57 protein-coding genes, 1 tRNA gene, 1 other RNA gene and 1 pseudogene (2 of these 60 cut by a window edge) are annotated in these 57,057 nt (G+C 54.6%); 21 read left to right on the plus strand and 39 right to left on the minus strand.

The genetic code is table 11. The features are described from left to right. Both cydB and L350_RS06625 read left to right on the plus strand, forming a co-directional pair. Window positions 1–308, plus strand: the 3' portion of a protein-coding gene (gene cydB, locus L350_RS06630) for a cytochrome d ubiquinol oxidase subunit II (protein ID WP_022649265.1). 703 nt of this gene lie to the left of the window's left edge; only the last 308 of its 1,011 coding nucleotides appear in the window; its start codon lies off the left edge, out of view; the stop codon is at window positions 306–308. A gap of 8 nt (window positions 309–316) precedes the next feature. After that, window positions 317–1,942, plus strand: a complete 1,626-nt coding sequence (locus tag L350_RS06625; RefSeq protein ID WP_032626074.1) for an alpha-amylase family protein — start codon at window positions 317–319, stop codon at window positions 1,940–1,942. On the opposite strand, the gene L350_RS06620 is transcribed toward L350_RS06625, so the two are convergent. Genes L350_RS06620 through L350_RS06605 form a run of 4 tightly spaced genes read right to left on the minus strand, consistent with a single transcriptional unit; the run spans window position 1,943 to window position 4,439 of the window. Then, entirely contained in the window at window positions 1,943–2,929 is a 987-nt protein-coding gene (locus tag L350_RS06620) for an SDR family oxidoreductase (protein ID WP_032626076.1), read from the minus strand. Window positions 2,930–2,945: 16 nt separating this feature from the next. After that, window positions 2,946–3,464 (minus strand): 2-oxo-tetronate isomerase, encoded by a 519-nt coding sequence (locus tag L350_RS06615; protein WP_022649268.1) that lies wholly within the window; start codon window positions 3,462–3,464, stop codon window positions 2,946–2,948. 15 nt (window positions 3,465–3,479) lie between these two features. Continuing rightward, window positions 3,480–3,926 carry a DUF421 domain-containing protein gene (locus L350_RS06610; protein ID WP_022649269.1) on the minus strand — a complete coding sequence of 149 codons (447 nt, stop codon included), beginning with the start codon at window positions 3,924–3,926 and terminating at the stop codon, window positions 3,480–3,482. Window positions 3,927–3,935: 9 nt separating this feature from the next. After that, window positions 3,936–4,439 (minus strand): hypothetical protein, encoded by a 504-nt coding sequence (locus tag L350_RS06605; RefSeq protein WP_032626079.1) that lies wholly within the window; start codon window positions 4,437–4,439, stop codon window positions 3,936–3,938. Window positions 4,440–4,578: 139 nt separating this feature from the next. On the opposite strand from L350_RS06605, the gene L350_RS06600 reads away from it, so the two are divergent. Beyond that, complete coding sequence (locus tag L350_RS06600; RefSeq protein WP_022649271.1) at window positions 4,579–4,968, plus strand: YdeI family stress tolerance OB fold protein; 390 nt, start codon at window positions 4,579–4,581, stop codon at window positions 4,966–4,968. A 61-nt stretch (window positions 4,969–5,029) separates the two neighbouring features. Continuing rightward, on the plus strand, window positions 5,030–5,914 hold the full coding sequence (locus L350_RS06595) for an SDR family oxidoreductase (protein ID WP_022649272.1): 885 nt from the start codon (window positions 5,030–5,032) through the stop codon (window positions 5,912–5,914). Between the two features lie 102 nt (window positions 5,915–6,016). Here L350_RS06595 and L350_RS06590 read toward each other — a convergent pair whose 3' ends face one another. After that, on the minus strand, window positions 6,017–7,999 hold the full coding sequence (locus L350_RS06590; protein ID WP_032626081.1) for an alkyl/aryl-sulfatase: 1,983 nt from the start codon (window positions 7,997–7,999) through the stop codon (window positions 6,017–6,019). Between the two features lie 171 nt (window positions 8,000–8,170). Between L350_RS06590 and L350_RS06585 the strand changes: the two genes are divergently transcribed. After that, entirely contained in the window at window positions 8,171–8,569 is a 399-nt protein-coding gene (locus tag L350_RS06585; protein ID WP_022649275.1) for a hypothetical protein, read from the plus strand. A gap of 58 nt (window positions 8,570–8,627) precedes the next feature. Here the strand turns inward: L350_RS06585 and L350_RS06580 are convergent, their stop codons facing one another. From L350_RS06580 to L350_RS24485, 4 genes are all read right to left on the minus strand, one after another. Beyond that, window positions 8,628–9,239, minus strand: coding sequence for an outer membrane beta-barrel protein (locus L350_RS06580; RefSeq protein ID WP_022649276.1), 612 nt, complete (start codon window positions 9,237–9,239; stop codon window positions 8,628–8,630). 100 nt (window positions 9,240–9,339) lie between these two features. After that, the gene (locus L350_RS06575) at window positions 9,340–9,969 is read right to left on the minus strand and encodes a winged helix-turn-helix transcriptional regulator (protein WP_032626083.1); all 630 of its coding nucleotides are present in this window, start codon (window positions 9,967–9,969) and stop codon (window positions 9,340–9,342) included. Window positions 9,970–10,032: 63 nt separating this feature from the next. Beyond that, on the minus strand, window positions 10,033–11,208 hold the full coding sequence (locus L350_RS06570; protein WP_032626085.1) for an OmpP1/FadL family transporter: 1,176 nt from the start codon (window positions 11,206–11,208) through the stop codon (window positions 10,033–10,035). A gap of 212 nt (window positions 11,209–11,420) precedes the next feature. After that, window positions 11,421–11,564: a hypothetical protein gene (locus L350_RS24485; protein ID WP_022649279.1), complete on the minus strand. Its 144-nt coding sequence runs from the start codon at window positions 11,562–11,564 to the stop codon at window positions 11,421–11,423. A gap of 186 nt (window positions 11,565–11,750) precedes the next feature. On the opposite strand from L350_RS24485, the pseudogene L350_RS06560 reads away from it, so the two are divergent. Both L350_RS06560 and L350_RS06550 read left to right on the plus strand, forming a co-directional pair. Beyond that, a pseudogene (locus tag L350_RS06560) lies at window positions 11,751–12,221 on the plus strand (LysE family translocator); the annotation flags it as partial. A 51-nt stretch (window positions 12,222–12,272) separates the two neighbouring features. Then, window positions 12,273–13,393 (plus strand): IS3-like element ISSen4 family transposase gene (locus L350_RS06550; protein ID WP_085950818.1). Its coding sequence is split into 2 segments (ribosomal slippage): window positions 12,273–12,531 and window positions 12,531–13,393, totalling 1,122 coding nucleotides; the frame shifts between segments, so codons are not numbered across the junction. Here the strand turns inward: L350_RS06550 and L350_RS0122540 are convergent. Further along, the gene (locus L350_RS0122540; RefSeq protein WP_032626087.1) at window positions 13,386–13,679 is read right to left on the minus strand and encodes a hypothetical protein; all 294 of its coding nucleotides are present in this window, start codon (window positions 13,677–13,679) and stop codon (window positions 13,386–13,388) included. The genes L350_RS06550 and L350_RS0122540 overlap by 8 nt on opposite strands. Window positions 13,680–14,563: 884 nt before the next feature. On the opposite strand from L350_RS0122540, the gene L350_RS06545 reads away from it, so the two are divergent. Further along, entirely contained in the window at window positions 14,564–15,181 is a 618-nt protein-coding gene (locus tag L350_RS06545; RefSeq protein WP_032626089.1) for a tyrosine-type recombinase/integrase, read from the plus strand. Between the two features lie 213 nt (window positions 15,182–15,394). Here the strand turns inward: L350_RS06545 and L350_RS0122545 are convergent, their stop codons facing one another. From L350_RS0122545 to actS, 4 genes are all read right to left on the minus strand, one after another. Next, the gene (locus L350_RS0122545; protein WP_144300345.1) at window positions 15,395–15,820 is read right to left on the minus strand and encodes a hypothetical protein; all 426 of its coding nucleotides are present in this window, start codon (window positions 15,818–15,820) and stop codon (window positions 15,395–15,397) included. A 146-nt stretch (window positions 15,821–15,966) separates the two neighbouring features. Next, entirely contained in the window at window positions 15,967–16,650 is a 684-nt protein-coding gene (locus tag L350_RS06535; protein WP_050595081.1) for a hypothetical protein, read from the minus strand. 693 nt (window positions 16,651–17,343) lie between these two features. Next, window positions 17,344–17,417: transfer RNA gene (locus L350_RS06530), tRNA-Gly, on the minus strand. Window positions 17,418–17,497: 80 nt separating this feature from the next. Continuing rightward, on the minus strand, window positions 17,498–18,238 hold the full coding sequence (gene actS, locus L350_RS06525; protein ID WP_022649300.1) for an amidase activator ActS: 741 nt from the start codon (window positions 18,236–18,238) through the stop codon (window positions 17,498–17,500). Between the two features lie 163 nt (window positions 18,239–18,401). Here actS and idi point away from each other — a divergent pair, with 163 nt between their 5' ends. Continuing rightward, a complete protein-coding gene (gene idi, locus L350_RS06520) occupies window positions 18,402–18,944 on the plus strand; it encodes an isopentenyl-diphosphate Delta-isomerase (RefSeq protein ID WP_022649301.1) in 543 nt (180 codons plus the stop codon). A 48-nt stretch (window positions 18,945–18,992) separates the two neighbouring features. Here idi and lysS read toward each other — a convergent pair whose 3' ends face one another. The 5 genes from lysS to xerD form a co-directional block, all read right to left on the minus strand. Beyond that, complete coding sequence (gene lysS, locus L350_RS06515; RefSeq protein WP_022649302.1) at window positions 18,993–20,510, minus strand: lysine--tRNA ligase; 1,518 nt, start codon at window positions 20,508–20,510, stop codon at window positions 18,993–18,995. Window positions 20,511–20,519: 9 nt separating this feature from the next. Then, window positions 20,520–21,618, minus strand: a protein-coding gene (prfB, locus tag L350_RS06510) for a peptide chain release factor 2 (RefSeq protein ID WP_096147815.1) whose coding sequence is annotated in 2 segments (ribosomal slippage) — window positions 20,520–21,542 and window positions 21,544–21,618 — 1,098 coding nt in all. Because the reading frame shifts where the segments join, the coding sequence is not laid out codon by codon here. A gap of 90 nt (window positions 21,619–21,708) precedes the next feature. Then, window positions 21,709–23,442, minus strand: a complete 1,734-nt coding sequence (gene recJ, locus L350_RS06505; protein ID WP_032626098.1) for a single-stranded-DNA-specific exonuclease RecJ — start codon at window positions 23,440–23,442, stop codon at window positions 21,709–21,711. A 5-nt stretch (window positions 23,443–23,447) separates the two neighbouring features. Further along, window positions 23,448–24,161: a bifunctional protein-disulfide isomerase/oxidoreductase DsbC gene (gene dsbC / locus L350_RS06500; RefSeq protein ID WP_022649304.1), complete on the minus strand. Its 714-nt coding sequence runs from the start codon at window positions 24,159–24,161 to the stop codon at window positions 23,448–23,450. 28 nt (window positions 24,162–24,189) lie between these two features. After that, a complete protein-coding gene (gene xerD, locus L350_RS06495) occupies window positions 24,190–25,086 on the minus strand; it encodes a site-specific tyrosine recombinase XerD (RefSeq protein ID WP_003863442.1) in 897 nt (298 codons plus the stop codon). Between the two features lie 101 nt (window positions 25,087–25,187). Here xerD and fldB point away from each other — a divergent pair, with 101 nt between their 5' ends. Then, window positions 25,188–25,709, plus strand: a complete 522-nt coding sequence (gene fldB / locus L350_RS06490; protein WP_015571793.1) for a flavodoxin FldB — start codon at window positions 25,188–25,190, stop codon at window positions 25,707–25,709. A gap of 1 nt (window position 25,710) precedes the next feature. On the opposite strand, the gene L350_RS06485 is transcribed toward fldB, so the two are convergent. Both L350_RS06485 and sdhE read right to left on the minus strand, forming a co-directional pair. Then, entirely contained in the window at window positions 25,711–26,121 is a 411-nt protein-coding gene (locus L350_RS06485) for a protein YgfX (protein ID WP_022649305.1), read from the minus strand. Then, window positions 26,102–26,368: an FAD assembly factor SdhE gene (gene sdhE / locus L350_RS06480; RefSeq protein ID WP_003863437.1), complete on the minus strand. Its 267-nt coding sequence runs from the start codon at window positions 26,366–26,368 to the stop codon at window positions 26,102–26,104. The genes L350_RS06485 and sdhE overlap by 20 nt, the downstream gene beginning before the upstream one ends. A gap of 294 nt (window positions 26,369–26,662) precedes the next feature. Here sdhE and ygfZ point away from each other — a divergent pair, with 294 nt between their 5' ends. Continuing rightward, window positions 26,663–27,643, plus strand: coding sequence for a tRNA-modifying protein YgfZ (gene ygfZ, locus L350_RS06475; RefSeq protein WP_032626101.1), 981 nt, complete (start codon window positions 26,663–26,665; stop codon window positions 27,641–27,643). Window positions 27,644–28,166: 523 nt separating this feature from the next. On the opposite strand, the gene L350_RS06470 is transcribed toward ygfZ, so the two are convergent. Beyond that, the gene (locus tag L350_RS06470; protein WP_022649307.1) at window positions 28,167–28,826 is read right to left on the minus strand and encodes a PAQR family membrane homeostasis protein TrhA; all 660 of its coding nucleotides are present in this window, start codon (window positions 28,824–28,826) and stop codon (window positions 28,167–28,169) included. A gap of 266 nt (window positions 28,827–29,092) precedes the next feature. Between L350_RS06470 and L350_RS06465 the strand changes: the two genes are divergently transcribed. From L350_RS06465 to L350_RS06440, 6 genes are all read left to right on the plus strand, one after another. Then, the gene (locus L350_RS06465; protein ID WP_032626103.1) at window positions 29,093–29,824 is read left to right on the plus strand and encodes a MurR/RpiR family transcriptional regulator; all 732 of its coding nucleotides are present in this window, start codon (window positions 29,093–29,095) and stop codon (window positions 29,822–29,824) included. 116 nt (window positions 29,825–29,940) lie between these two features. Further along, window positions 29,941–31,374 carry a 6-phospho-beta-glucosidase BglA gene (gene bglA, locus L350_RS06460; RefSeq protein ID WP_032626105.1) on the plus strand — a complete coding sequence of 478 codons (1,434 nt, stop codon included), beginning with the start codon at window positions 29,941–29,943 and terminating at the stop codon, window positions 31,372–31,374. 124 nt (window positions 31,375–31,498) lie between these two features. Next, on the plus strand, window positions 31,499–31,858 hold the full coding sequence (locus tag L350_RS06455; protein ID WP_032626106.1) for a hypothetical protein: 360 nt from the start codon (window positions 31,499–31,501) through the stop codon (window positions 31,856–31,858). A 48-nt stretch (window positions 31,859–31,906) separates the two neighbouring features. Then, window positions 31,907–33,916 (plus strand): protein-disulfide reductase DsbD family protein, encoded by a 2,010-nt coding sequence (locus L350_RS06450; RefSeq protein WP_032626108.1) that lies wholly within the window; start codon window positions 31,907–31,909, stop codon window positions 33,914–33,916. A 1-nt stretch (window position 33,917) separates the two neighbouring features. Next, window positions 33,918–34,520, plus strand: coding sequence for a DsbA family protein (locus tag L350_RS06445; protein WP_032626109.1), 603 nt, complete (start codon window positions 33,918–33,920; stop codon window positions 34,518–34,520). Next, complete coding sequence (locus L350_RS06440) at window positions 34,510–35,010, plus strand: protein disulfide oxidoreductase (RefSeq protein ID WP_032626112.1); 501 nt, start codon at window positions 34,510–34,512, stop codon at window positions 35,008–35,010. The genes L350_RS06445 and L350_RS06440 overlap by 11 nt, the downstream gene beginning before the upstream one ends. A gap of 2 nt (window positions 35,011–35,012) precedes the next feature. On the opposite strand, the gene L350_RS06435 is transcribed toward L350_RS06440, so the two are convergent. The 8 genes from L350_RS06435 to L350_RS06400 all read right to left on the minus strand — a co-directional run bounded on the left by L350_RS06435 (window position 35,013) and on the right by L350_RS06400 (window position 45,046). After that, window positions 35,013–35,756, minus strand: coding sequence for an SDR family oxidoreductase (locus L350_RS06435; protein ID WP_032626114.1), 744 nt, complete (start codon window positions 35,754–35,756; stop codon window positions 35,013–35,015). A gap of 70 nt (window positions 35,757–35,826) precedes the next feature. Further along, window positions 35,827–38,700, minus strand: a complete 2,874-nt coding sequence (gcvP, locus tag L350_RS06430; protein ID WP_032626118.1) for an aminomethyl-transferring glycine dehydrogenase — start codon at window positions 38,698–38,700, stop codon at window positions 35,827–35,829. Between the two features lie 127 nt (window positions 38,701–38,827). Continuing rightward, window positions 38,828–39,217 (minus strand): glycine cleavage system protein GcvH, encoded by a 390-nt coding sequence (gene gcvH / locus L350_RS06425; protein WP_006811885.1) that lies wholly within the window; start codon window positions 39,215–39,217, stop codon window positions 38,828–38,830. Between the two features lie 23 nt (window positions 39,218–39,240). Then, window positions 39,241–40,335 (minus strand): glycine cleavage system aminomethyltransferase GcvT, encoded by a 1,095-nt coding sequence (gcvT, locus tag L350_RS06420; RefSeq protein ID WP_032626120.1) that lies wholly within the window; start codon window positions 40,333–40,335, stop codon window positions 39,241–39,243. Window positions 40,336–40,732: 397 nt separating this feature from the next. Continuing rightward, window positions 40,733–41,935, minus strand: a complete 1,203-nt coding sequence (gene ubiI / locus L350_RS06415) for an FAD-dependent 2-octaprenylphenol hydroxylase (protein ID WP_032626123.1) — start codon at window positions 41,933–41,935, stop codon at window positions 40,733–40,735. 12 nt (window positions 41,936–41,947) lie between these two features. Beyond that, window positions 41,948–43,126 carry a 2-octaprenyl-6-methoxyphenyl hydroxylase gene (ubiH, locus tag L350_RS06410; RefSeq protein ID WP_032626125.1) on the minus strand — a complete coding sequence of 393 codons (1,179 nt, stop codon included), beginning with the start codon at window positions 43,124–43,126 and terminating at the stop codon, window positions 41,948–41,950. Continuing rightward, a complete protein-coding gene (gene pepP, locus L350_RS06405; protein WP_144300346.1) occupies window positions 43,123–44,436 on the minus strand; it encodes a Xaa-Pro aminopeptidase in 1,314 nt (437 codons plus the stop codon). Before pepP ends, ubiH begins: the two co-directional genes overlap by 4 nt. Window positions 44,437–44,467: 31 nt before the next feature. Beyond that, window positions 44,468–45,046, minus strand: coding sequence for a YecA/YgfB family protein (locus L350_RS06400; protein WP_003860099.1), 579 nt, complete (start codon window positions 45,044–45,046; stop codon window positions 44,468–44,470). A 167-nt stretch (window positions 45,047–45,213) separates the two neighbouring features. Here L350_RS06400 and zapA point away from each other — a divergent pair, with 167 nt between their 5' ends. The 3 genes from zapA to L350_RS06390 all read left to right on the plus strand — a co-directional run bounded on the left by zapA (window position 45,214) and on the right by L350_RS06390 (window position 46,389). Continuing rightward, window positions 45,214–45,543, plus strand: a complete 330-nt coding sequence (zapA, locus tag L350_RS06395; protein WP_003860096.1) for a cell division protein ZapA — start codon at window positions 45,214–45,216, stop codon at window positions 45,541–45,543. A 41-nt stretch (window positions 45,544–45,584) separates the two neighbouring features. Continuing rightward, window positions 45,585–45,768, plus strand: a non-coding RNA gene (gene ssrS, locus L350_RS23490) — 6S RNA. A gap of 24 nt (window positions 45,769–45,792) precedes the next feature. Beyond that, complete coding sequence (locus tag L350_RS06390; RefSeq protein WP_022649320.1) at window positions 45,793–46,389, plus strand: 5-formyltetrahydrofolate cyclo-ligase; 597 nt, start codon at window positions 45,793–45,795, stop codon at window positions 46,387–46,389. Window positions 46,390–46,644: 255 nt separating this feature from the next. On the opposite strand, the gene serA is transcribed toward L350_RS06390, so the two are convergent. Continuing rightward, window positions 46,645–47,877 (minus strand): phosphoglycerate dehydrogenase, encoded by a 1,233-nt coding sequence (gene serA / locus L350_RS06385; RefSeq protein WP_022649321.1) that lies wholly within the window; start codon window positions 47,875–47,877, stop codon window positions 46,645–46,647. A 265-nt stretch (window positions 47,878–48,142) separates the two neighbouring features. Beyond that, on the minus strand, window positions 48,143–48,802 hold the full coding sequence (gene rpiA / locus L350_RS06380) for a ribose-5-phosphate isomerase RpiA (protein ID WP_022649322.1): 660 nt from the start codon (window positions 48,800–48,802) through the stop codon (window positions 48,143–48,145). A gap of 127 nt (window positions 48,803–48,929) precedes the next feature. Here rpiA and argP point away from each other — a divergent pair, with 127 nt between their 5' ends. Further along, the gene (argP, locus tag L350_RS06375) at window positions 48,930–49,823 is read left to right on the plus strand and encodes a DNA-binding transcriptional regulator ArgP (RefSeq protein WP_003860089.1); all 894 of its coding nucleotides are present in this window, start codon (window positions 48,930–48,932) and stop codon (window positions 49,821–49,823) included. 42 nt (window positions 49,824–49,865) lie between these two features. On the opposite strand, the gene L350_RS06370 is transcribed toward argP, so the two are convergent. The 7 genes from L350_RS06370 to tkt form a co-directional block, all read right to left on the minus strand. Continuing rightward, complete coding sequence (locus tag L350_RS06370) at window positions 49,866–50,588, minus strand: oxidative stress defense protein (RefSeq protein ID WP_022649323.1); 723 nt, start codon at window positions 50,586–50,588, stop codon at window positions 49,866–49,868. Between the two features lie 92 nt (window positions 50,589–50,680). After that, window positions 50,681–51,316 (minus strand): arginine exporter ArgO, encoded by a 636-nt coding sequence (gene argO, locus L350_RS06365; protein WP_003860085.1) that lies wholly within the window; start codon window positions 51,314–51,316, stop codon window positions 50,681–50,683. Between the two features lie 143 nt (window positions 51,317–51,459). After that, window positions 51,460–52,314: a small-conductance mechanosensitive channel MscS gene (locus tag L350_RS06360; RefSeq protein ID WP_022649325.1), complete on the minus strand. Its 855-nt coding sequence runs from the start codon at window positions 52,312–52,314 to the stop codon at window positions 51,460–51,462. 188 nt (window positions 52,315–52,502) lie between these two features. Continuing rightward, window positions 52,503–53,582, minus strand: coding sequence for a class II fructose-bisphosphate aldolase (gene fbaA / locus L350_RS06355; protein ID WP_017692704.1), 1,080 nt, complete (start codon window positions 53,580–53,582; stop codon window positions 52,503–52,505). 92 nt (window positions 53,583–53,674) lie between these two features. Further along, complete coding sequence (pgk, locus tag L350_RS06350) at window positions 53,675–54,838, minus strand: phosphoglycerate kinase (protein WP_023298554.1); 1,164 nt, start codon at window positions 54,836–54,838, stop codon at window positions 53,675–53,677. Between the two features lie 49 nt (window positions 54,839–54,887). Further along, window positions 54,888–55,907: an erythrose-4-phosphate dehydrogenase gene (epd, locus tag L350_RS06345; RefSeq protein WP_032626131.1), complete on the minus strand. Its 1,020-nt coding sequence runs from the start codon at window positions 55,905–55,907 to the stop codon at window positions 54,888–54,890. A 356-nt stretch (window positions 55,908–56,263) separates the two neighbouring features. Continuing rightward, on the minus strand, window positions 56,264–57,057 hold the 3' portion of the coding sequence (gene tkt, locus L350_RS06340) for a transketolase (protein WP_022649333.1). It continues 1,198 nt past the right edge of the window; only the last 794 of its 1,992 coding nucleotides appear in the window; its start codon lies beyond the right edge, outside the window; the stop codon is at window positions 56,264–56,266.

Here is a 57,057-nt window from a genome sequence, read left to right on the forward strand (position 1 = left end):
CGGTTCCGGTTCTGGTGGCGGTATTCAGCCTGTGGATCTGGCGGCTGACGCGCAATCCCGACAGCCATGCCCGTCCGTTCCTGTTAACGCTGGGCCTGATTTTCCTCGGCTTTAGCGGACTGGGCATCAGCCTGTGGCCACACATTATCCCGCCGCACATCACCCTGTGGGAAGCCGCCGCGCCGCCTGCCAGCCAGCTGTTTATGCTGATCGGCACGCTGTTAATCATCCCGGTGATCCTGGTTTACACCGCCTGGAGCTACTACGTCTTCCGGGGCAAAGTGTCTGATACCGAAGGTTATCACTAAGGATTGCTATGGCAGGCTGGCATACACGCGCCATTATTTACCAGATTGATACCGCCCTGTTTTACGATCTTAACGGCGATGGCTGTGGCGACATCGCCGGAATCGCCGCGAAGTTGCGCTACATCCGCCGGATGGGCGCGACGGTTATCTGGATCACCCCGTTTTACCTCACCCCTTTTCTCGATGAAGGCTATGACGTAAGCGACCATTTGCAGGTCGATCCCCGCTTCGGCAAGCTCAACGATATCATCGCCTTTATTGAACAGGCGCGGGAGCTGGGGATGAAGGTCATTATTGAGCTGCTGATCCAGCACACCTCGGATGCGCATCCCTGGTTTCAGCAGGCCCGCCGCAACCCGCAGTCACCCTACCGTGACTATTATCTCTGGTCTGACACGGACGAGGACGATACGCCACCGATGTTCCCCGGCGTGGAAAAGAGCGTCTGGACATGGGACGACGAAGCGGGGCAATACTACCGGCATATGTTTTATCACCACGAACCGGATCTCAATCTGGCCTCCTCGGCGGTGCTGAAGGAGGTTGAGAACATCATCATCTTCTGGCTAAAGCTCGGGGTGTCGGGCTTTCGCCTGGATGCAGCGTCGCACCTGACAAAACAGGCCGGGCGTGGAGATGAAAAACGCGGCCTGTGGATCCTGGAGCATCTGCGCCGTCTTATCGAACAGCGCAATCCGGACGCGATCCTGCTCGGCGAAGTCGACGTGGAGGTCGACGCCTACAAAGATTATTTTGGTCAGAATGACCGGCTCAACCTGGTGCTGAATTTCTGGCTCAATAAGTACTTTTACGTCAGCCTTGCAGAGAAGAGCGCACGACCGCTGCGCAACGCAGTGAAGAAGATGATCGTGCCGCCGGACTCCTGCTGCTTCGCCAACTGGCTGCGCAATCATGATGAGCTGGATCTGGAAGGGATAGGCAAAAAAGCGAAGCAGACCGTCATTGATGCCTTCGCCCCTGATGAAGAGATGAGCGTGTATCAGCGAGGGATCCGCCGCCGTCTGGCGCCGATGCTTAAGGGCGATCGAAAGCGGCTGGCCTTTTGCCATGCGGTCTTGTTTTCGCTGCCGGGCGTACCGGTCATGCGCTACGGGGATGAAATTGGAATGGGCGATGATTTAGATCTGGAGGAGCGTTACGCCGTACGCACCCCGATGCAGTGGGCCGGATCGCAGGGCGGCGGTTTCTCAGATGCCGACCCGAAAACCTTTATCGCCCCAATGATTGACCATGGTCCGTACCGCTATCAAAAAATCAACGTGGCGGATTCGCTGTTGCACCGCAACTCCCTCCTGCACTGCATTATCGATATCGCCAATACGCGCTCGGAGTTTCCTGAGATCGGCGTCGCGCCGTTTCGTCTTATTACTATCGACAACGATGCGGTACTGGGGATCTATTACGAAACCGACACGCGCAGCATTCTGACCTTCGTTAACTTCAGCGATAAGCCCGTTAATTTTACCGCCAGAGGGATCCGGCATGCGACATGGACCGCATGCCTGGCGGACAAACGCTACGACGACGCGCTGGAATGCGGCAAAACCGTCGCGCTTAACCTCAGCGGCTATGGCTACCGCTGGTTCTGGACCGATCGTACCGCACTGCGCTGATTATCGTTTCCGCGAGAGCAGCAGACGCGCCACGATCGCGCCCGTGACGGCGAGGGAGCCGAGCAGCACTTTCCCCGGCATGCCGGAGGTCACGCTGGTGGCGCGCTCTTTTGCTTCGTCGGTGAAGTGCCCGTGGATTTTATGCAGATCGTTAACCGGCTGATCCAGATAGTCCTGACGGTCATCCGCATTTAGCGTATCGGTCATCTGCCCTTCCCAGGCCTTTTTAACCATCAGCCGGTCCAGAAAACCGGGGAAAAGAAACTGCCCGACAATCGACTGGACAGTGCTGCTGCCCACCCATAGCTCCCGCACCGGTTTCTGCGCCACCTTAAAAATAGCGCTGGCGGCCACTTCCGGCTGAAAAACGGGGGGGACCGGGCGCATCGCCCAGGCAAATTTATTCCTCGCCCACTCGAACTGCGGCGTATTGAGACCCGGCATCTGTACCATTGCGATCTGCACCCGGCTGTTTTCATGCATCAGCTCGGTGCGTACGGCATCGGTAAATCCGCGGATCGCGGCCTTCGCCCCACAGTAGGCTGACTGCAAGGGAATGGAACGGTAGGCCAGCGCGGAGCCAACCTGAATAATCGTTCCACGATCGCGAGGGGTCATTAACTCCAGCGCGGCGCGGGTGCCGTTAACATAGCCCAGATAGGTCACCTCGGTGACGCGGCGAAACTCCTCCGGGGACATGGTGCGAAACGGCGCCAGCATCCCGCCCATGGCGTTATTCACCCACACATCGATGGCTCCAAGCCGGTATTCAATTTCGTTAGCAGCATCGGTCACCGCCTTGCTGTCCGCCACGTCGGCCTGAACGGCACACGCGTTGATCCCGAAACGGCGCAACTCCTCTTCTGTGGAGCGCAGGCTCTGCTCATCGCGGGCAATAATGCCTACATCGTAGCCCGCTTTAGCAAAGTGCAGCGCCGTGGCTTTCCCCACGCCCGCCGTACCGCCGGTAATAACGATAACAGCCATAGCCTTTCCCCTTATCTCAGACGTTATCCCATCCGGAGAGTATTTCGATCAGTTCAGACAGCGAATAACGCACCGCTTTTTCCACCACATCCTGACATTCACCGGAAAACAGCACGGTACGGGTTTCGGTCTGTCCGCGAATATTCCAGCCGAAGCAGACCGTACCGGCTGCCGTGCCATCGTCTCCCCCTTCCGGTCCCGCATAGCCGCTGATGGCAACACCAATATCCGCCTCGGCAATATCGCGAATTTTAGCGGCCATCTCAGTAACCGTTTGTTCACTGACGGCGGTGAAGCGCTCAATCGTTTCGTGCCGCACGCCGAGAATCCTCTCCTTCGCCGCATCGCTGAACACCACCATGCCAACGTCATAAAATTCCGCCGTGTTCTCTTCAGCGCAAAGCGCAACCGCGAGATTACCGCCGGTGCAGGACTCCGCCGTGGTTAGACGCAGTCCTCTTTCTGTGAGCGTCGTGGCAAGCTTTTTCGTCAGCTCGCTGATGGTCGTATTATTATCGTGAATAAGGTTGCTCATGGATGTGCCCCTTAGTTAATTTTCTTCAGGAATAATTGAAATATGGCCGTTACGCTCAAGGATCGCGTACTTAATATCCTTTAATTCCGTTATGCCGTGGTTCTGGCGTGCTGAAACCAATATATCATCGCAGGATACATCGACTTTTTTCAGTTTATCCGCAATGGGAATACCATTCTCTACCAATATCACCGGGGTGCCATCAAGAACATTCTCAACAGAAGAAGAATATTTTTTAATCAGGCCAAAAATAATATCCACCACCACCAGCGTTGTTATTGTAATCATCGCACCGGTGACGGAAAAATCTTCGCCCAGTAGCGCCTGCTGTGTCGCCTCACTGATAATTAAGAGCAAAATAAGGTCAAAGCTGGTCATTTGCAGCAGGGCGCGCCGTCCGGCGACTTTAAACACGATCACCAGAAACAGGTATATTGCCAGGGCACGAAAAACCATGTCCATATTCGACTCCTAGGGGTAAATAAACTGCCAGAAGCGGATATCTGGCCCGTTGTTTACGCGGATGCTGTTGGTCCATTTCCCTGCTTTTGTCGGCGTGATGAACAGCAGGACGGTGAACTTATCGCTCTGTTTCAGATTGTCGTAAACGAGAAACAGGGTGTTCCCCCGGCTATACATGCTGTCCGGCTGCGGCCAGACGCTGCCCGGCTCATATACGTCGCTGCTTTCGCTGGTCAGGCTGAGAATATATTTACCCTCAGACGTCACCGGAAACGTCAGCGTCATCCGCGATTCGGTCTGGCGGCGGCCGAAGCGCTCATAGCTCAGCTTCAGGGATTTTGCTTCGTTTGTTTTCTCCACGTCGCTAACCGCACCGCTGGAAAACAGGCCGGCTAACGCGGCCACGATAATACCTAACAGAACAATAAAACCCACCTGACGAAATGCATACTCAAACGTCAGTAAACGATAACTCTCTTTTATCCCAGGCACTTTTTCATTTTTTGGTTCCATGGCTTTTGTCACCGTTTCGCTTAATTGCCGAATTTTTTGATTTTTCTACGCAAATGCTTTTAAGACTTATCACATTTGCCACATAAAGGAATAGCAACAATACTTAATAAGTCAAGACATCCAAAATGAAGGATATCAGATGAAATTATCAGTGATTTCAGCCTTGTTAATATTAATTATCCCTTCCGCATGGGCAGATAATAACGGCGGGTTACAAAAGGGTGAAGCGCCGCCACCGCCGCATGCCCTGGACAGTGGTTATCGTGGTACCGATGATGCGCGCATTATGACCATTACTCAGGCAAAAGAGATGCATGATGGCGCCTCTATTTCATTGCGCGGCAATCTTATTGATGGCAATGGCGATAAATACGTATTCCAGGATAAAACCGGGAAAATCGACGTTATTATCCCGAAAGCCGTATTTGACGACAGAACCGTGGAACCCGACAACATGATCAGTATTAGCGGCTCGCTCGATAAAAAATCATCCCCACCCGTAGTGCGGGTCAGCCACTTGCAAAAATAATTCAGCGAAGCGTTAACGCTGTAACTATCCATCAAATCTCACCCCTAACAAGGAGTTAGCTATGAGTGATAATGAACAACGTACGAACGCTTACCCAACGCCACCTTTCCCGGAGCAGCCCCAGACGCCACCGGGCCTGGCCTCTGAAATGGACCCTGTTCCCGATCACGGCGAGACAAGCTACAAAGGGCATGGCCGGCTTACCGGTAAGAAGGCGCTAATTACCGGGGGCGATTCCGGCATCGGACGCGCGGTAGCCATTGCCTATGCCCGCGAAGGGGCAGATGTCGCCATTAACTATTTGCCGGAAGAGGAAGAAGACGCTGCGGAAGTGATCGCCCTGATTAAAGCGGAAGGACGGAATGCCGTCGCGCTACCGGGCGATGTGCGGGACGAAACTTTTTGTCAGAACCTGGTGGAACAGGCCGTCGGAAAACTGGGCGGGCTGGACATCCTGGTGAATAACGCAGGCCGCCAGCAGTACCGTGAGACGCTGGAAGAACTGACCACGGAAGATTTTGACGCGACCTTTAAAACCAACGTCTATGCGCCTTTCTGGATCACAAAGGCGGCGTTGCGCCACATGAAAGCTCCCGCTTCCATCATTAACACCTCATCTGTACAGGCGGTAAAACCGAGCGCCGTACTGCTTGACTATGCGCAGACCAAAGCCTGTCTCGCGGTGTTTACCAAAGCGCTGGCGAAACAGCTGGGTCCGAAAGGGATCCGCGTGAACGCGGTAGCGCCCGGACCTTACTGGACCGTGCTCCAGCCCAGCGGGGGGCAGCCACAGGAAAAAGTGAAACATTTTGGCGAGAGTACCCCTCTGGGACGCCCGGGACAGCCCGTGGAGATCGCACCGCTGTATGTCACTCTGGCCTCGGATGAGTGTTCATACACCTCCGGGCAGGTCTGGTGTTCTGACGGCGGCGACGGCGTCATCTAGCGCTCAAGCAGCGCAGAGTGTAGGCCGGGTAAGGCGAAGCCGCCACCCGGCAAATTGTTGCAGGCGAATGCTAAAGGGCTGCGAAAGCAGCCTTTCTTACATTTAAGGGGTGACGACAGGAAACCAGAAACTGAAGCTCTCCATGCAGCGCAGCATTTCGTCTACCTTCGCGGCGTTGCCGACGATCGTCACCTCTCCTGCCTGTTGCGCCTTTTTCAGCGTGGTCTCCTTAAGGATGATTTTGTTCAGCGTTTCGCGGCTGAGCGTAATGGTTGCATCCGGATCTTCTGCCTGGATATTGGCACTGTGGTTTAGCACGCCATTCTCCAGCTCCAGCTTATACCTGCCGCCCTCGCGGCCTAAATCAACGTTAAAAACGCCTCTGGCATTCGCCGCTCTGACGCCGTTAAGGTGAACGCCGAAGTAGTCAAAAATCATCTCAGTCGACATGGCACGGACCGCATCCGGGCTGGCGGTTTTGGGCGTCGGCTTTATCTTCACGCCGTTACGCAACTCTTGCGCACCGGTGAGGTAGGCGTTACGCCACGGCCCTGACTCCGCATGGTATCCCAGCTGTTCAAACGCATCGGCTTCCAGTTCGCGCGCCGCCTTATTATTCGGATCGGCAAAAACGACTTTACTGACCACCTGAGCCACCCAGCGATAATTCCCCCGGGCATAATCGACACGGGCTTTTTCAAGGATCGCGCGGGCTCCGCCCATGTAATCGACATACTTTTTCGCCGCCTCGACCGGAGGCAGTTCATCGAGCGTCGCCGGATTGCCGTCGAACCAGCCAAGATAGTAGACATAGGTGCCTTTGACGTTGTTGCTTACCGAGCCGTAATAGCCACGGCCTGCCCAGGATTTAGCCAGCCCGTAAGGCAGGGCGAAATTAGCGGCTATTTCATCCCTCGTCAGCCCCTTATTCGCCAGTCTGAGCGTCTGGTCGTTGATATAGCGGTAGATATCACGCTGGCTTTTCATCAACTTCACCACTTTTTTGTTACCCCACGTGGGCCAGTGGTGCTGCGCGATAATGATTTCCGCTTTATCACCCCAACGATCGATGGCGTTATTGATGTACTTTGACCATGCCAGCGGATCGTGTATTTTCGCCCCGCGCAGCGAGTAGGTATTGTGCAGGGTGTGAGTGACGTTCTCTGCTGCTTCGATCAGCTTTTTCTCTTCCACATACCAGAGCATTTCAGACGGTGCTTCCGATTCCGGCGTCAGCATAAAGTCATAGGTGAGACCGTCAATGACCTCTTTCTGCTCCTCTTCGGTAATAGAGTGAGTGGGCGCGATGAGCGTGACCGTTCCGGCTGAGGTGGTAGTCCCCAGACCTGCCCCCACCTGCCCCTTCACACCGGGTTTCAGCAGGTTTCCGTGGATATAGCTGGCACGGCGGCTCATGGCGTTTCCGGCCATGATATTTTCCGATACCGCCTCTTCCATAAAACCGGCTGGCGCATAGACTTTCACTTTGCCGGACATTACCCCGGCTTCATCAATTACGCCACGCACGCCGCCATAATGATCGACGTGGCTATGGGTATAAATAACGGCAACAACCGGACGTTTGCCGCGATGCTTAACGTAAAGATCCATGCCCGCTTTAGCCGTTTCCGCAGACACCAGCGGATCGATAACCGTGATCCCCTCTTTGCCCTCTATGATTGTCATATTCGACAGATCGAGGTTGCGGATCTGGTAGACGCCTTCCGTGACTTCAAACAGACCGCCGATATTATTCAGCTGCGCCTGACGCCACAGGCTCGGGTTGACGGTATCCGGCGCTTTTTGCCCTTCTTTGATAAAAGCGTATTTCTGGGGATTCCAGATAACGGCGCCTTTTTCACCTTTAATCACCGCAGGTGGCAGCGGGGCAATAAAGCCTTTATGCGCATTTCGGAAATCGGTTTTATCAAAGAAGGGCAGTTGACCATAAAGTGCATCATTCATTTGTTTCGTATGGGCAGTGGCTTCCTTCACCTCCTTTTGTGCCAGGACAGGCAATGAGATCAACGAGGCCAATAGCAGACCAGCAACGGCCATCGCACTAACGAGAGTTTTAAATTTCATACATCCTCGAGGCGTCATATTCACGCTGGCGGTACATGGGGGGAAAGGAGGCTATCACCGGGCTTTTCTTTTACCTATGGAAATAACGTTTATAAATAAATAAGTTTATTCTTTCGTCGCTGCGGCCTTCAGGGATAATGCTGAGTCCAATTATTTCCCCGGAGTGATTCGATGAAGAGCCTGCCGTTCTTTTTCGCTATATTAAGTCTGAGCACATTAACAGCATGTAGCTCTCCACCACCAGACAACGTTGAAAAGATTAATCATCTGCAAATTCCGCTGGTATTACCGGGGGAAAAACCGCCGCAGGCACAGATATCTCATATCGCGTCTCTTTATCAAGAAAATAAACAGCAGATCGATAACTTAACGCGCAGCGTAAAATCACAGTATCTTCAGGACACTACCGCAAAAGAAATTTTTGTTGCGGACAGCGCTGTTCAACGCGTTTACGCCTCGCTGACCAAACTGGAACAGTTAGATATGGTTAATCAGCAATACCTGAAAGACAATAATGTCACGGGCCTGCAAAATATTCATATTATGCTTGAACCGTTATTCGCCAGCTGACAACAAAAAACCCGGCAACATAGCAGCCGGGTTTTTCTTAATCGCCATATCACATGCATCAGTCGTACTGACCAAAGCGATAGCTAAGCCCTGCGGTGACGGAACTCAGGTCGCTGCTCACACCGATCTGGTTTGCATTACCCACATTGCTTACCCACTGATATTCCAGGCGGCCAGCCCAGTTTTTATTGAAGGCGTATTCAGTACCCACAGCTGCAAGCGGGCGCACACCGGTTTCAAAACGATTGTGACCACTTACATCGGATTCAGCGCGATAGCCCATCGCACCGGCACGGCCGTAGATATCCCAGTCATTGGTCAAGGCATAGCTTGCCTTCAGGGACATTTGCAGACCCTGCGTCTTCATTTGCGCCCCTGCGCCATGCTGACCCTTGATCTGCATGTTGCCTAAATAATCATAACCGCCTTCTACCGCAAGCCATGGGGTAATCTGGTAACCCGTATAAACACCCCCACCGACATTATCATGGTCAAAATCGAAGTGGTCGGAATTATTGTTATCAAACGCTTTTGAACCCATATTGGTATCAAAATAGTGTGACCAGCCGAATTTCGCTCCGCCATACCAGGTGCCCGCATCAGCGGCGGCGAACGCGGAAGTGGCGGTAAACGCATTAACCATAATCAAAGCGAGAACTGTCTTTTTCATAAATATACCGTTTACTTAATAAAGATAAAACTTAGAAAGCAAACGATATAGAAAATTAACAGCCTCGTTAATTCCATTTCTGTTTAATTTTAAACTTCCCCTAGAATGATTCAGGTAAGTGTCTGACTTCAAGCAAATACCCACCGCGCTTAAAGGAGATATATTCTCCCTGTTTAAGGGCGGATAATACATTGAGTATACTACTGCGAGAAAGCAGCGTACGATCCTGAATATATTCCAGTATCGTGGTACGCAAACGCGTCTCCTCCGGGAGCAAAATCATTTCCTGAAGGTGGTTACGAATAACGGAATAGGTACGCTGCTGGAGTACCTGCGCATCACGGAATATCAAATAGGCCGTATGGTATGAGAGCAGCGCTGCGACATCCTCCCAGACGCCCTCGGTACGGAATAACTCGGCCGCCTTGTCCGCATCGAGACGTAAAATGGTCGACTCCCTTTCCGCACGGAGAAAATGGCCTTGCGTAGGCTGGATCATCTCAGCAATACCAAACAAATGCGGCTCGTAAACGGTCACGACCACCAGTCCATCCGATGTCCGCAGCAGGGACAGCTCCCCTTCCAGAAAGAGGTACATCTGCTGTTTCCCCTTCCGTAACCAGGTGAGTCGCTTACGTGGAACAACGTGCACTTTCTCCGCTATCGGCTCAAGGATAGCGGTCAGTCGTTCGATGGATTTTTCGGGTCGAACAGGCGGTAAAATATGCATGGTACAACCTTCTGACATTCAGTATCTGCCATTATAGACCATATATTTTAAGCGGTTAGGCGATCAAAACTGATAGCTGTAGTTGACGCTGGCAAACCAAAGATAAGGATGGTCGTAACTTCCGGCAAACGCCACCGGCGATTTCACATGCGACGACTGCATATGAAGATACGACACGGCAATACCAATATTGCTGGCCGGGGTGATTTGATACTGGGCTCCCGTACCAAATCGCCACTCATCGCCGGTAGGTAAGGTTAAGGCCACATCGCTCTGGCTTTCATACGGCGAGCTATCGAACGCCACACCGGCATTCAGTCGCCACTGAGGCGTTGGACGATACTGCACGCCCACCGCACCGTGCCACGTGTCCTTCAGGCGGCTGACGTTGTTAAGCTGCTGGTCCCCGACGACGATTTGCGGCGCGCCGAACTGGCTCCAGTCCTGCCAGCCGAGATCGCCCATAACCGACCACTGCGGGTTAATGTCATGCACAAGGCTGAGCATAATTTGCTGCGGCGCGCTGATTTGTGCTGACACCGGCAGGTCGTAGGTGCCGTTCTGAAGACGCGCGTTGCCGTCAATATTGAAGCTGTAGTCCGTTTCGCTGTTCCAGGTAATACCAGCTCGGGTCTGGTCAGTTAGCTGCATCAGCAGCCCAAGCCGATAGCTCATGGCCAGGTCTTCATCGCGTCGCCGATAGTCATCATCATTAACGCTGCGAGTCAGCGAGAAGTAACCGTAGTTAACGTTGGCGGACGCGCCAATCGAAAGATGGTCGTTAAGCTTATAGGCCAGCGAGGGGCTGAGCGTCATGGCTACCATGGTACTCTTTTTAATCAGTCTGTCGCCCGCCCAGCTGCCGTAGTCGATCCCCAGGCCGTAATTACCGTAAAGCCCGACCCCGGCATAAAGATCATCGTTTATCTTCTGACTATAAAAGGCGCTGGCATTCGGGATGGTTTTCATCACATCGCCGGGGCTTTGATGGGCATCGTTATCCAGCTGGTTGTCGATGGAGCCATCCATAACCTGTAACCCACCGGTGACCATATGATCCGGTAAGCGCGTCATGCCAGCCGGGTTGGTCATAATTGTAGAGGCATCCTGCGCACGAGCCGCCTGCCCTGCTCCGGCAAGCGCGGTATCTTCGGTGCCAGCTTCATAAAAATAGAGGGCGCTGGCATGGGCACTGGAGGCAGCTAATAAGCCAGCGCACAGGAGGAGTCGTGTTTTCATCTGCGATCCGGGAAATAAAAAATTTGCCGACAGATATAACAGGGGCGATTGATTACGTAAAAAGAAAGAGGGTTTAATTTTAAATTATGCGCGCGCGTAATTATATTTATGACACTCCAGCGACAGCCGGAACAAAGGCACCGTGATTCTGCATGCACCGGGAGAGGAATTGCTTACAATGCCGTTTGTACTCGTTCGGCTTAAGACAAGCGTTACTCACTACTGGGATCGCCCTTATCCTCTCGCATGGATTCGATAAACTCCCGTTGCTCCGGTGTGAGTTCAAGCTCATCCAGCAGGCGTTCTAACTCTTCTTCAGGCGATTCCTTTTGATTCTTTCTCTTCCCGCTAGCCATACTCACCCTTGAGTTATTAGGATTAATCTCAGGGTATCCAGGGTACAGGAAATGTGCAACTTAGCGTGTTATGCCATGAGTGATTCATTGTTTAGCAAAAGCAGACTAAAAGCATATAAAATCACCCTTTACGCATAAAAATTCAGTGTTAGCATGGAGGTACATAATTTTTTTCTGGAGATGGCTATGCTGGACATAACTCATTTTGGGCTTTTCGCCCTATCTGTATTTCTCCTTTCCGTTACACCTGGGCCTGATATAGCCTACGTGGTAGGTCAAAGCGTGGTTAATGGAAGACGCGCGGGAATTATCTCTGCCGCTGGTGTAGCATTAGGTAGTTGCACACATGCAATTGCAAGCGCTGTGGGATTAACCGCGTTGATAACAGCATCTCCGATGATGTTCACCATCATTAAGTCTCTCGGTGCGGCTTATCTGGTGTATCTCGGTAGTAAGATGATTTGGGGAACGCTGACAAAGCAAACCACGAATCACAACGAAGCTGAACGCGTTACGGCAAAAGCGACTCTGACGAGTCTACTTACTAAAGGTTTCATAACTACCTTAACCAACCCGAAGGTACTGTTATTCTTCATCTCCTTTTTCCCTCAATTCGTTGCGCCTGGAAGCGAGCACCTGACCTGCTCCCCGTTGATTAGTACACCCCGATGTTAGTAATGTCTTCATAAGCCACATGAGGACATCCCCATGAAGAAGCGTTTTTCCGACGAACAGATCATCAGTATTCTCCGCGAAGCCGAAGCTGGGGTACCCGCCCGTGAACTCTGCCGCAAGCATGCCATTTCCGATGCCACGTTTTACACCTGGCGTAAGAAGTATGGCGGTATGGAGGTGCCTGAAGTTAAGCGCCTGAAGTCGCTTGAGGAAGAGAACACCAGACTCAAGAAGCTGCTTGCCGAAGCCATGCTGGATAAAGAGGCGCTTCAGGTGGCTCTTGGGCGAAAGTACTGACGACAGACCAGAAGCGGGAAGCCGTGATGTTGATGTGTGATGCGACCGGTCTGTCGCAACGTCGTGCCTGCAGGCTTACAGGTTTATCCCTGTCGACCTGCCGCTATGAGGCTCACCGTCCGGCTGCTGATGCGCATTTATCAGGGCGCATCACTGAGCTGGCACTGGAGCGCAGGCGTTTTGGCTACCGTCGTATTTGGCAGTTGCTGCGCCGTGAAGGGCTTCATGTTAATCATAAGCGCGTGTACCGGCTTTATCACCTCAGTGGCCTGGGCGTAAAACGCAGAAGACGTCGTAAAGGGCTGGCAACAGAACGTCTGCCGCTGCTCCGTCCGGCGGCGCCCAATCTGACCTGGTCGATGGATTTCGTCATGGACGCACTTTCCACCGGTCGCAGGATCAAGTGTCTTACCTGCGTCGATGATTTCACAAAGGAATGCCTGACGGTCACTGTTGCCTTTGGGATTTCAGGCGTTCAGGTCACGCGTATTCTGGACAGCATTGCACTGTTTCGAGGCTATCCGGCGACGATAAGAACTGACCAGGGGCCGGAGTTCACTTGCCGTGCACTGGATCAATGGGCCTTTGAGCATGGTGTTGAGTTGCGCTTAATCCAGCCGGGCAAGCCAACGCAGAACGGATTTATTGAGAGCTTTAACGGACGATTTCGCGATGAATGTTTGAATGAGCACTGGTTCAGCGATATCGTTCATGCCAGGAAAATTATTAATGACTGGCGGCAGGATTATAACGAATGCCGCCCGCACTCCACGCTGAATTATCAGACACCGTCTGAATTTGCAGCGGGCTGGAGAAAGGGTCATTCTGAGAATGAAGATTCCGACGTTACTAACTGAGTGTTGTATCTAATCGTGGGGGCAGGTCAATTGTCGCCCCAACTTCTTCGCAGGATACAGCAATACTATTATCAATCACTTTAACTATATCAGCTGTAACTTTTCCTTGTAGCTTTGATGCCACTTGGTAGGATTCTAAAAATGCTTGCTTATTTCCACGAATTGTTAAAACGCGTTCAATACTTGAACGTAGATCTGAGTCTGCCTTCCTAAGCTCCATACTTGTATCCGCTAAAGCGCTTGCACTAATTACAGCGATGACAGTCGCCAAGATTATGTATTTCATTTTGATTTCCTTTAGAAGCTGGCGATACGCGTGCCTACGTTTTATTAAACACTCACAGTCTTATATATCGGTAACACTCATCACGAATCGCCATTTTTATCTCATAACCTGCCTGTGTAGTGAGAATAATCGTACAGAAAATGACGGGGTAATCATAGGGTAATCTTAAGATTAATCCTAACCAAATAACGTATAAAGATCGGGGTTAATGTAGCCTAAGTTAAACTTTAAACTTTCATTTCAGAATCGCTTAACTTTGTAGAAGCCTTGCGCCGTGCGGCTCCAGCGATCATTGTCCACAATGAACACTTTCATGTTCGGTGCAAGTTGCTTAAAGACTCTTTATAAAAATGAAACATCGGTTTATTTTCACACCAAAACTCACCATTTGATTAGCACTCTAATTATTTCATCATGCAATCAATTTAAATGAGAAAATTCTCATTTCCTATGCGATATCGCCATTCTTTAGGACATTAGAGTTATCTGTCCTATTCATCCCCCATTAGAAACAATCACTTATGATCAACCTCGATTTTATCGCCTTTTTTCGGCTGTTTCTGGTGCCAAAAGCCACGGCGAAAATAAATAAGTTGACAAGAGCCACTTTCCATGAAACAAGAGAAATAAAAATAAAATCGTTATAAATCAATGCCTTGATATTCGGCGCGGAGGGGCAGCAGAATTGGGTGCGTCACGAAGATCGCGTTAAGCACGTCAAGCAACCGCGCTCCGCTAAATCGGCTTTAATCGCATTTAATGCCACCTAATACCGTCGAAATCCGGCAATAAGACATTTATGCAAATAAGTAGAAATTGACCTTGCTAACCATCTGTTTTTGATCAATATTCATACCATCGAGACAGGCTAAGGAGGTAAGAGAATGGCAATCAGCAAGGGTGCAAAACGTACTGACGGACTGGACAGCGCCGATCAGGTGAAGATGGTAGTGGAAGAAATCGCGAAGAAGAGCCAGACAGTGGCGGATCTCTTCCTTATAGGTGTTGAGACACAGCTTCGCGGCGTGGATATGCGTTCGTGGCGTTGGGATGAACTGAATATCGGTAGCAAAGTATTGCGCATCACCCAGGACAAAACCAAAGAAGCGGTAGAAGTGGAATTGACAGAGACAGCAAGGGAAGTGCTCAAGGCTCGTTACAACGAGCGCGGGGAAAATGTGTATGTGTTCCAGAATGACAGCAACCGGAGCAAAGGTAAGCCGATCAGCCGTTCCAAAATCCACGCAGAGATTCAGTATGCAGTGGACAAGCTCAAGATGCAGCGCTTAATTCCACAGGAAGCAGTGATCAGTATGCACAGTGCCAGGAAAACAGTTGCGACCATCGCCCATAAAAACCATGAAGACCTTGAGGTGATTAGTAAGATGTTGGGCCATCGCTCAACCGAGCACACACGCGCCTACCTGGGGATCACACAGGCCAAAGTAGACGCATTAAGAACGAAGTATTCAACGGGGATCAAGAGAGGGACACGCGCATGAAACGCTTACTTGTGCTGACGCTGGTAATACTTCCAGTTATCTCCGCTCAAGCTGGGCGCATCACGTTAACGTTAACGGATGAACAGGAGACAGACAACGCGAAGATATGCGTTTATTCCAACGCAAATTATACGGAGACAGTGACGGTTAAGCCGTCCGAGTCTTGTAAATACACCCGGACATTTGAGGATTAGCCAAAACTGTGCATCATCATTAGCAGGGATAAGACTTTATAAGAAATGCCGTAACAAAATAACCTAAACGTTGAGAAGCTATAACAGCTCTTTTGCTTGGTTCAAAGTGATCATAGTAATCTGCAAGGTGATCTGAAAATTTTTGAACGTTCAACTGCTCTCCAGCAGGATAACAAATTATTTTACTATGTCCTTTGAGTGTTGAAAGGTCATTCAGAGAGAGCGCGCCATCTACTATCCCACTTAAATTCTGATTTGACATTTTTTCGAGTAAATGGATTTTTGCTCTTTCATCTTTTGTTAACGGACTTGCAGGATCGTTAGCAGACATAAGCATAGCTTTGTAACTAATGAAATCATGAACGGTCATTGCTGAAACATTAGACGAATAACCCACAATAACGACCAACGCAAAGAACAATCTGAATAATGAAAACTCTTTCATACTCTTCATCCAAGTAACAAGCTAAGTGAATCCTACTACACCTTTTGTTGATGTGGCTACAGGCTTTGAGAGGATGATATGAGGGGGCGCAATGCCCCCCTTTTTCTGACTTAACGAACTAAGCCAACATTACCTAAAGACTAAATTCAGTCGTCCATCTCCAATGGTTCAAAGTCCGACCATGAATAATCACGAGCTGTAAAGCACTCGGTATAATCTTCTAAAAAAATAAGTCCTGAACGCCCTGCTTTTGCAAACGTTAACTTACCTTGGACGTTAAGCAAATGCCCGTTGTACATGCGATCACCTTCGGGATCATACTCACCTGACAGTGTTCCCGTATCAGAAATTGACCACTCATCAACCGACTTCCAAAGATCACCACTGAATGTAAGGTTGTAATCCATATCGGGAAGGGATTCGAAGTGAGCGTTACTCTCGGCCATCTCCCCAGAGTCTGACGCTTCTCGGTATATCTCTTCCTCAAGGATTTCCCGAATATGGTCATCATAGAAATCATCCACTGATTCGGATACCTTGGCAGACAAGCCAGACTTTAATTCTGAGATGAAGATACGAAAGGCATCATCAGATACGCCAAACTTCAGCGCTCTTTCCAAGCCTTGAGGCAAATTCAGAACAATATATTCTGCCTCAGAAAGGCTATGTTCAAGCTGTGGCTTCTTGTCTTCTTCAACCATTGCCGCATGGCTGGCATAGCCTAAGAGAGCAGAAATCACCTCGTGAAGATGGGAACGTTTCAACGGTGTGTTGCGTATTTCAGGGTGTTGAGAAATGTTGTAGCAGATAGATTGGATAGCAGCGTTCATGATAAACCTCTCCGGCGTATCAGATCTCTTGGCAGTCATTTAAGGTTTGGTATTGGACATTTTGTTACCCTCAACCATTTGCCAGATCCGACACTTTGAAGAAGGTTTAAAAGAATGTATGCGGTACTGCTACCTTTTTTAAGCTGTCCAAAACTTAGGCGGGTGCCTAAGTTCACAATACCACCTAAGAAATAAAATGCAATAGCAGACAATAAGCCCGTTGGTGGTAAGACAACGAGCGGAGCCGTTAGGCGACTTCATCAGGGTTATGTCAGACAGTGAAGTTTATCAGGATGACCATGTACCCAAAGGGAGCGAGGCCGAACCGCTGGCAGAGCTTGCATATGGTCTGCAAGTACCGTGACCACCATAAACCTGTTTATTCCCTGCAACGTCATCTCGACGTGTGGCATGTGGGAGCATCGGCAAAAAATGCGCTTCACTGTAAGGTTATGAGAATCAATGCCCGGATCAGGCTTTGCCTTCACGTTGTGCTATCGCGGTGTGAGGATTGGAACTGCCGCCGACGAATAGTTATACTCTCATTTCCGTGTAACTATCCGTGACAACTAACAATGTAACTCCCATTGGTAGATCGTAGTTCAATGGTAGAACGATCACGACAACTTATGTTAAGTAAGTTGTTGATAGCAAAACGAGTTTTATCGAAGTTTTGCCACAAGGGGAGAGATCTGGAGCGGGCGAAGGGAATCGAACCCTCGTATAGAGCTTGGGAAGCTCTCGTTCTACCATTGAACTACGCCCGCTTTGAGGTGCGTAAGGCATTATAGACCTTACGCCTCTTCATACAAGCCTTTACCCCACTAAGTGGCGATTAAATAATCACTTAGCACTTCGGTTTACTGCCCTGCGCCGGAAGATAACGCTGCGGATCGATGGCAGTGGCCTTATAGCGAATCTGGAAATGCAGCTTCACCGTATCCGTCCCGGTACTGCCCATGGTCGCAATCTTCTGCCCCGCCTTCACGTTCTGGCCATTATTCACCAACATCGTGTCGTTATGCGCATATGCCGTAATGTAGTCCTCACCATGCTTAATCATGATCAGGTTACCGTATCCACGAAGCTGGTTACCGACATAGACCACCTTTCCGGCCCCTGAAGCGTAAACCGGCGTGCCGCGTGCGGCAGCGATATCAATTCCTTTATTGCCCCCTTCCGAGAGCGAGTAGGGCGCAACCACTTTTCCGCTTGCAGGCCAGATCCAGCAGCGCTGACCGACCGGCGGCCAGGATGATTTAGGCACCTGATAGGATGGCGTCACTTTGGCTGTTTTACGCGTTGAGGACTTTTTCCCTGAGGAGGAACCGCCGTTAACCTTGAGCTTTTGCCCTATCTCAATGGTATACGGTGGAGAGATATTATTCAGGCGCGCCAGCTCCTTCACGCTGGTCCCCGTGGCACGTGAGATGCGGTAGAGCGTGTCCCCGCGCTTAACGGTATAGACGGCACCGGAATAACTGCCCATATCCGAAGATTTACTCCCCGAGCATCCTGCTATAAGTAGCGTCAGCGTCAGGCAGAAAATGGCAATGATCGGGTTTCTCGTCAGGCTTCCTGCAAACAAAACAGCTCCTCGGTCAGCGTGAATGGCGCACTATGATAGCAGCCCAAACTGATGCGGGTCATGCCCTTTTCCGCTCTGTGGGCCAAACCGTTCGCATAAGAATGCAGTATAATAATTCCGCTGATGGTGCTGAACCATTAAGCATTATGGCACTGGAGCATCAATGAGTATTCAAGAACACGTTATTTTGGTAAATGACCAGGGAAAGGTGATTGGCACTCAGGAGAAGTACGCCGCGCACACGTCACACACCCCGCTACACCTGGCCTTCTCTTCATGGCTGTTTAACGCTAACGGAGAATGTCTGATTACCCGGCGCGCCTTAAGTAAAAAAGCCTGGCCCGGCGTGTGGACCAACTCCGTTTGCGGACATCCACAGGCCGACGAAGCGACAGAGCAGGCGATTATCCGCCGCTGCCGCTTTGAAGTCGGCGCCGAAATCACCGACATCACCCCCGTTGCCCCGGCGTTCCGCTACCGTGAAGCCGACCCTTCAGGGATCGTTGAAAACGAGATCTGCCCGGTCTATGCCGCCCGCGTAACGAATACCCTCGCAATCAATAGCGACGAAGTGATGGAGTATCAGTGGGTGGAGCTGGACGCGCTCTTCCGCGCGCTGGACGCCACACCGTGGGCATTTAGTCCCTGGATGGTGCAGGAAGCGAACACTGCGCGCGAAAAACTCAGCGCTTTTGCGGCGCAATAAAAAAGCCCCGGCGATAAACGCACGGGGCTTTTTTTACGTCTTAACGGCTTATTTCACCGGACGCATCGCCGGGAACAGGATCACGTCGCGGATGGTGTGGCTGTTGGTGAACAGCATCACCATACGGTCGATACCAATACCCAGGCCAGCCGTCGGCGGCAGGCCGTGTTCCAGCGCGGTTACGTAGTCTTCGTCGAAGAACATCGCTTCATCGTCGCCTGCCGCTTTCGCGTTAACCTGATCCTGGAAACGCTGCGCCTGATCTTCTGCATCGTTCAGCTCGCTAAAGCCGTTACCGATTTCGCGGCCACCGATGAAGAATTCGAAGCGGTCAGTGATTTCCGGGTTCTCGTCATTACGACGCGCCAGCGGAGACACTTCCGCCGGGTATTCGGTGATGAAGGTCGGCTGAATCAGGTGCGCTTCGGCCACTTCTTCGAAGATCTCGGTCACGATACGGCCCAGACCCCAGCTCTTCTCAACCTTAATACCGATGCTTTCAGCGATCGCTTTCGCAGAGTCGAAGTTATCCAGATCCGCCATATTGGTTTCCGGACGGTATTTCTTGATCGCTTCGCGCATGGTCAGTTTTTCGAACGGCTTGCCGAAGTCGAACACTTCTTCACCGTAAGGGACCTGCGTGGTGCCCAGAATATCCTGCGCCAGGGTACGGAACAGGGATTCGGTCAGCTCGATCAGATCTTTGTAATCCGCATACGCCATATAAAGTTCCATCATGGTGAACTCTGGGTTATGACGTACGGAGATGCCTTCGTTACGGAAGTTACGGTTGATCTCGAACACGCGGTCGAAACCACCGACCACCAGACGCTTCAGGTACAGTTCCGGCGCGATACGCAGGTACATGTCCAGGTCCAGGGCGTTGTGATGGGTGATGAACGGACGGGCAGAGGCACCGCCTGGGATCACCTGCATCATCGGGGTTTCTACTTCCATAAAGTCGCGGTTAACCATGAACTGGCGAATACCGGCCATGATCTGGGAGCGAATTTTGAAGGTCTTACGGGATTCATCATTAGAGATGAGATCCAGGTAGCGCTGACGATAGCGCGCTTCCTGATCCTGCAAACCGTGGAACTTGTCCGGCAGCGGGCGCAGGGCTTTGGTCAGCAGACGCAGCTCGGTGCAGTGGATAGACAGTTCACCGGTCTTGGTTTTGAACAGTTTACCTTTAGCGCCCAGGATGTCGCCCAGGTCCCACTTCTTGAACTGCTCGTTATAGATGCCTTCCGGCAGGTCGTCACGAGAGACATACAGCTGAATGCGGCCGCCAACGTCCTGTAAGGTCACGAAGGAGGCTTTACCCATGATACGACGGGTCATCATGCGGCCCGCCACGGACACTTCAACGTTCAGCGCTTCAAGCTCTTCGTTCTCTTTACCGTCGAAGTCTGCGTGCAGTTGGTCTGAGGTGTGGTCACGACGAAAATCGTTCGGGAACGGCACGCCCTGCTCGCGCAGCGCTGCCAGCTTCTCGCGGCGGGTTTTCAGTTCGTTGTTAAGATCGACTACCGCGTCAGCGCCCTGTGATTGTTGTTCAGACATGTTGGTTCCTCATAACCCTGCTTTCAAACTTGCTTCGATAAATTGATCCAGGCTGCCGTCCAGCACCGCCTGCGTGTTACGGGTTTCAACCCCGGTACGCAGGTCTTTGATGCGGGAGTCATCAAGGACGTAAGAACGGATCTGGCTGCCCCAGCCGATGTCGGACTTGTTGTCTTCCATCGCCTGCTTCTCAGCATTTTTCTTCTGCATCTCCAGCTCATAAAGCTTCGCTTTCATCTGCTTCATGGCCTGGTCTTTGTTCTTATGCTGGGAACGATCGTTCTGGCACTGTGTTACCAGCCCGGTTGGAATGTGGGTAATACGCACCGCAGATTCCGTACGGTTAACGTGCTGACCGCCCGCGCCGGATGCGCGGTAAACGTCGATACGCAGGTCCGCCGGGTTGATGTCGATATCGATATCCTCATCCACTTCCGGGTAGACAAACGCGGAGCTGAAGGAGGTGTGGCGACGGCCACCGGAATCGAACGGGCTCTTACGCACCAGGCGGTGAACGCCGGTTTCAGTACGCAGCCAGCCGTAGGCGTAATCGCCAATAATCTTGATGGTGACGGATTTAATACCCGCCACTTCACCTTCGGACTCTTCGATAATCTCGGTTTTGAAACCGCGCGCTTCTGCCCAGCGCAGATACATACGCATCAGCATGCTGGCCCAGTCCTGCGCTTCGGTACCGCCAGAGCCTGCCTGAATATCGAGATAGCAGTCAGCGCTATCGTATTCGCCGGAGAACATGCGACGGAATTCCAGCTGCGCCAGCTTCTCTTCCAGCACGTCGAGCTCTGCCACGGCTTCGTTAAAGGTTTCTTCGTCGTCGGCTTCGACAGCCAGCTCCAGCAGCCCAGAAACATCTTCCAGACCCTGCGCCATTTGATCCAGCGTATCTACGATGGCTTCGAGGGAGGAACGTTCTTTACCCAGCGCCTGCGCGCGTTCAGGTTCGTTCCAGACGTCCGGCTGTTCCAGCTCGGCGTTTACTTCTTCGAGACGCTCTTTCTTGGCATCGTAGTCAAAGATACCCCCTAAGAACGTCAGAGCGCTCCGTGAGGTCCTGAATGCGGTTTTTTACCGGATTAATTTCAAACATGGTCTGTTTTCTTTTATGAGCTTGTCAAAATGCGGTGATAAGAGCGGGATTGTACCGAATCCACGCCCTTTTTTATAGAGATTACTGACGCTAAATTGGCCAGATATTGTCGATGATGATCTGAAGGGTGCGGTTACCGCGGAACTCGTTAATATCCAGCTTATAGGCCAGCTCAACCTCGCGCACGCCGTTGTCCGGCCAGATGGAAGTATCAACGTTAAAGGCGATGCCGTCGAGCAGCGGCCCGCCGCCGACCGGTTCCACCATCACTTTGAGATGGCGTTCGCCCACGATGCGCTGTTGCAGCAAACGAAAACGTCCGTCGAAAAGCGGCTCCGGGAACATCTGCCCCCACGGGCCGGCATCGCGCAGCATCTGCGCCACCTCCATGGTCATTTCAGCCGGAGAAAGCTCGCCGTCAGAAACCACTTCCCCCTGCAACAGAGACGGATCGATCCACTCGGTGACCAGTTCGCCAAACAGACGCTGGAACTCGTCGAACTTCGCCTCTTTCAGCGACAGGCCTGCCGCCATCGCGTGACCGCCGAACTTAATCATCAGGTTCGGATGAAGCGTGTCGAGACGCTCCAGCGCATCGCGCATATGCAGCCCCTGAATGGAACGACCGGAGCCTTTCAGCGTGCCGTCCCCGGCGGGGGCGAACGCGATCACCGGGCGGTGGAAACGCTCTTTAATGCGCGACGCCAGAATGCCCACCACGCCCTGGTGCCATTCGGGGTGATACATCGCCAGCCCACCCGGCAGGTTATCGCCGCTGCGCTCCAGCTTTTCGCACAGGGTCAGCGCTTCGGCCTGCATCCCCTGCTCAATCTCTTTACGGGTCTGGTTGAGTGCGTCCAGCTCACTGGCCAGCACGCGCGCTTCGCCGATGTTGTCGCACAGGAGCAGCGCGACGCCAACCGACATATCGTCCAGCCGCCCCGCCGCATTCAGGCGCGGGCCGAGGGCAAAACCCAAATCGCTTGCCGCAAGCTTCAGCGGATCGCGGTTGGCAATTTCCAGCAGCGCCTTGATCCCCGGACGGCATTTGCCCGCCCGAATACGGCTCAAGCCCTGCCAGGTGAGAATACGGTTATTGGTATCGAGCGGCACCACGTCCGCCACGGTTCCCAGCGCCACCAGATCGAGATACTCCGCAAGATTCGGCACGGCAATCCCGCGCGATTCGAACCAGCCCTTATCACGCAGCAACGTGCGTAACGCCAGCATCAGATAAAACGCCACCCCTACTCCGGCCAGCGATTTCGACGGGAAATCGCAGTCACGCAGGTTCGGGTTAATGATGGCTTCGGCGTCTGGCAGGGTTTCTCCTGGCAGGTGGTGATCGGTGACCAGTACCGGGATCCCCAGCGCATGGGCATGATCGACCCCCGCATGAGAAGAGATCCCGTTATCCACGGTCATGATCATCTGTGCACCACGGGCATGGGCCTGATCGACCACTTCCGGGCTGAGGCCGTAGCCGTCTTCAAACCGGTTCGGCACCAGGTAAGCCACGTTATCGCAGCCTAGCGCACGCAGGCTGAGTACGCTCAGCGCGGTACTGGTTGCGCCGTCGGCATCGAAATCGCCCACCACGACAATCCGCGTCCCGTCACGGAACGCGTCGTAGAGCATTTCAGTCGCTTTTTCGATGCCACTCAGCGCTTGCCAGGGCAGCATGCCTTTAACGCTGCGCTCAAGATCGCTTGCCGTACGCACGCCACGGCTGGCGTACAACCGCTTTAACAGCAGCGGAAGCGTATCTGGTAAATCCGCGGTTTCAACCGCATCGCGGCGGCGCAGTTTTATCGGGGCTTTCACGCGAATTATTTACCACCCGTCTGTTTCTGGTGTTCGTCGAGGAACGCTTTCATCTCTTTTGGCCCCTGGTAGCCCGGCACCACATAGCCGTTGCTCAGCACAATGGCTGGCGTACCGCTCACGCCAAACTGTACGCCCAGCGCGTAGTGGTTAGCGATGTCGATATCGCAGGAGGCGGGCTTCACGCCTTTACCGTTCATCGCATCATCAAAGGCCTTGTTGCGGTCTTTCGCACACCAGATCGCTTTCATATCCTGCTCAGGCTGACTCTGCACGCCAGCGCGTGGGAAGGCCAGGTAACGCACGGTAATGCCCAGCGCGTTGTAGTCTTTCATCTCTTCATGCAGCTTGTGGCAGTAGCCGCAGGTGATGTCGGTGAAGACGGTAATGACGTGCTTTTCCTGCGCCGCTTTGTAGACAATCATCTCTTTTTCGAGCGCATTCAGGTTTTTCATCAGTAGCTGGTTGGTGACGTTCACCGGCTGCGCACCGCTCACGTCGTACATTGGCCCCTGAATGATGTGCTTTCCGTCTTCGGTCACGTACAGCACGCCGCTGTTGGTCAGCACCGTTTTCATGCCAGCCACCGGCGCTGGCTGGATCTCGCTGCTGGCGACGCCGAGTTTCGTCAGAGACTGTTTAATGGCGGCATCATCCGCATGGGCAAAACCGGAAACCGAAGCTGCCAGCAGGGTGAACAGCGCTAAAGACTTTTTCATATATGATCCTGTAACAATTCGTCGGCACTCACGCGCGAGGGTGGTGCTGTTGGTGTAGCTGCCGCAGGCGTTCCGTCGCGACATGGGTGTATATTTGCGTCGTTGAAAGATCGCTGTGTCCAAGCAACATCTGCACCACGCGTAAATCCGCGCCGTGGTTTAACAGATGCGTCGCGAAGGCGTGACGCAAAACGTGCGGCGACAGCTTCTCACTGTCAATACCCGCCAGTGTGGCGTAATGTTTAATGCGATGCCAGAACGTTTGTCGCGTCATCTGCTGCGCGCGCTGGCTCGGGAATAATACATCTATGGAGACGCCGTTCAGCAGCCACGGACGCCCGTGTTCCAGATACGTCTCCAGCCAGTAGACCGCCTCTTCACCCAGCGGCACCAGCCGTTCTTTGTTCCCTTTACCGATAACGCGCACCACGCCCTGACGCAGGCTGATATCGCTCATCGTCAGGCCCACCAGCTCAGAAACGCGCAAGCCCGTGGCATACAATAGTTCAAGCATGGCTTTATCGCGTAACTCCAGCGGAAGGTCAACTGCGGGCGACTGTAATAATCTCTCAACTTGCGCTTCGCTGAGATCTTTTGGCAGCCGCTGAGGCAGTTTAGGCGATGCCAGCAGTGCGCTGGGATCATCCGCGCGGATCTTCTCGCGGTAAAGGTGCTGGAACAGGCGGCGCATGGCGCTCAGCAGACGTGCGGAGCTGGTGGCTTTGTACCCCCCTTCCATCCGCTCAGCCAGTAACCCTTGCAGGTCATCGCTTTGTGCGCTTTCAAGCGTCAGCCCCCGGTGCGCCAGCCACTCGACCAGCAAAGTGAGATCCCGACGATAGGCGCTAAGCGTATTTTCAGCGAGGTTTTTCTCCAGCCACAGCGCGTCGAGAAACTGTTCGATGAGTGCGAGATCCTTTTCCACATCAACCCCTATGGTTCTGCAATCTGGCCATTATGCCTGATTGCCATCGGTTTCTGGTACACTACGCGCAAAGTCATAGCAAGAATTGAGATAGTTACGCGATGAATATTGGTCTGTTCTATGGTTCCAGCACCTGCTACACCGAAATGGCGGCGGAGAAAATTCGCGACATTATTGGCCCGGAACTGGTGACGTTGCATAACCTGAAAGATGACGCGGTTGCCTTGATGGAGCAGTACGATGTGCTGATTCTGGGTATCCCTACCTGGGACTTTGGTGAGATTCAGGAAGACTGGGAAGCGATCTGGGATCAGCTTGATTCAGTCAATTTTGAAGGCAAAATCATTGCGATGTACGGCATGGGCGACCAGTTGGGCTACGGGGAGTGGTTCCTTGACGCACTCGGCATGCTGCACGACAAACTGGCCCCAAAGGGCGCGACCTTTATCGGCTACTGGCCTACGGAAGGCTATGAGTTCACCAGTCAAAAACCGATAATTGCCGACGGCCAGCTGTTTGTCGGGCTCGCGCTGGATGAAACCAACCAGTACGATCTTAGCGACGAGCGCCTCCAGAGCTGGTGCGAGCAGATTCTGGGTGAGATGGCCGAGCAGTTCAGCTGATTTACTCCTGCGTCGGCTGTTGCACGATCAACCGGCGCAGATCTCGCCACTCCGCAGGATCCATACTGTCTGCTGCCAGCCACAGGTGCTGGCGACGATTGTCCTCGACCCGACGCAGCCGTAGCATCATCCCGGTGTTGAGCATCCACGGCGTCCCTATCATTTCCCACTCTTTTCCCTGCCAGCGCAGGCGAGAATCCATCAGCAGCTTAATTTCACCCTGACGGGCGTTGATTCGACGCTGGCTGCGCACGCTGTCAAACACTACAAACGACAGCAAAAGCAGCCACAGAGGGGTATAGCTTAGCGGCCACGGCACCAATAACACCATTGCCGCGACCAGACCGTGGAGCAGTAAGGACATCCACTGTGAGCGCCACGAGACGCGAAGATCAGATTGCCACAGGACCACGTTCCTGATTCCGTGTTTGAATTAATTGCACCATCCGTTGCAACTCGGTGTCGGCGGGCTTGCCGTGATTCATCAGCCAGTTGAATAAATCCGGATCGTCGGACTCAAGCAGACGGACAAACAGGCGCTTATCGTCATCGCTTAAGCTGTCGTACTCATACTCGAAGAAAGGCATGATGGAGATATCAAGTTCACGCATGCCGCGACGGCACGCCCAGTGAATACGGGCCTTGTTGTTAATATCCATGTTCTGTTTCCTGCATTACGTTTGGCACAGTCGGTATCCCGTTCGGTATTCATTATTGCTCTTCGGGAACACCTGCTAGTGTAACGTGTTTTTGACCGTTTCTTTACTGGAATATTGCGAACCTCGAGCAAGCTTCCTGAATAATCCTTATAAAGACAGCGGATTACACTATTTTGCGTAGCGCCACGCATAACCGCGTAATGGCACGAATGGCCTGCTGAAAGCGCTTGCATTGAATACAGTCTCTTTTACCATTAGGTATTATCAAAGCGTTAAGCAATTCAGGACATCACTATGGCATTTACACCATTTTCTCCTCGCCAGCCCGCCGCCTCTGCGCGTCTGCCGCTGACGCTGATTACTCTTGATGACTGGGCACTGGCGACACTGACCGGTGCGGACAGCGAAAAATACCTGCAAGGCCAGGTCACGGCGGACGTGGCGCAGTTGACTGAGCACCAGCATCTGCTGGCCGCGCATTGCGATCCAAAAGGCAAAATGTGGAGCAACCTGCGTCTGTTCCGCCGTCAGGACGGATTCGCCTTCATTGAGCGTCGCAGCCTGCGTGATGCCCAGCTTAAAGAGCTGAAAAAATACGCGGTCTTTTCTAAAGTCACCATCGCCCCGGACGATGAACACGTTCTGCTGGGGGTCGCGGGTTTCCAGGCGCGTGCAGCGCTGAAAAACCTGTTTGCCGAGCTACCGGATGCCGGAAAACAGCTGATCAGCGAGGGAGAAACCTCCATTCTGTGGTTCGAACACCCTGCGGAGCGCTTCTTGCTGGTAACCGACGAAGCAACGGCGGAACGCGTCACTGACGCCCTGCGCGGTGAAGCACAGCTCAACAACAGCCAGCAGTGGCTGGCGCTGAACATCGAAGCGGGCCTGCCGGTTATTGACGCGGCAAACAGCGCGCAGTTTATCCCGCAGGCGACAAACATCCAGGCGCTGGGTGGTATCAGCTTTAAGAAGGGCTGCTACACCGGACAGGAAATGGTGGCGCGTGCGAAATTCCGCGGCGCGAACAAACGTGCCCTGTGGACGCTGGCTGGTCACGCCAGCCGTGTGCCGGAAGCGGGTGAAGATCTCGAGATGAAGATGGGCGAAAACTGGCGCCGTACCGGCACCGTGTTAGCCGCCGTCCAGCTCGATGATGGCCGCCTGCTGGTGCAGGTTGTCATGAATAATGATATGGAGCCCGACAGCGTGTTCCGCGTGCGGGACGATGCAAACACGCTCAGCATTGAGCCGCTGCCGTATTCACTGGAAGATTGATGCTGTATCGCCCGGTGTTGATATTCACCCTCTCCCTGTGGGCTGAGGGTTCCCCACAAATTAATGCGAGCACTGAGCAATCCCCTCGCCCCTCCGGGGAGAGGGTTAGGGTGAGGGGAACATACGGCGGTGGTGGTCATTCCGTTCACTTTATGTTCCTTGCTACTCTGTAACGACATGACCGGTGAACGTGCCAGGGTGGCTCAGTCGCCACCACCCTGGCGACCCGGGCTCCCGGCGGTAAATCGCCGCTTCGCGGTGCCCTCGGCTTATTCCTTCCGGCTTATCGGGTACGGGCGGAGGCAACGTCCCTGTAAAGCCGCCCTCTCGGCGCATCCCTGCGCCTCGCCCCGGCCGGAAGGCAAACGCCTCAGCGATTTACAGCCGGACCAGGGCATCGCTGACAGCCCTCAGTCATTTAGAAAGCAACTTTATTGCTTCTGCATAAAAAAATTACTGGGGATCCCTCAGCCCTGTGGGAGAGGGTCGGGGTGAGGGCATCAGACCGCACCTTACAAAAAAACTACACCTGACCAACATACAGATAAATTGCCAGAAAGTGGCACACGCTGCCGCCCAGCACAAAGCCGTGCCAGATGGCATGGTTGTACGGGATACGCTTGCAGACGTAGAAAATCACGCCCAGCGAGTAGATCACTCCGCCCACCGCCAGAAGCGTCACGCCCCCCACCGCCAGCTTAATGGCTAACTGATACACCACAATCAGCGACAGCCAGCCCATTGTCAGATAGGTGACCAGCGACAGCACTTTGAACCGGTGCGCGATGGTCAGCTTGAACAGGATCCCCAGCAGCGCCAGGCTCCAGATTACAATCATCAGGCCACGCGACAGCGGTGAGTTGAGCCCCACCAGCAAAAATGGCGTGTAGGTGCCTGCAATGAGAAGATAGATTGCGCAGTGGTCAAATTTCTTGAGCCATATCTTCGCCCGTTGATGCGGAATAGCGTGATACAGCGTTGAGGCAAGGAAAAGCAGGATCATACTCCCGCCATACAGGCTGTAGCTGGTAATGGCCATCGCGCTGGCGTTGGTATCTACCGCCTGCACCAACAGCAATACTAAGCCGACAATCCCAAACACCAGGCCAATGCCATGGCTTATACTGTTGGCTACTTCCTCAGCCAGCGAATATCCCTGTGCGATTAATGGTCTGCTCACCATACTTAACTCCGGGAAAACAAAAGATGATTATTCATCGCCAGTCTATGCTAACTGAGAATGATTCCAGTGAACACCTGTTAGCTAAAATAAATCCCCAATAAGAATTTATCTTTATAAATCAAACAAATACAAACCAAACCCACCGCACAGGTGTAAATGATTTCATTAACACCTGAGTAATCAAGGAGATAAATCCGTCTCTCACCCTTCGTCATCATGGTATGCTTCAGGGATAGTGTCCGACAGCGAGTTTAGCCATTGTGAGTATGTTCAGCCATTCCGCCATTGCCAGCCTCAACAATCTGGAAATGATGGTCTACAACTATGTCATTAAGAACCGTGACAAAGTGATGTACATGACCATCCGCGAGCTGGCGGATGCGGCGGGAGTCTCTACCACTACTATCCTGCGCTTCTGCCGAAAGCTCAACTGCGAAGGCTACTCGGAATTTCGGGTGCGCTTTAAACTCTATCTGGAGCAGAACGAGCCGCAGCAGGCGAATTTTGGTGCCAGTGAAATTATCAGCTTCTTTAAAAGCGTAAATAACCAAGAGTTCGATGCGTTATTAGATAAAGCCGTCGATATTATTTTATCATCTGAACGAATTATTTTTGTTGGCGCAGGCACGTCCGGATCGCTGGCAAAATATGGCGCACGTTTCTTTTCAAATATCGGGAAATTCAGCAACCATATCGACGATCCTTATTTCCCGGTCACTAACGATATGGCTAAAAATGCACTGGCCATTGTACTTTCCGTCTCCGGAGAAACCGAGGAAATCCTGCGCTTCGCCAGCCAGTTCAGCCTGCATCGCTGCAAGGTGCTCTCTGTCACCAGCCACGAACATTCTCGTCTCGCGAAACTGGCGGACTTTAATCTCTCCTGGCATGTCCCCCAAACGCGCATAGGCGGCGTTTACGATATAACCACCCAAATCCCCGTCATCTATATTCTGGAATCATTAGGCCGGAAACTGGCGAAGAAATTAACAGAATAAAACATCCTGTTTTTTTGATGTGACAAATTACAATTTCCGCAAAATGTTATATCGTGACATTTATTTCCGCTTTGCTAGACTCGAAATCAATAAGTCCTAAATTGAGAATAGCAAAGATGAAAAAACTCACTTTACCGAAAGATTTTTTATGGGGCGGCGCGGTGGCGGCGCACCAGGTTGAAGGCGGCTGGAACAAAGGCGGCAAAGGGCCAAGCATTTGCGACGTGCTCACCGGCGGCGCACACGGCGTTCCGCGAGAAATCACGCAGGAAGTGATTGAAGGCAAATATTACCCGAACCACGAAGCCGTCGACTTTTACGGCCATTACAAAGAAGACATCAAGCTGTTTGCCGAGATGGGCTTCAAATGTTTCCGTACCTCTATCGCCTGGACGCGCATCTTCCCGAAAGGCGACGAAACTCAGCCAAACGAAGAGGGGCTGAAGTTTTACGACGACATGTTCGATGAACTGCTGAAGTACAACATCGAGCCGGTGATCACCCTCTCCCACTTTGAAATGCCGCTGCACCTCGTTCAGGAATACGGCGGATGGACCAACCGTAAAGTAGTCGATTTCTTTGTACGCTTCTCGGAAGTGGTATTTGAGCGCTACAAAAATAAGGTCAAATACTGGATGACCTTCAACGAAATCAACAACCAGCGCAACTGGCGTGCGCCGCTGTTCGGCTACTGCTGCTCTGGCGTGGTCTATACCGAGCACGACAACCCGGAAGAGACCATGTACCAGGTGCTGCACCACCAGTTCGTGGCCAGCGCGCTGGCGGTGGAAGCCGCCCGCCGCATTAACCCGGAGATGAAAGTCGGCTGCATGCTGGCGATGGTGGCGCTCTATTCGTACTCCTGCAAGCCAGAAGATGTGATGTTCGCTCAGGAATCCATGCGCGAGCGCTACGTCTTTACCGACGTACAGCTACGCGGCTACTACCCGTCTTACGTGCTGAACGAGTGGGAACGCCGTGGCTTCTCCATCAAAATGGAAGCAGGCGACGAGCAGATCCTGCGTGAAGGCACCTGCGATTACTTAGGTTTCAGCTACTACATGACCAACGCGGTCAAAGCGGAAGGCGGCACCGGTGACGCCATTTCCGGCTTCGAGGGCAGCGTGCCGAACCCACACGTCAAGGCGTCCGACTGGGGCTGGCAGATTGACCCTGTGGGCCTGCGTTATTCACTGTGCGAACTGTACGAGCGCTATCAGAAGCCGCTGTTTATCGTGGAGAACGGTTTCGGCGCCTACGACAAAGTGGAAGAAGACGGCAGCATCAACGATGACTACCGCATCGACTACCTGCGCGCCCACGTGGAAGAGATGATGAAGGCCGTGACGTACGACGGCGTGGATCTGATGGGCTACACCCCGTGGGGCTGCATCGACTGCGTCTCCTTCACCACCGGCCAGTACAGCAAGCGCTACGGCTTTATCTACGTCAACAAGCACGACGACGGCACCGGTGACATGTCCCGCTCCCGTAAGAAGAGCTTTGAGTGGTATAAAACCGTCATTGCCAGCAACGGCGAAACGCTGTAATGGCTTGCCCTCTCTGCAAGCGGAGAGGGCAAACTGCTTATCTTCCAGACACTTCTTTACAGCTTTTGCGTTGCCAAAATATGTTCGCCCGATAATATAGGCATCCTGAATATTTGAGGCGAACATGATTAAGCGACAACGCAACGCTATCCTGCTTGTAGCCCTGGCCTGCCTGGTGGTACTGATATGTACCGCCCAGCGGATGGCCGGGATGCACGCGCTTGTCATGAACGTCACCGCCACGAGCCAGTCTGTTCAGCAGGGGCAGGAGAGTGCCGACGCACCGGTAACCCCGTGTGAGCTAAGCGCCAAGTCGCTGATGTCGGTCCCGCCTGTTTTGTTTGAAGGCGCCCTGATTGCCGTCACCCTGCTGCTTGCGTTGCTGGCAGCCAGTCCACCGCGCCGCGAACGGCAGTGGCCTCCCCGCGTTATCACCCCGCCCCGGTTAAGGGTGCATCTGCGATTATGCGTCTTCCGTGAATGAGCCTTCGCCTGTTACCTCAGGTTAATTCATCATTTACGGAGAAAATTTATGTTTACTGTATTCAGGCGACTGCTGGTCTGCCTGCTTTGGCTATGGCTGCCCCTCAGCCAGGCTGCCGACAGCGGCTGGCTGCGCGCCGCCGATAATCAGCACGCCAGCGTCAGGCTGCGTGCGCAACCTGAAAGCACTGGCGAAACCCGCCTGCTGCTGGACGTCACCCTGCAAAAAGGCTGGAAAACCTACTGGCGCTCGCCGGGCGAAGGCGGCGTCGCACCCGCGATTAAATGGCATCAGCCCGTCGAGGCGATCTGGCGCTGGCCTGTGCCGCAGCGTTTCGACGTCGCGGGCATCACCACGCAGGGCTATCACGGCGATGTCAGCTTTCCCCTCACTCTGCGGGGCGACGTCCCGACGATCCTGAGCGGCGTGCTGACGCTCTCCACCTGTAGCAACGTCTGTATTCTTACCGACTACCCGTTTTCGCTGAACATGACCGCATCCGCAGGCGCCGGTTTTGATTACGATTTCAGTCGGGCCATGGGCACCCTTCCGCTCAGCGGCGGGTTGACCTCAACGCTTAACGCCACCTATGCCCCCGGCAAGCTGACCGTAACGGCGCAGCGTGACGCAGGCTGGCAGGCGCCGTCGCTGTTTATCGACGGTATGGATGATGTTGATTTCGGCAAACCGGCCCTCACCGTGCGCGGTGATTCGCTGGTCGCCACCGTGCCCGTGATGGACAGCTGGGGCGAGGCCGCGCCCAACCTCAGCGGCAAAACCCTGTCACTGGTTCTGGCCGATAGCGGGCAGGCGCAGGAGTCCAGCCTGAGCATTCAGCCGGGGAACGCCGCGCCGACGCTCCCGTTAGGCTGGGTGCTGCTGATGGCGCTGGCTGGTGGCCTGATCCTCAACGTTATGCCCTGCGTGCTGCCGGTGCTGGCCATGAAGCTGGGCACGCTGATGCAAACCGAACGGCAGGCGCGCGGTCAGGTGCGCAGGCAGTTTCTTGCATCGGTAGCCGGGATCGTGATCTCGTTCCTCGCACTGGCGCTGATGATGACGGTATTACGTTTAGGCAATCAGGCGCTCGGCTGGGGGATCCAGTTCCAGAACCCGTGGTTTATTGCCGCGATGGCGCTGGTAATGGTGCTCTTCAGCGCCAGCCTGCTGGGGTTGTTTGAAATCCGTCTCCCTTCCGGCGCCAGCACCTTCCTCGCCACGCGCGGCGGCAACGGGCTTGCGGGTCATTTCTGGCAAGGCGCGTTTGCCACGCTGCTGGCGACACCCTGCACCGCGCCGTTCCTGGGGACGGCGGTCTCGGTCGCGCTGGCGGCACCGCTTCCCCTGCTGTGGGGGATCTTCCTGGCGATGGGTATCGGCATGAGCCTGCCGTGGCTGCTGGTGGCGGCCTGGCCGGGGCTGGCCCAGCGGTTGCCGCGTCCGGGGCGCTGGATGAACGTTGTACGCGTAGTGCTGGGGATGATGATGCTCGGCTCATCGCTGTGGCTGCTGAGCCTGCTGACGGTGCACATTGGCAGCCTGCCGGTCATTACGCTGGGCGTGCTACTGATCCTTGCGCTGCTGCTGGTCACCGCCTGGCGCTACCGCTGGCAAACGGCACTGCGCGCCGGGGTATTAGCTGTACTGGTGGCCGGGGTAGTCGCGTTTGTTTCCGGCTCCGGCGGCGAGGGCTCCCGCCGCGATCGTATTCACTGGCAGCCGCTCAGCGAGCAGGCCATTGCCCGCGCGCTGGCGGAGAACAAACGGGTGTTCGTCGACGTGACCGCCGACTGGTGCGTGACCTGTAAAGCCAATAAATACAACGTTCTGCTGCGCGACGACGTGCAGGTCGCGCTCTCCGCCCCGGACGTTGTCGCCCTGCGCGGCGACTGGAGCCGCCCCTCAGATACCATCAGCCAGTTTTTAACCACGCGCGGCAGCGCCGCCGTGCCGTTTAACCAGATCTACGGACCGGGATTACCTCAGGGCCACGTGCTGCCTGCGTTGTTAAGCCGCGAAGCGGTGCTGAGCACCCTGTCCGATGCAAAAGGAAAATAACATGAGAGCCTTTGTTGCCTTACTTCTGCAGTCGTTATCAACGTTCGGTTTCGCCGCACCGTCAGATGACGCTTCCAACGACCAGCTGGCAAAACTGCTGTTTAACGACCCCAACAGCCCGCGAACCGGAGCGACATCGCCGAAGCTCACCATCGTCTCCTTCACAGACTACAACTGCCCGTATTGCAAGCAGTTCGACCCAATGCTGGAGAAAATCGTGCACGATAATCCCGACGTGCAGCTCATCATCAAACTGCTGCCGTTCAAGGGACAAAGCTCGGTAAATGCCGCGAAAGCGGCGCTCTCAACGTGGCAGCAGGCGCCGGATCAATTCTGGGCACTACACCAGCGGCTGATGATGAAAAAGGGCTATCACGATGACGCCAGCATCGCCGCCGCGCAGGTGAAGACCGGGACGGACAGCATTAAAACCGATGATAAAACTATGGACAGCGTAAAGATGAACCTGATCCTGGCGCAGGTGCTGAATATTCAGGGCACCCCGGCGACCATCATCGGTGACCAGATGGTGGCGGGCGCAATCCCGTATGACGATCTGGAGGGGCTGGTCAAAGAACAGCTGGCGAACGCCCGTGGCAAGTAAGCTTCCGCGCCTGCTGCGCGAGCTGGCCGTGTGGCTGCTGATTGGCGTAGCCGTGAGCCTGGCGGTGGACTATTTCCGCCAGCCCGCGCTGCCGCAGAATTTCTCCGCGACGGCACTGCACACCCTCGACGGTCAGCCCGTCGATCTTATCGCCATGAGTAAAGAGCGACCGCTGCTGGTCTACGTCTGGGCGACATGGTGCGGCGTCTGCCGCTACACCACGCCGTCGGTGGCGGCGATTGCCGCGGACGGGGGTAACGTGATGTCGGTTGCGCTGCGCTCGGGCGATAACGCGACGCTCGAAACATGGATGAGAAAGAAGAAGGCGATGATGCCCACGGTCAACGACGCCAGCGGAGAACTGGCGCGTCAGTGGGACGTTCAGGTGACGCCAACGCTTGTGGTGATCTCTCACGGTGAAGTGAAGTCGATCACCACCGGCTGGACCAGCGGCTGGGGAATGCGCCTGCGGCTGTGGCTGGCGTCGTAGCGTTACTTCCCGCCAGCCAGCTCCAGGAAGCTACCGGTGACATAGGAGGCTTTGTCGCTCAGCAGCCAGGTAATGGCCTGGGCGACCTCCTCCGGCTGACCGCCACGCTGCATCGGTAACATCGACTTCACCCGATCCACACGCCCCGGCTCGCCGCCGGAGGCGTGAATATCGGTATAAATCAGGCCTGGCCGCACGCAGTTAACGCGAATGCCCTGCGCCGCCACCTCCAGCGCGAGGCCGGTTGTCAGGGAATCCACGGCCCCTTTGGAGGCAGCATAATCCACATACTCCCCCGGAGCGCCCAGTCGTGAGGCCGCCGAGGAGACATTCACAATCGCGCCGCCCTTGCCGCCGTGTTTATGCGACATGCGTTTCACCGCCTCACGGCAGCAGAGAAAATAGCCAGTGACGTTGGTGGACAGCACGCGGTTAATACGTTCAGCGGAGAGGTTTTCGATGGAGGATTGTTCAAACAAAATCCCGGCGTTGTTCACCAGCGCGGCGAGCGGCTCACCTTCGCGATCGATGCAGTCGAACATCGCCATCACCTGCGATTCATCGCTGATATCCGCGCACACGGCAAAGGCCTTACCGCCCGCGTCCACGATCTGATTAATAACCTCTGTCGCGGCTTTGATGTTGTGATGAAAATTCACCGCAACGGTGTAGCCTTCGCTTGCCAGCTGTAGCGCGGTGGCTTTACCAATACCCCGGCTGGCGCCGGTGACCAATGCAATTGCCATTCTTTTCTCCCAATAAAAAAGCCGGGTGGCGGCTTCGCCTTACCCGGCCTACGTTACTACAGGAACAACGTTACTGGTATTCGCTCATCGGCACGCAGGAGCAGAACAGGTTACGGTCGCCGTAAACATCATCAAGACGTTTCACGGTTGGCCAGTATTTGTTTGCTACACCTGCCGGGAAGACAGCCAGCTCGCGGGTATAACCGTGGTTCCACTCTGCCACCAGTTCGTTCTGGGTATGCGGCGCGTTAACCAGGGGGTTATCTTCCAGCGTCCATTCCCCGCCTTTCACGCGGTCGATTTCGCTGCGGATCGCCAGCATCGCGTCGATAAAGCGATCCAGCTCCACCTTGCTTTCAGACTCGGTCGGCTCAACCATCAGAGTTCCTGCAACCGGGAAGGACATGGTTGGCGCGTGGAAGCCGTAGTCGATCAGACGCTTGGCAATATCCAGCTCGCTGATGCCCGTCTCTTCTTTCAGAGGACGAATATCGAGGATGCATTCGTGCGCCACGCGACCATCGCGGCCGGTGTAGAGCACCGGATAGGCGTCTTTCAGACGTGTTGCGATGTAGTTGGCGTTGAGGATCGCCACCTGGCTGGCCTGCTTGAGCCCTTCCGCGCCCATCATGCGGATGTACATCCAGCTGATTGGCAGGATAGAGGCGCTGCCGAACGGTGCCGCGGAGACCGCGCCCTGACGGGTCAGCATGCCTTCAATCTGCACCACGCTATGGCCTGGCACAAACGGTGCCAGGTGCGCTTTGACGCCGATTGGGCCCATGCCCGGGCCGCCGCCGCCGTGCGGAATACAGAACGTTTTATGCAGGTTGAGGTGCGACACGTCCGCGCCAATAAAGCCCGGAGAGGTAATGCCCACCTGGGCGTTCATGTTTGCGCCGTCGAGGTAAACCTGGCCGCCGAACTGATGCACCACTTCACACACTTCACGGATCGTTTCTTCGTACACGCCGTGGGTGGACGGGTAGGTCACCATGATGCAGGAGAGTTTGTCGCCTGCCTGCTCTGCTTTGGCGCGCAGGTCGGCCAGATCGATGTTGCCGTTTTTGTCGCACGCCACGACCACCACTTCCATCCCTGCCATCTGGGCAGAGGCCGGGTTGGTGCCGTGGGCAGAGCTTGGGATCAGACAGATATCGCGGTGGCCTTCGTTGCGGCTTTCGTGATAGTGACGGATCGCCAGCAGACCGGCGTATTCACCCTGCGCACCGGAGTTCGGCTGCATGCAGAGCGCGTCGTACCCGGTCAGCTTCACCAGCCAGTCGGAGAGCTGGTTGATCATCATGTGATAACCTTCCGCCTGCTCAGCCGGGCAGAACGGGTGCAGCTCGGAGAATTCAGGCCAGGTGATTGGGATCATCTCAGCCGCGGCGTTCAGCTTCATGGTGCAGGAGCCCAGCGGGATCATCGCCTGGTTCAGCGCCAGATCTTTACGTTCCAGAGAGTGCATGTAACGCATCATCTCGGTTTCGCTGTGATAGCGGTTGAACACCGGGTGAGTCAGGATCGCGTCGTCGCGCAGCATGCTTTCCTGAATGGCGCGGCTGTCGAGCGCAACCTCTTTGTCGAGCGTATCAACGTCCAGACCCTGTGCGTCACCCAGCAATACGCTGAACAGGGTCAGGATATCGTCACGGGTGGTGCTTTCGTCCAGCGTAATACCGACCGCATTGTGAATGTCGCTGCGCAGGTTGATTTGTGCTGCCTCGGCGCGCGCCAGCACGGCCGCTTTGTCTGCCACCTCGACGCACAGGGTGTCGAAGTAGTGCTCATGACGCAGTCTGAGACCTTTCTGTTGCAGACCGCAGGCCAGGATATCGGCCAGACGGTGGATGCGGCTGGCAATGCGTTTCAGACCTGCCGGACCGTGGAACACCGCGTATAAGCTGGCAATGTTAGCCAGCAGCACCTGCGAGGTACAGATGTTGGAGTTCGCTTTCTCGCGGCGGATATGCTGCTCGCGGGTCTGCATCGCCATGCGCAGCGCGGTGTTACCGGCGGCATCTTTCGATACGCCGATAATACGGCCTGGCATGGAACGTTTAAATTCATCTTTCGCGCCAAAGAACGCCGCGTGCGGGCCGCCGTAGCCCATCGGCACGCCGAAGCGTTGCGCTGAGCCGAAGACAATATCCGCGCCCTGTTTACCTGGCGCCGTCAGCAGCACCAGCGCCATAAAATCAGCGGCGACGCTAACAATAACCTTACGGGATTTGAGCTCGGCGATCAGCGCGCTGTAATCATGCACTTCCCCGGTGGTGCCCACCTGCTGTAACAGCACGCCGAAGACGTCCTGGTGATCCAGCACTTTGTCAGCGTCGTCGACAATCACCTCAAAGCCGAAGGTTTCCGCACGGGTGCGCACCACGTCCAGCGTCTGGGGATGCACGTCCGCCGCGACGAAGAAGCGGTTGGCGTTTTTCAGCTTGCTCACGCGCTTCGCCATCGCCATCGCTTCAGCGGCGGCAGTGGCTTCATCCAGCAGAGAGGCTGAGGCGATATCCATACCGGTCAGATCCAGCGTCACCTGCTGGAAGTTCAGCAGCGCTTCCAGACGGCCCTGGGAGACTTCTGGCTGATACGGGGTGTAAGCGGTGTACCAGCCCGGGTTTTCCAGCATGTTACGCAGGATCACCGGCGGTAACTGCACGTTGGTGTAGCCCATGCCGATGTAAGACTTATAGCGCTTGTTAAGGCCGGCGATGGCCTTCAGCTCCGCCAGCGCGGCGAACTCCGTCGTGGACTCGCCTACCTGCGGCGGTGTGGCAAGCTGGATGTCTTTTGGCACGATCTGGCCGATCAGTGCGTTTAATGAATCCGCGCCAACTGTCTTCAGCATCTCCTGCTGTTGCTGAGCATCCGGCCCAATGTGACGTTCAATGAAGGCGCCACGGTTTTCAAGCTGGCTTAAAGTCTGTGTCATGAGCGATGGTTCCTGAAACGTGCAGTGAATCGTAATTATCTGTAACGCTGTTGCCCGGTGGCGCTAACGCTTACCGGGCCTACGTAGATCTGTAGGCCGGATAAGCGCAGCGCCATCCGGCACAACGTTATTCGTCTTCCAGTAGTGCTTCGTACGCGGTCGCATCCAGCAGCGCGGCAACCTGCGCTTCGTCGCTGGCTTTGATCTTAAAGATCCAGCCGCCTTCATAAGGCTCGCTGTTCACCAGCTCCGGGGAGTCGCTCAGCGCGTCGTTCACGGCAACAATTTCACCGCTCACCGGAGCGTAGATGTCAGAGGCCGCTTTGACGGATTCCGCCACCGCACAGTCGTCGCCTGCGCTCACGGTTGCGCCCACTTCCGGCAGGTCAACAAACACCATGTCGCCCAGCAGTTCCTGCGCGTGCTCGGTGATCCCAACGGTGTAAGTGCCGTCCGCCTCTTTGCGCAGCCACTCGTGTTCTTTGCTGTATTTCAGTTCTGCTGGCACATTGCTCATTGAAGTTCTCCTGATAAAAATAGTTAGGCGACCGGCTTACCGGCGCGAACAAAAATCGGTTTGGTCACGTTGACCGGCATTTCGCGGTTGCGGATCTGCACCACCGCCGTTTCGCCAATCCCCGCTGGCACGCGTGCCAGTGCAATACTGTAGCCGAGCGTCGGGGAGAACGTTCCGCTGGTGATCACGCCTTCGCGATGATTGCCATCGGCATCGGTGAAGCGCACCGGCAGCTCGCAGCGCAGAACGCCTTTTTCTTTCATCACCAGGCCAACCAGCTGTTCAGTGCCCTTCTCGCGCTGCATCTCCAGCGCTTCACGGCCAATAAAATCACGGTCAGCCGGTTCCCACGCGATGGTCCAGCCCATGTTGGCCGCCAGCGGTGAGACGCCTTCGTCCATCTCCTGACCGTAGAGGTTCATCCCCGCTTCCAGACGCAGCGTATCGCGCGCGCCCAGGCCCGCAGGCTTCACACCCGCCTCCACCAGCGCACGCCAGAAATCGGCGGCCTTTTCGTTTGGCATTGCAATTTCGTAGCCCGCTTCACCGGTGTAGCCGGTGGTGGCGATAAACAGATCCCCCGCCTGCACGCCGAAGAACGGCTTCATGCCTTCGGTTGCTTTGCGCTGCTCGTCGCTGAACAGAGACGCGGATTTCGCCTGGGCGTTTGGCCCCTGCACCGCAATCAGCGACAGATCGTCACGAACGGTGATGTCGATGGCGTAAGGTTCAGCGTGTTGGGAAATCCAGGAGAGGTCTTTTTCGCGGGTGGCGGAGTTTACAACGAGGCGGAAGAAATCTTCGGTGAAGTAGTAGACGATGAGGTCGTCAATCACGCCGCCAGAGGCATTGAGCATGCCGGTATAGAGCGCTTTGCCCGGCGTTTTTAGTTTGGCGACGTCGTTTGCCAGCAGATAACGCAAAAACTCCCGGGTGCGGCTTCCGCGCAGGTCGACAATCGTCATATGAGACACGTCGAACATACCGGCATCGGTGCGCACCGCGTGGTGCTCATCAATCTGCGAGCCGTAGTGCAGCGGCATCATCCAGCCGTGGAAGTCCACCATGCGGGCGCCGCATAACACGTGCTGTTCGTACAAAGGAGTCTGTTGAGCCATCTTTTCCTCGTTGAAAAATTCACCGTGAAACCCGGTGTCGACCTCGCGATCGAGGGCCGACGCAAACGTTCTCTTTTACCTGAACTTACCACCGAAACCGGCGGTTAACCATAAGGTAAAACGGGTCATCACATTAGCTTATGACCAAAAATCGCTGAAAAGCCTACAGAGTTATTCACTGGTAAAATGCGATTAAACCCGCATAAAATTAACATCGAGCTAACAGGATTTAGCAGATGGTGATATTTCGTGCGGAAAAACGGGCCGAATTTCCGTAACATAAAAAGAGTAAGATTAGATTTTCTAATGCGAAAAATGACGTGAAATTAGATTATTTCAAACGAGGAGATTTCCCCGGCGCGAAGGCCGGGAAAATAAAGTGTGACGGGGATCGAGATTAACGTAACCAGTCGGGAAGATCGTTAAGGCCCATTGCCTGACGAAGAAGCTGCGGTTTGACGCCGGGAAGGGTGTCGGCCAGTTTGAGGCCGATATCGCGCAGCAGTTTTTTCGCCGGGTTCGCTCCGGCAAATAGCTCGCGGAAGCCCTGCATACCCGCCAGCATCATCGCCGCACTGTGTTTGCGGCTGCGCTCGTAGCGACGCAGATACAGATGCTGACCAATATCTTTACCTTCCCGATGCAGACGACGCAGCTCTTCAACCAGCTCGGCCGCGTCCATAAAACCGAGGTTCACCCCCTGCCCGGCCAGCGGATGAATCGTATGCGCCGCATCCCCCACCAACGCCAGACGGTGCGCCGCAAACTGACGCGCGTAGCGACCGGTTAACGGAAACGCCTGGCGTTCGCTTTCAAGCGTGCACAGGCCCAGACGGTTATCAAACGCCACGCATAGCGCCTGATTAAAGGCGTCCGGCGTCGCCTCCTGCATCTGCTGCGCTTTCTCCGGCTCTAAAGACCAGACGATGGAGCAGAGATGCGGATCGGCAAGCGGCAGGAAGGCCAGAATGCCATCATTGTGGAAAATCTGGCGCGCCACGCCGCCATGCGGCTCTTCGGTGCGGATTGTGGCAACCAGGGCGTGATGACGGTAATCCCAGAAGGTCAGCGGAATATCCGCTTTGTTACGCAGCCAGGAATTGGCGCCGTCGGCACCCACTACCAGCCGCGCGGTCAGCATGTCGCCGCTTTCAAGAGTGATAAACGCGTCGTTTTCGCCCCACGCCACCTGCTGAAGTTTCGCCGGTGCGATCAGCGTGACGTCGCTGCACTGCTGCGCTTTTTGCCACAGCGCGTGGTGGATCACCGCGTTTTCAACGATGTGCCCAAGGTGGCTGTAGCCCATGCTTTCATCGTCAAACGCGATATGGCCGAAGCTGTCTTTATCCCACACTTCCATGCCATGATAACAGCTGGCACGCAGCGCCACGATTTCAGACCAGACGCCAAGGTGCGTCAGTAGCTTTTCGCTGGCGGCATTGATCGCCGAGACGCGCAGCTCCGGCGGTGCATCCTGCGCCACAGGCTGCGGCACATTTTGCTCAAGCACCGCCACGCGCAGGCCGCTGCCCTGTAAACCACAGGCCAGCGCCAGTCCTACCATTCCGCCGCCGACAATGGCGACATCAACATTTTGCACGGTGATTACTCCTTAACGCGCGACCCAACCCAGGGTCCGCTGCGCCAGCACGTCACGTGCCGGAATGAACAGTTCCATCGCCATCAGCCCAAGGTTGCGACCCGCAACCAGCGGTGCCCAGCGATTGGCAAACAGGTGGACTAAACCGTCGGTAACGCCAATGGTCGCCGCTTTGTCCGCCTGACGTCGTTTCTGGTAATGGCTCAGCACTGAGTATGCGCCACAATCCTGTTGTACGCTCCACGTCTGCGCCAGTAGTTCAGCCAGACTCATCACGTCGCGCAGGCCAAGGTTAAAGCCTTGCCCGGCGATGGGGTGCAGCGTCTGCGCGGCGTTGCCGACCAGAGCGACGCGATGGGAGACAGTCTGCGATGCGGTCGTCAGCGCGAGCGGATAGGCCACGCGTTTTCCGGCCTGGGTGATACGCCCAAGCCGCCAGCCGAAGGCTTTCTGCAGCTCGGTACTAAAACGTTCGTCGGACCAGGAGAGAACCTCATCGGCCCGGTCCTGCGCATGGCACCACACCAGCGAGCAGCGCCCGTTCGACATCGGCAGCATGGCCAGCGGGCCGTGCTCAGTGAAGCGCTCAAATGCCCTGCCGTTATGCGTGCCAGCCGTAGAGACGTTAGCGATGACCGCCACCTGCCCATAGGGTTCAGAGCGCAATTCGACGCCGCACTGCGTGGCGATCGCGGAGCGTGAACCATCCGCCGCCACCAGCAGTTTCCCCTCCAGCCTGGTGCCGTTGTCCAGCGTCACGCTGACGGCTTCGTCACGGCGGCTAAAGCTGGCGACGCGCGCCGGACAGTGCAGCGTGACGCCAGGCGCGTTCTGTAACAGACGGAACAGCCGCAGCCCTACGTCATGCAGCTCGACAACCTGCCCCAGCGCCCCGATCCGGTAATCGTGGGCATCCAGCGTCACAAACCCGGCATGCCCGCGATCGCTGACGTGAACGGTGCCGATCGCCGTCGCGCAATCCGCTATCGCCTGCCAGATCCCAATACGCGCAAGCTGCTGACAGGTTCCCTGCGCCAGCGCGATAGCGCGGGCGTCGAAACCGGGATGATCGGTCGCCTGCGGCGCGACCGCCTCAACCAGATGCACCGGAAGCTGGCCCTGGGTTAACTGCGAAATAGCCAACGCCAGAGTAGCGCCGGTCATGCCTCCGCCAACAATGATTACGCTCATCCGCGTGCCGCCGCCATCAGCGCCTCGATGTCGTCGGCTTTTTTCACCACGGTCGCGGTCAGGTTTTCGTTACCGGTTTCGGTGATGACGATGTCATCTTCAATACGAATGCCGATCCCGCGGTACTGTTCCGGCACGTCGGCATCCGGCGCGATGTACAGCCCCGGCTCAACGGTCAGCACCATGCCTGGCTCCAGCACGCGCGAACGTTCCGGACCGTATGCCCCCACGTCATGCACATCCAGCCCCAGCCAGTGGCTCAGGCCATGCATAAAGTACGGGCGATGGGCGTTTTCGGTTATAAGGGTGTCCACATCGCCTTTCAGAATGCCAACCTTCACCAGCCCGGTAATCATGATGCGCACCACCTCGCCCGTAACCTCCTGGATGGAGGTGCCCGGGCGGAACAGCGTCAGCGCGGTCTCCAGAGACTCAAGCACGATGTCATAGATTTCACGCTGCGCTGGGGTGAATTTACCGTTCACCGGGAAGGTACGGGTGATATCGCCCGCGTAACCCTGATATTCACAGCCGGCGTCAATCAGCACCAGATCGCCGTCGTGCAGTTCACTTTCGTTTTCGGTGTAGTGCAGAATGCAGCCGTTTTCCCCGCCGCCTACGATGGTGTTATAGGACGGGAAGCGCGCGCCGTGACGGTTAAATTCATGGTGAATTTCGCCTTCAAGCTGGTACTCGAACATACCGGGACGGCACTTTTCCATGGCACGGGTATGCGCCAGGGCGCTGATTTCGCCCGCGCGGCGCATCACATTCAGCTCTTCTTCAGACTTAAACAGGCGCATCTCGTGCACTACCGGTCTCCAGTCTGTCAGGGTCGCGGGTGCAGACAAATTCTGACGTGAGCCTTTACGCAGCTTATCCAGCGCAGTGAAAACAATCTCATCCGCATACGCGTATTCACCCTGCGCGTGGTACAGCACGTCCAGGCCGTTGAGCAGTTGATAGAGCTGCTGGTTGATTTCGCTGTAGGCCAGCGCGCGATCCACGCCCAGTTTTCCCGGCGCCGCCTCCTGACCTAAGCGGCGGCCAAACCAGATTTCCGCGGTCAGATCGCGCACGCGGTTGAAAATCACGCTGTGGTTGTGGGTGTCATTGCTTTTAATCAGCACCAGTACCGCTTCCGGCTCGTTAAACCCGGTGAAGTACCAGAAATCGCTGCTCTGGCGATAGGGGTATTCGCTGTCGGCGCTGCGCGTCACTTCCGGCGCGGCGAAAATCAGGGCAGCGCTTCCCGGCTGCATTTTTGCCAGCAGCGCCTGACGACGGCGAGAATACTCTTGACTGGAGATAACCATGACACCCTCCTGTGCGTTATTTTTCTTAGTGTAATGTTGGCTTGCGAACTTCCGGCGCGGTCGGCTGCGAGCGCGTAAAGTTGTCGTGGCACAGCAGAGACGCCACGCGCACGTACTCGATGATCTCTTCGAGAGACATCTCCAGCTCTTCCTGGTCTTCGTCTTCATCGTAGCCGAGCTGGGCGATGTTACGTAGATCGTCGATCGCTTCACCCGCTTCGCCGGTCACTTTATCCAGTTTAGGCTGGGTTACGCCCAGGCCAAGCAGATAGTGGTTTACCCAACCCGCGAGCGCATCAGCGCGATCGAAGACGCTGACATCGTCGCCTTCAGGCAGATAAAGCTGAAAAAGAAAGCCATCGTCTTCCAGGGAATCGCTGGTTGCGGCGTGCATTTTACGCAGCGCTTCCGCCAGTTCGTGGCCAAACGCCAGCCCTTCGTTGGTGAGGTCGTGGATCAGCGGCTGCCATGAGCTGTCGCTGTTTCCGCCGCACAGTATGCCGCTGATCAGACCGTGCATTTCGGCAGGGGTTAGACCGACTCCCTGCTGGTTCAGTAACTGGTTTAAATCCTTGTAACCAGGCATTTCGTTCTGTATAGACATACGCATTCGTCATCAAAGGGAGGATATTCATGATATGCTACCACTTTGGACCCTGGTGATACCAGAAAAGGGCTTGTATCTTCACATCAGGGTAGCTATAGTGTCGCCCCTTCGCAGCCCCCGGGGCAGTAAGCGAAGGCAGCGCAGTCAATCAGCAGGAAGGTGGCATGTCTGCACAACCCGTCGATCTCCAGATTTTTGGCCGTTCACTGCGAGTGAATTGTCCGCCTGAACAAAGGGATGCTTTGAATCAGGCTGCGGACGATTTGAATCAGCGGTTGCAAGATCTAAAAGAACGCACTAGAGTCACAAATACTGAGCAGCTGGTTTTCATCGCCGCGTTGAACATCAGCTATGAACTGACTCAGGAAAAAGCGAAGACCCGCGATTACGCGGCAAGCATGGAGCAGCGCATTAAAATGCTCCAGCAGACCATTGAACAGGCATTGCTTGATCAAGGTCGCAGTCCTGAAAGACCGGGACCAAAGTTTGAATAACACTTCTCAGTTGACTATGGTAGAGTAACTGTGAAGACAAAATTTCTCTGAGATGTTTGCAAGCGGGCCAGTCCCCTGAGCCGATATTTCATACCACAAGAATGTGGCGCTCCATGGTTGGTGAGCATGCTCGGTCCGTCCGAGAAGCCTTAAAACTATGACGACACATTCACCTTGAACCAAGGGTTCAAGGGTTACAGCCTGCGGCGGCATCTCGGAGATTCCCTCTCTCTTCTTCTACCAACAACCATGACTCAATTCCCTGAAGTTTCTGCTTCACGCCAGGATATCCGTCAGCTCATTCGCCAGCGTCGTCGTGCCTTAAGCGCCGAACAACAGGCACAGTTTGCCCAGCAGGCCGCCGCCCGTATGATGGCCTATCCGCCTGTGGTGATGGCAAACACCGTCGCCTTGTTTCTTTCGTTTGATGGTGAGCTGGATACCCAACCGCTTATCGACCAGCTCTGGCGCGCCGGGAAAAAAGTTTATCTGCCGGTGCTGCATCCCTTTAGCCGGGGCAATCTGCTGTTTCTGCACTACCATCCGCACAGCGAGCTGGTGGTGAATCGTCTGAAAATCACCGAACCCAAACTCGACGTGCGCGATGTGCTGCCGCTATCTGAACTGGATGTGCTGATTACGCCGCTGGTGGCGTTTGACGAGCAGGGACAGCGCCTGGGAATGGGCGGTGGTTTTTACGACAGAACGCTACAAAACTGGCAGCAGTACGGATTGCAGCCGGTGGGCTATGCGCATGATTGTCAGGGCGTGGAGGCATTACCCGTGGAGAAATGGGATGTGCCGTTGCCGGCGGTGGTGACGCCCAGTAAAACCTGGACCTGGTAGAACAAAGCCGGGTGGCGGCTACGCCTTACCCGGCCTACATAAATCCTCGGACATTGTGTGTCGGGTAAGCGTAAGCGCCACCCGACACACAGACCGCATGAACATTGTAGGTCGGGTAAGCGTAAGCGCCACCCGACACACAGACCGCACAAACATTGTAGGTCGGGTAAGCGTGAGCGCCACCCGACACACAGACCGCACGAACATTGTAGGTCGGGTAAGCGTAAGCGCCACCCGACACCACAGACCGCACTATCAGTACAGCAGACGCGCGCGAATCGTCCCCGGAATGGCCTTCATGCTCTGCAATGCTTTCTCGGCAATGTCTTCATCCGCTTCAATATCAATCACCACATAACCCATCTGCGCGTTCGTTTGCAGATACTGCGCGGCAATGTTGACGCCCTGTTCGGCAAAGATCTGGTTGATAGCAGTCAGCACGCCCGGACGGTTTTCGTGAATGTGCAGCAGACGACGCCCGCCGTGTAGCGGCAGAGACACTTCCGGGAAGTTCACCGCAGAGAGCGTTGAACCGTTGTCGGAATATTTGCTCAGCTTGCCCGCCACTTCCAGGCCGATATTCTCCTGCGCTTCCTGAGTAGAACCGCCGATGTGCGGCGTCAGGATCACGTTGTCGAACTCGCACAGTGGAGAGGTGAACGGATCGCTGTTGGTGGCCGGTTCCGTCGGGAACACGTCAATCGCCGCACCCGCCAGATGCTTACGCTTCAGCGCATCGCACAGCGCAGGAATATCGACCACTGTACCGCGCGCGGCGTTGATCAGCAGTGAGCCCGGCTTCATCAGCGCCAGCTCTTCCGCTCCCATCATGTTTTTTGTGGACGCATTTTCCGGCACGTGCAGGCTGACCACGTCGCTCATGTTCAGCAGGTCAGAAAGATGCTGCACCTGCGTCGCGTTACCCAGCGGCAGTTTGTTTTCGATATCGTAGAAAAACACGTGCATGCCAAGGGATTCCGCCAGAATACCAAGCTGCGTACCGATGTGGCCGTAACCAATAATCCCGAGTTTTTTACCACGCGCTTCGTAGGAGCCCGCGGCCAGTTTATTCCACACGCCGCGGTGCGCTTTGGCGTTAGCTTCCGGAATACCGCGAAGGAGTAGCAGCAGCTCGCCAATCACCAGCTCCGCCACGGAACGGGTGTTGGAGAACGGGGCGTTAAAAACCGGGATACCGCGTTTTGCGGCGGCATTCAGATCAACCTGGTTGGTACCGATACAGAAACAGCCAATCGCCACCAGCTTTTCCGCCGCAGCAATAACGTCTTCAGTCAGTTGGGTACGGGATCGCAGGCCAATGAAATGGGCATCACGGATGGACGCTTTCAGCTCTTCAGTATCCAGCGCGCCTTTGTGAAATTCGATGTTGGTGTAGCCTGCTGCGCGAAGGCTATCGAGCGCTTTCTGGTGCACGCCTTCAACCAGCAGGAATTTAATCTTGTCTTTCTCCAGTGATACCTTTGCCATTTACCCGACCCTGTTTTTATCTGAACTGATGTTGTGCAGGATATAAATCCCGTGCAGCCAACATATCAAAAAAAACTATTGCAGCAATATGAACGTTTGCGTCGGCACTCTGAAGAAAAGTCATACAGAGCAAAATGGCAGAGGAAAATGCTATGGAAATTTACAAACGCGGAAGGATCGGCAAAAGAGGCATAAAAACGTGACACAAGTCACCGAATTTAGCTTTTCAAAATTTTTTAGCGGGGGGAGCGCTCCCCCCGTCAGATCATTTTACGATGGTTTTTACACCGTCAGCCGTGCCGATCAGCGCCACATCCGCGCCACGGTTGGCAAATAACCCTACTGTAACGACGCCCGGAATGCCGTTGATCGCATTTTCCAGCGCAATGGCATCGAGGATCTCAAGGCCGTGAACGTCGAGGATCACGTTGCCGTTGTCGGTCACCACACCCTGACGGTATTCCGGACGACCACCCAGCTTCACCAGTTGACGTGCCACGGCACTGCGCGCCATCGGGATCACTTCGACCGGCAGCGGGAAACTCCCCAGAATGTCGACCTGCTTGGAGGCGTCCGCGATGCAGATGAACTTATCCGCCACGGAGGCAATGATTTTTTCACGGGTCAGCGCCGCGCCACCGCCTTTGATCATCTGCATGTGGCCGTTGATTTCATCCGCGCCATCAACGTAAATGCCCAGACGGTCCACTTCGTTGAGGTCGAAAACAGTGATGCCGAGGCTTTTCAGCTTTTCCGTGGAAGCATCGGAGCTCGAAACCGCGCCCTCGATTTGCCCCTTCATCGTGCCCAGCGCATCGATAAAGTGCGCCGCCGTCGACCCCGTACCAACACCGACAATGGTACCCGGCTGTACGTACTGGAGAGCGGCCCATCCTACTGCTTTTTTCAGTTCATCCTGCGTCATGATCGTTTTGCCTGTGGTGTGAAAACTCAGGGCGCATTATAGAACACGTCGAATGGATTTCGTCTGCCACGAAGGGAAAATTGTGTCATAGTGCAGATTAAGCAAAATTAAGGAGTCAGCCAGAGCAATGAAACGTCCGGACTACAGAACACTACAGGCACTTGATGCAGTTATTCGTGAACGCGGTTTTGAGCGCGCGGCGCAAAAGCTGTGTATCACCCAGTCCGCCGTATCACAGCGTATCAAACAACTTGAAAACATGTTCGGGCAGCCGCTGCTGGTGCGTACCGTACCGCCGCGTCCAACGGAGCAAGGACAAAAGCTCCTCGCCCTGCTACGTCAGGTTGAACTGCTGGAAGATGAGTGGCTGGGCGATGAACAGACCGGCTCCACGCCGCTGCTGCTGTCGCTGGCGGTGAACGCCGACAGTCTGGCAACCTGGCTGCTGCCGGCCCTTGCGCCGGTGCTGGCCGACTCCCCTATCCGCCTGAATCTCCAGGTTGAAGATGAAACCCGCACCCAGGAACGTCTGCGTCGCGGCGAAGTGGTTGGTGCCGTCAGTATTCAGCCTCAGGCGCTGCCAAGCTGTCTGGTGGATCAGTTGGGCGCGCTGGATTACCTCTTCGTCGGTTCAAAAGCCTTTGCCGAGCGCTATTTCCCGAACGGTGTGACCCGCGCCGCGCTGCTAAAAGCCCCTGCCGTCGCGTTCGACCATCTGGACGATATGCATCAGGCCTTCCTGCAGCAAAACTTCGATCTGCCGCCGGGCAGCGTGCCGTGTCATATCGTTAACTCGTCCGAAGCCTTCGTGCAGCTTGCACGTCAGGGAACCACCTGCTGCATGATCCCGCATCTGCAGATTGAGAAAGAGTTGAAAAGCGGTGAGCTGATTGATTTAACTCCGGGGCTGTATCAGCGCCGGATGTTGTACTGGCACCGTTTTGCGCCGGAAAGCCGCATGATGCGCAACGTCACCGACGCGCTGCTGGCGTTTGGGCATAAGGTGTTAAGACAGGATTGAAAAACAAGCCGGGTGGCGGCTTCGCCTTACCCGGCCTACGGGTTACTGAGCTGGCTTTTCAGTCGGCTCCAGCTGGAACACCACATCAACCTGATCGTCGAACTGAATGGTTGGCTGCTCGTAGGTTTCCTGAGCAGAAACCGGCGCGGCATCCGCTTTCATCATCCGCACCATCGGGCTTGGCTGGTAGTTTGAGACGTGGTAACGCACGCTGTAAACCGGACCGAGCTTGCTCTTGAAGCCGGATGCCAGCTGCTGCGCCTGATGAATGGCATCATCAATCGCCGCTTTACGCGCTTCGTCTTTATACTTCTCCGGTTGCGCAACGCCCAGCGAGACGGAACGAATTTCGTTCAGCCCAGCCTTCAGCGCACCATCCAGCAATCCGTTGAGCTTATCAAGCTGGCGCACGGTCACTTCTACAGTACGCACGGCGCGATAGCCTTTCAGGATGCTTTTGCCGTTCTGGTAATCGTAATCCGGTTGAGTACGCAGGTTCGCAGAGCTGATGTCTTTTTTCGCGACACCGTTCTGTTCCAGGAAAGAGAGGTATTGCGCAACACGATCGTCTGCCTGTTTCTTGGCGGAAGCAGCATCTTTCGCCGCCACGTTCACTTCAATTGCCAGGGTTGCAACATCCGGTACCGCATCCACGCTTGCCGTACCTGAAGTGACAATGTGCGGGCCATTTGGCAGTTCATTCGCCTGCACCGACACCGCACCTAAACTTACTAATGCCGCCAGGGCCATCACCTTAAACTTCACTGTCATTCCTCCATGTTGCGAAGAGTGCCCTGTTAACAGGGCTCATGCCAGCAAGCTTAGCGGGTCTTGTTCATATGTCCATAAGACAACGCTTAGTTGAACAATCCCTGTACGTGATGAATGCCCTCTTTCGCCAGCTGGAAGGCAATAAACCACATCACCAGCCCCACCAGGGTATTGATAATGCGCTGCGCTTTGGCGGTACGCAGTCGTGGCGCCAGCCATGCCGCCAGGATCGCAAGACCAAAGAACCAGAGGAAGGAGGCGCTGACCGTACCGAGCGCAAACCAGCGTTTGGGCTCAACGTCCAGCTGTCCACCCAGGCTGCCGAGCACCACGAACGTATCAAGATAAACGTGCGGGTTAAGCCATGTCACGGCGAGCATGGTGACGATAATCTTCCAGCGCCCTTGCTTCATCACTTCGGCGCTCGCCAGCTCAAGATTGCTGCTCATGGCCGTTTTCAGGGCGCCAAACCCGTACCACAGCAAAAACGCTACGCCGCCCCAGGTAACCAGCGCCAGCAGCCACGGCGACTGCATCAACAGGGCGCTGCCGCCAAAAATTCCGGCGCAAATCAGCAGCAGATCGCTCACCGCGCACAGCAAGGCAATCATCAGATGGTACTGACGGCGAATGCCCTGATTCATCACGAACGCATTTTGTGGACCAAGGGGAAGGATCATGGCCGCACCTAACGCAAGCCCTTGAAAATAGTAAGATAACATAACGTAATTCTCGCAGAGTTGTCCTGGGGCAGACTATACTGCGGGAACGACATTAGAGGAAATGGATAATATTAATTGGGGATTAGCGAGGCTAATAAAAGAAAAGCCCGGTGTCGCTGATGCTTACCGGGCCTACGGAGACGTTACTCTGCTTCTTTGACTTTTTTGACGTTTACATCCATCTGCGGGTACGGGAAGCTGATGCCGTTGGCATCGAAGTCACGCTTAATGCGCTCCAGCACATCCCAGTAAACGTTTTGCAGATCGCTGCTTTTGCTCCAGATGCGCACCACAAAATTAATGGATGATGCGCCCAGTTCATTCAGACGAACGGTCTGCTCGCGGTCCTTCAGAATACGGTCATCTGAAGCAATGATGTTGGTAATCAGAGACTTCACCTGATCGATATCGGAATCGTACGCCACGCTGATGATCAGCTCGTTACGACGCACCGGCTCGCGGGAGAAGTTAATGATATTGCCGGCAATGATTTTCCCGTTCGGTACCACCACAATACGACCGTCGACAGTACGCAGAGTGGTAGAGAAAATCTGTACCTGCAACACGGTACCCGCGATCCCGCCTAAATCCACGTATTCACCGGAACGGAACGGACGGAAGGTTACCAGCAGTACGCCCGCCGCCAGGTTCGACAGCGAACCCTGTAATGCCAGACCAATGGCCAGACCGGCAGCACCGAGCACAGCGATGACGGATGCCGTCTGCACGCCGACACGCCCCAGCGCCGCAATCAGCGTAAAGGCGATGATGCCGTAACGCACCAGCGCGGAGAGGAAATCGGCGACCGTGGCGTCAATGTGTCGTGCAACCATCACCCGGTTGACCGCGTTCGATACGATACGCGCCACGATCATCCCGACAATGATGATGGCAATAGCGGCAACAATATTCACAGCGTAGCTCAGCAGTAGCGCCTGGTTGCGCACCAGCCAGTTACCCGCGTGATTGATGCTGTCTACAACATCAAGTTGTTCCATTTATTCTTCCTTTTGCTAAACCAAAACACAAAATCTATCCCTTAAGGGGACAGGCAGGTCAGTAAAGGGTAAACAAAAAGAGCGGGTAATGCCAAACAGATCACAAAATCAGGTATTGCAGGATATTGAAAAAGCATAAAAAAAGGCCCGCATTTGCGGGCCTTCTGATGTGCTGTCAGCAGTTCAAATTACAGAACGTCAACCGCGTTCAGTTCTTTGAAAGCCTGCTCCAGACGAGTAATCATAGAAGTCTGGGCAGCGCGCAGCCATACGCGTGGATCGTAGTATTTCTTGTTCGGCTGGTCTTCGCCTTTCGGGTTGCCCAGCTGACCTTGCAGGTAAGCTTCGTTGGTTTTGTAGTATTGCAGGATACCGTCCCAGGTTGCCCACTGGGTGTCGGTATCGATGTTCATTTTCACTACGCCGTAGCTTACGGAATCTTTGATTTCCTGAGCAGAAGAACCGGAACCGCCGTGGAAGACGAAGTTCAGGCTGTTGTGCGGCAGGTTGTGTTTCTTAGACACATATTCCTGAGAATCACGCAGGATGGTCGGGGTCAGAACCACGTTACCTGGCTTGTACACGCCGTGCACGTTACCGAAGGATGCTGCGATGGTGAAGCGTGGGCTGATTTTGCTCAGCTCGGTGTAAGCGTAATCAACGTCTTCTGGCTGAGTGTACAGAGCAGAAGCGTCCATGTGGCTGTTGTCCACACCGTCTTCTTCACCGCCGGTGCAACCCAGTTCGATTTCCAGGGTCATGCCCATTTTGGACATACGCGCCAGGTACTTAGAGCAGATCTCGATGTTTTCTTCCAGAGACTCTTCGGACAGGTCGATCATGTGAGAAGAGAACAGTGGCTTACCGGTTGCTGCGAAGTGTTTTTCACCTGCGTCCAGCAGACCGTCGATCCATGGCAGCAGTTTTTTCGCGCAGTGGTCAGTGTGCAGGATAACCGGAACACCGTAGTGCTCAGCCATCTGGTGAACATGATGTGCGCCAGAGATAGCACCCAGGATAGCAGCGCCCTGAGGAACGTCAGTTTTCACGCCTTTACCTGCGATGAACGCAGCGCCGCCGTTAGAGAACTGAACGATAACCGGTGCTTTAACTTTTGCAGCGGTTTCCAGTACGGCATTGATGGAGTCGGTACCTACGCAGTTAACTGCTGGCAGAGCGAAGTTGTTTTCTTTAGCTACCTGGAACACTTTCTGTACGTCATCACCAGTGATAACGCCAGGTTTTACGAAATCAAAAATTTTAGACATATTGCTTAGTCCTGTATCTTCGGCCGTTAGAAAAGGTGCGAGCTCTGATAAGCGCGCTGAAAATTGGGCAGGTTTCCCTGCCCCTGAATGGCTTACTTCTTAGCGCGCTCTTCGAGCATTGCTACTGCTGGCAGGACTTTGCCTTCCACGAATTCGAGGAATGCGCCGCCACCAGTGGAGATGTAGGAGATCTTGTCAGCGATACCGAACAGGTCGATAGCTGCCAGGGTGTCACCACCGCCTGCGATAGAGAACGCTTCGCTGTCTGCGATAGCGTTAGCCACGATTTCAGTCCCTTTGCGGAAGTTCGGGAATTCGAACACGCCGACAGGACCGTTCCACAGGATAGTTTTTGCGTTTTTCAGGATTTCAGCCAGTTTCTGTGCAGAAACGTCGCCCAGGTCCAGAATCTGCTCTTCATCTTTGATGTCATTAACAGATTTAAGGGTTGCGGTAGCAGTTTCGGAGAACTCGGTCGCCACGCGAACGTCAGTTGGAACCGGGATATCACAGGTGCTCAGCAGACGTTTGGCTTCGTCAACCAGATCCGCTTCGTAAAGGGATTTACCCACGTTGTGGCCTTGCGCAGCAACGAAGGTGTTCGCGATACCACCGCCAACGATCAGCTGGTCAGCAATTTTGGACAGAGAATCCAGAACGGTCAGTTTGGTAGAAACTTTAGAACCACCAACGATAGCGACCATCGGACGAGCAGGTTCTTTCAGTGCTTTACCCAGCGCTTCCAGTTCGTCAGCCAGCAGTGGACCTGCACAGGCGACGTCTGCGAATTTACCGATACCGTGGGTAGAAGCCTGCGCACGGTGAGCCGTACCGAATGCATCCATCACGAATACGTCGCACAGCGCAGCGTATTTTTTGGACAGGGTTTCGTCGTCTTTCTTTTCGCCTTTGTTGAAGCGAACGTTTTCCAGAACAACCAGCTCACCTTCAGCAACTTCTACGCCGTCCAGGTAATCTTTCACCAGGCGAACCGGGTTGGACAGTTTGTCTTTCAGGTAATTAACAACCGGCAGCAGAGAGAACTCTTCGTTGTACTCGCCTTCAGTTGGACGGCCCAGGTGGGAGGTGACCATCACTTTAGCGCCCTGCTTCAGAGCCAGTTCAATGGTTGGCAGAGATGCACGGATACGCGCGTCGCTGGTCACTTTGCCATCTTTAACCGGTACGTTCAGATCGGCACGGATGAAAACGCGTTTACCTGCCAGATCCAGATCGGTCATCTTAATTACAGACATGGTGAATCCTCTCGTTGATTCTTAAAGTTTTGCAAGCGCAAGGTGCGCTCTACCTGAAACCTTTTGCGGCCATGGCTAACGTGGTGTCGAGCATTCGGTTAGCAAAGCCCCATTCGTTATCACACCAGACCAGCGTCTTGATGAGGTGCGCACCACTGACTCGCGTCTGCGTGCCATCCACGATGGCGCTGTGCGGGTCGTGGTTAAAATCTACTGAGACCAACGGTAATTCCGTATAGTCAACTATACCATGAAATGCTCCCTGTGCCGCTTTTTGCAGCAACAGGTTGACTTCACAGGCTTTTACCGGTTTTTTCACCGTCACGCTAAGATCGATTGCGGTGACGTTTATCGTCGGGACGCGCACGGCAATCGCTTCGAAATGGTCGTTAAACTGCGGGAAAATACGCGTGATCCCGGCAGCCAGTTTCGTATCCACCGGAATGATGGACTGGCTCGCCGCGCGAGTGCGTCGTAAATCCGGATGGTAGGCGTCGATAACCTGCTGATCGTGCATGGCGGAGTGAATCGTGGTCACGGTACCGGATTCAATGCCATACGCATCGTCTAACAGTTTAATGACCGGAATAATGCAGTTGGTGGTACAGGAGGCGTTGGAGACAATGCGGTGTTCAGCCTGCAGCTCGTGCTGGTTGACACCAAACACGACGGTGGCGTCGAGGTCGTGACTGCCGGGATGGGAGAACAGCACTTTTTTCGCGCCAGCATTCAGATGCGCTTCGCCATGTTCACGGTTACCGTACACGCCGGTACAGTCCAGCACCACATCCACACCCAGTTCGCGCCAGGGCAGCTCTTCAATACTGTTCTCATGCAGCACGCGGATGGCATCGTCACCGACGAACAGCTGTTCCCTTTCCTGGCGAACGTCCCAGGCAAAGCGACCGTGGCTGGTGTCATATTTCAACAAATGCGCCATGCCCGCAGCATCCGCCAGTTCATTGATTGCCACCACGGTGATTTCCGCACGACGCCCGGATTCATATAAAGCACGAACCACGTTGCGCCCGATGCGACCGAAGCCATTAATCGCTACGCGTACGGTCATAGATCTCCTGCAAAGCTATCCCTGAGTTTGAGGTGGCTGAAAGAGTAATCCAGCGACGCCCGAAGGGGAATCCTTGCTGTCACAAACTGCGATTGATTGGTCAATTGTCGAACATTTAATCGACTGAAACGCTTCAGCAAGAATAAGCGAATCGGGGAATAAAAGGAATCTCTGTCCAGATGAATAAGCGAGCTATATGACTTGCATCACATTTTCGGTGGAATAATTTACAGAGCAGTTACATGTCTGAGGAATCGTGCATACAAAAAAGCCGGGTGGCGCTAACGCTTACCCGGCCTACATTTTATGCCATTTGTAGGCCCGGTAAGCGTTAGCGCCACCGGGCAAAACGGCAATTACAGCAGTTCTTTCGCCTTAGCGACAACGTTCTCAACGGTGAAGCCGAACTCTTCGAACAGCAGCTCTGCCGGAGCAGATTCACCGAAGGTGGTCATACCGACGATAGCGCCGTTCAGACCCACGTATTTGAACCAGTAATCAGCGATACCCGCTTCCACTGCCACGCGAGCGGAGACCGCTTTAGGCAGTACAGATTCGCGGTACGCGGCATCCTGCTTGTCGAACGCATCGGTAGACGGCATGGAAACCACGCGCGCTTTCACGCCTTCAGCAGTCAGTTTTTCCCATGCAGCAACGGCCAGTTCAACTTCTGAACCGGTCGCGATGAAGATCAGCTCAGGCTGGCCCGCGCAATCTTTCAGCACGTAACCACCGCGCGCGATGTTCGCCAGCTGCTCTGGGGTACGCTCCTGCTGCGCCAGGTTCTGACGGGAGAGGATCAACGCGGTCGGGCCGTCCTGACGCTCAACGCCGTATTTCCACGCCACCGCAGATTCAACCTGGTCACATGGACGCCATGTGCTCATGTTCGGGGTCACGCGCAGGGAAGCCACCTGCTCTACCGGCTGGTGAGTTGGACCATCTTCGCCCAGACCGATGGAGTCGTGGGTGTAGACCATCACCTGACGCTGTTTCATCAGCGCAGCCATACGCACGGCGTTACGTGCATATTCTACGAACATCAGGAAGGTAGAGGTGTACGGCAGGAAACCACCGTGCAGAGCGATACCGTTGGCAATCGCGGTCATACCGAATTCACGTACACCGTAATGGATATAGTTACCGGCAG

Source organism: Enterobacter sp. MGH 4 (genome assembly GCF_000534735.1).
In the GTDB taxonomy this organism is placed as follows: domain Bacteria; phylum Pseudomonadota; class Gammaproteobacteria; order Enterobacterales; family Enterobacteriaceae; genus Enterobacter; species Enterobacter intestinihominis.

Excerpts from the sequence above, each read along its gene's own strand:
- L350_RS06625 (WP_032626074.1), top strand. The coding sequence starts at position 317 with ATGGCAGGCTGGCATACACGCGCCATTATTTACCAGATTGATACCGCC.
- L350_RS06620 (WP_032626076.1), bottom strand. The coding sequence starts at position 2,929 with ATGGCTGTTATCGTTATTACCGGCGGTACGGCGGGCGTGGGGAAAGCC.
- L350_RS06615 (WP_022649268.1), bottom strand. The coding sequence starts at position 3,464 with ATGAGCAACCTTATTCACGATAATAATACGACCATCAGCGAGCTGACG.
- L350_RS06610 (WP_022649269.1), bottom strand. The coding sequence starts at position 3,926 with ATGGACATGGTTTTTCGTGCCCTGGCAATATACCTGTTTCTGGTGATC.
- L350_RS06605 (WP_032626079.1), bottom strand. The coding sequence starts at position 4,439 with ATGGAACCAAAAAATGAAAAAGTGCCTGGGATAAAAGAGAGTTATCGT.
- L350_RS06600 (WP_022649271.1), top strand. The coding sequence starts at position 4,579 with ATGAAATTATCAGTGATTTCAGCCTTGTTAATATTAATTATCCCTTCC.
- L350_RS06595 (WP_022649272.1), top strand. The coding sequence starts at position 5,030 with ATGAGTGATAATGAACAACGTACGAACGCTTACCCAACGCCACCTTTC.
- L350_RS06590 (WP_032626081.1), bottom strand. The coding sequence starts at position 7,999 with ATGAAATTTAAAACTCTCGTTAGTGCGATGGCCGTTGCTGGTCTGCTA.
- L350_RS06585 (WP_022649275.1), top strand. The coding sequence starts at position 8,171 with ATGAAGAGCCTGCCGTTCTTTTTCGCTATATTAAGTCTGAGCACATTA.
- L350_RS06580 (WP_022649276.1), bottom strand. The coding sequence starts at position 9,239 with ATGAAAAAGACAGTTCTCGCTTTGATTATGGTTAATGCGTTTACCGCC.
- L350_RS06575 (WP_032626083.1), bottom strand. The coding sequence starts at position 9,969 with ATGCATATTTTACCGCCTGTTCGACCCGAAAAATCCATCGAACGACTG.
- L350_RS06570 (WP_032626085.1), bottom strand. The coding sequence starts at position 11,208 with ATGAAAACACGACTCCTCCTGTGCGCTGGCTTATTAGCTGCCTCCAGT.
- L350_RS24485 (WP_022649279.1), bottom strand. The coding sequence starts at position 11,564 with ATGGCTAGCGGGAAGAGAAAGAATCAAAAGGAATCGCCTGAAGAAGAG.
- L350_RS0122540 (WP_032626087.1), bottom strand. The coding sequence starts at position 13,679 with ATGAAATACATAATCTTGGCGACTGTCATCGCTGTAATTAGTGCAAGC.
- L350_RS06545 (WP_032626089.1), top strand. The coding sequence starts at position 14,564 with ATGGCAATCAGCAAGGGTGCAAAACGTACTGACGGACTGGACAGCGCC.
- L350_RS0122545 (WP_144300345.1), bottom strand. The coding sequence starts at position 15,820 with ATGAAAGAGTTTTCATTATTCAGATTGTTCTTTGCGTTGGTCGTTATT.
- L350_RS06535 (WP_050595081.1), bottom strand. The coding sequence starts at position 16,650 with ATGAACGCTGCTATCCAATCTATCTGCTACAACATTTCTCAACACCCT.
- idi (WP_022649301.1), top strand. The coding sequence starts at position 18,402 with ATGAGTATTCAAGAACACGTTATTTTGGTAAATGACCAGGGAAAGGTG.
- lysS (WP_022649302.1), bottom strand. The coding sequence starts at position 20,510 with ATGTCTGAACAACAATCACAGGGCGCTGACGCGGTAGTCGATCTTAAC.
- dsbC (WP_022649304.1), bottom strand. The coding sequence starts at position 24,161 with ATGAAAAAGTCTTTAGCGCTGTTCACCCTGCTGGCAGCTTCGGTTTCC.
- fldB (WP_015571793.1), top strand. The coding sequence starts at position 25,188 with ATGAATATTGGTCTGTTCTATGGTTCCAGCACCTGCTACACCGAAATG.
- sdhE (WP_003863437.1), bottom strand. The coding sequence starts at position 26,368 with ATGGATATTAACAACAAGGCCCGTATTCACTGGGCGTGCCGTCGCGGC.
- ygfZ (WP_032626101.1), top strand. The coding sequence starts at position 26,663 with ATGGCATTTACACCATTTTCTCCTCGCCAGCCCGCCGCCTCTGCGCGT.
- L350_RS06470 (WP_022649307.1), bottom strand. The coding sequence starts at position 28,826 with ATGGTGAGCAGACCATTAATCGCACAGGGATATTCGCTGGCTGAGGAA.
- L350_RS06465 (WP_032626103.1), top strand. The coding sequence starts at position 29,093 with ATGTTCAGCCATTCCGCCATTGCCAGCCTCAACAATCTGGAAATGATG.
- bglA (WP_032626105.1), top strand. The coding sequence starts at position 29,941 with ATGAAAAAACTCACTTTACCGAAAGATTTTTTATGGGGCGGCGCGGTG.
- L350_RS06455 (WP_032626106.1), top strand. The coding sequence starts at position 31,499 with ATGATTAAGCGACAACGCAACGCTATCCTGCTTGTAGCCCTGGCCTGC.
- L350_RS06450 (WP_032626108.1), top strand. The coding sequence starts at position 31,907 with ATGTTTACTGTATTCAGGCGACTGCTGGTCTGCCTGCTTTGGCTATGG.
- L350_RS06445 (WP_032626109.1), top strand. The coding sequence starts at position 33,918 with ATGAGAGCCTTTGTTGCCTTACTTCTGCAGTCGTTATCAACGTTCGGT.
- L350_RS06435 (WP_032626114.1), bottom strand. The coding sequence starts at position 35,756 with ATGGCAATTGCATTGGTCACCGGCGCCAGCCGGGGTATTGGTAAAGCC.
- gcvP (WP_032626118.1), bottom strand. The coding sequence starts at position 38,700 with ATGACACAGACTTTAAGCCAGCTTGAAAACCGTGGCGCCTTCATTGAA.
- gcvH (WP_006811885.1), bottom strand. The coding sequence starts at position 39,217 with ATGAGCAATGTGCCAGCAGAACTGAAATACAGCAAAGAACACGAGTGG.
- gcvT (WP_032626120.1), bottom strand. The coding sequence starts at position 40,335 with ATGGCTCAACAGACTCCTTTGTACGAACAGCACGTGTTATGCGGCGCC.
- ubiH (WP_032626125.1), bottom strand. The coding sequence starts at position 43,126 with ATGAGCGTAATCATTGTTGGCGGAGGCATGACCGGCGCTACTCTGGCG.
- L350_RS06400 (WP_003860099.1), bottom strand. The coding sequence starts at position 45,046 with ATGTCTATACAGAACGAAATGCCTGGTTACAAGGATTTAAACCAGTTA.
- zapA (WP_003860096.1), top strand. The coding sequence starts at position 45,214 with ATGTCTGCACAACCCGTCGATCTCCAGATTTTTGGCCGTTCACTGCGA.
- L350_RS06390 (WP_022649320.1), top strand. The coding sequence starts at position 45,793 with ATGACTCAATTCCCTGAAGTTTCTGCTTCACGCCAGGATATCCGTCAG.
- serA (WP_022649321.1), bottom strand. The coding sequence starts at position 47,877 with ATGGCAAAGGTATCACTGGAGAAAGACAAGATTAAATTCCTGCTGGTT.
- rpiA (WP_022649322.1), bottom strand. The coding sequence starts at position 48,802 with ATGACGCAGGATGAACTGAAAAAAGCAGTAGGATGGGCCGCTCTCCAG.
- argP (WP_003860089.1), top strand. The coding sequence starts at position 48,930 with ATGAAACGTCCGGACTACAGAACACTACAGGCACTTGATGCAGTTATT.
- argO (WP_003860085.1), bottom strand. The coding sequence starts at position 51,316 with ATGTTATCTTACTATTTTCAAGGGCTTGCGTTAGGTGCGGCCATGATC.
- L350_RS06360 (WP_022649325.1), bottom strand. The coding sequence starts at position 52,314 with ATGGAACAACTTGATGTTGTAGACAGCATCAATCACGCGGGTAACTGG.
- fbaA (WP_017692704.1), bottom strand. The coding sequence starts at position 53,582 with ATGTCTAAAATTTTTGATTTCGTAAAACCTGGCGTTATCACTGGTGAT.
- pgk (WP_023298554.1), bottom strand. The coding sequence starts at position 54,838 with ATGTCTGTAATTAAGATGACCGATCTGGATCTGGCAGGTAAACGCGTT.
- epd (WP_032626131.1), bottom strand. The coding sequence starts at position 55,907 with ATGACCGTACGCGTAGCGATTAATGGCTTCGGTCGCATCGGGCGCAAC.